Genomic DNA, 57671 nt, shown 5'->3' with positions numbered 1-57671 from the left:
AGCCAGCCCAAGTTCTACGGTTTCAGCCCGGAGCCGCAGCCGGAGTTGATCGCGCGCTATCCCACCGCCTCGCCCGCCCTGTCCCTGAGCCGTCCGCTGGAGCGGGACCGCGGTGTGGACGAAACCGGTGGCCAGGTGGCGGTGTTCGGTCGCCTCGGGTCGCGGCCGCTGAATCATGAGGAAATGCGCAGGCTCTACCTGAATGAGGACGGCGAGCCCTGGTTTGTCGAGAACAAGCCGGTGAACAAGGAGACCAAAGGGCAATGAGGCAATTGTTCAACGCCCTCACGGGTCGCCACCTGGCCGGCCTGCTGGCCGGGCTGTGGCTGTCAGCTGCGAGTCAGGCGGCACCGCTGCCGGAAACCGGCGCCAACCCCCACGAGGGGGTGGCGAGCTGTGCCACCAGTGTGTGCCATGGCAAGGTCAGCGAAGATGAGAGCTCGACGGTCTGGCTGAATGAGTACCGCATCTGGCTGCGCAGCGACTACCACAGCCGCGCCTACCGGACCCTGCAGACCGAGCAGAGCGAGGCAATTGCGCGCAAGCTGGGCCTGCCCAGCGCGGCGGGCGCCAAGATCTGCCTCGACTGTCACGCCGATAATGTCCCCACCGAGGCGCGCGGGCGTCGCTTCCAGATCTCCGACGGGGTCGGTTGTGAAGCCTGCCACGGCGGCTCCGGGCAGTGGCTGGAATCCCACGCCGAGGCCGGCACCAGTCACGCCGACAATCTCGCCAAGGGCATGTATCCTACCGAGCAGCCCCTGGAGCGCGCGCGCCTGTGCCTGTCCTGCCATCTCGGCACCAAGGACAAGTTCGCCACCCACCAGATCATGGGCGCCGGTCACCCGCGGCTGGCCTTTGAACTGGAGACTTTCACCGTCAACCAGCCCGCCCACTACGATGTGGATGCCGACTACCGCGAGCGCAAGCCGGCGATCGCCTCGGTGAACATGTGGCTGGCCGGTCTTGCGGTGAGCGGCCAGCAGACCCTGGAGCTGCTGCAGGAAGACTGGTTCACCCAGCAGGGCCTGATGCCGGAACTGTCGTTCTACCAGTGTCACGCCTGCCACCACCCGATGAACGACCTGCGCTGGTCCCCGGAGGGTACGCCTCCCGGCACCGTGCGCCTGAATGACGCCAGCCTGCTGGTACTGGCAGAGGTGCTGGACGTGCTGGGCAGCGCCGATGCCGCCGCCCTGCGCAGCGGCATCCAGCAGTTGCACCAGGCCTCCCTCGGCAGCCGCAGTGCGGTGGTCGCCCAGGCCAAGTCACTGGCGGCCAGGCTCGATCCCATCGCCCGCCAGGTCAGCGCCGGCAGCTACGGCGCCGAGGATATGCGCCGCTTGCGTGCAGGACTCCTGCAGCGTGCGGCCGCCGGTCGCTTCCGTCATTTCACCGCCGCGGAGCAGGTATTCCTCGCGGTGGAAACCCTCGCTATCTCCCTCGGTGATGCCGACCAGTTGGAATCTTTACTGGACGCATGGTTCAAGTCTGTGGAAGATGAGAACACCTTCGTGCCGCAACAATTTGCGGTGCGTGCAAACCAGGTATTGGGGGGCTTGTGAGCGCATTGGAGGTGGTTGCTGAAGGAAGTGGTGCCACACATGTGGGGCAGCGCAATCATAATGAAGACGCCTACCTGCTGGACGGGTCCCTGTCGCTGGCCATTGTTGCCGACGGTGTCGGTGGACACCAGGCGGGTGAGGTGGCCAGCGCCATTACCTGCGAGGTCATTCAGCGCGAGGTGGCCGCAGGCCGCTCCATTGAAGAGGGAATCCGCACTGCCAACCGCGAGGTGATGGCGGCGGTTGCCCAGGGGCGCGGCAAGGCCGGCATGGCCTCCACCGTGGTGGTGGCCCGCTTCTCCGAGGGCGACTACGAACTGGCCTGGGTAGGCGATAGTCGCGCCTATCTCTGGGACGGCCAGCTCAAGCTGCTGACCCGGGATCACTCCTATGTCCAGGCCCTGCTGGCCAAGGGCCAGATCACCCTGGCACAGGCCCGCAATCACCCGCGCAAGAACGTGATTGTGCAGGCGATCGGCCTGCAGGAAGACGACAAGCTGGAAGTGGGCATCAATTGCGGCCGGCTGGCGCCGGGCCAGGTCCTGGTGCTGTGCAGCGATGGCCTGTCGGACGTGCTGGACAGCGCAGTGCTCAGCGAGATCCTGTCTTCCGACCGCTCCCTGGAAGCGCGCTGCGACGCCCTGGTCGAAACGGCAGTACAGGCCGGGGGGCGCGACAATATTACGGTAATCGTATTACCGGGGGTGGCCGCCAGCTCCGAGGCGGGGCTGCTGGAGCCGGAAGTACTGTGGACCTACGATCCGTCCAGCGGTGAGTACAGCGGCCTGCCGGAACTGGAAGCGGTGGACGGGGAGGAAGTGCCGGCCCCGATCCCGGCGGTGCGCCGGGTCGTGGCGCGCAAGAACTCGGCAGCGACCACGCCGAACCCGAGTCAGCCGGAATCCACCCAGATGATGTCCGCCAGCGAGATCGCCGCGGCCCGGGAGGCGATGCAGCGGGAACGAGAGCAGGGCCGCAATCGCACCATTTTTTGGGTGGTTGCGGCGGTACTGGTGGCGGGAAGTGTGGTATACAGCCTCGGCATTATTGCCGCGGGCTGAGCAGGGAATAGAATCATGTCTGAGTTTAGTGCAGAACTGGTTGCGGCGGACGGCAGCCGACTTGTTCTCGAGGGAGAGCAACGGGTCGGCCGCTCGGCTGATTGCGAGATCACCATTGATGACCCCCGGGTTTCCCGCGGGCACGCCGTATTGCGGGTCAAGGGTGAGAGTCTTACGGTGGAAGATCTGGGCTCGGCCAATGGCACCCAGGTCAACGGGCAGGTCACCAGCGGCGAAACCACGCTGCGCGATGGCGACAGCCTCAGTTTTGACAAGTACACCTTCGTGGTCGTGCTGAGCGGCGGCGCCGCCGATATGGATGCCACGGTGGTTGGCGTGCCTGACTCCGATGCCACGGTGGTCTCGATGGCCGCCGCCGAGCCGCCACCGACGCCTGAAGTGGCCGCCGAACCGGCACCGGCTGCAGAACCCAAAGCCGAACCGCCACCGGAGCCCCCGGCGGCAGCCGAGCCAGCGCCGCCTCCAAAACCGGCACCGGCGCCCTCGCCGAAGCCGGTGGATCTTCCCGGAAGCTGGACCGATTCCGGCACCAGTGACAGCACCCGGGTGCTGTCGCTGGATGCCATGGCCGAGGCCGAGACCTCGCCGCTGCAGATGGAGCGCGCCTCCGACCTGCCCCACCTGATCCTGGTATCGATAACCGGGGAAGGCGGCGAGGCACTGGAGTTGCAGCTCGGGGACGGCAGCGAACCCGATGTCTGGGAGATCGGCCGCGATCCGAACTGTGAGGTGCTGATCTCCGAGCCCAGTGTGTCGGCTCGCCACGCCCAGTTGATCCACCAGGACGGCCGCTGGCGGCTGGTCAACCTGGTATCCGCCAACGGTATTTTCGTCAACGGCGAAAAGCGCCTGACCGCCTATCTGGCGGACGGCGACGAGATTCGCCTGGGGGTGGCCACGCTCATCTTCCGGACTGCCGCCGGCGCCGAAACCGCGTCTGCCGGCAGGCCGTCCGGCAGTCAGCCCGCGGGTGCGGCCGCCGCTGGCGCCGGGACGTCGTCTGGCAACAAGGGATTGATGATAGCGGTGGGGGCTGTCGTGGTCGTAGCCGCTGCCGCCGCGGCCTGGTTCCTGCTGCTGTAGTTACCCGCGGCACCGGTGAATCTCTGGAGGGCGCTGCGGCGCCCTCTGTCGTATCCGGGTTGCTGCTCAGGTCGCCAGCAATTCCCGCAGCTTTCCCGCACGAATGTCGGCGCAGTAGCGCTGCAGGACGGGGAGTCGTTCCCGCCATAGCGGCGCTTCACTGACGGCAATGCCCAGGGTGCCCAGCAAGCGGGTCAATCGGGTTGTATCCCCATCTGTACTGGCCCGGATCGCCAGCAAGGTATCGCGCCTCGGGTCGTCAATTTCCAGGTCGCTGTGCAACACCACCGAGCACCAGGCGGCCAGCGCCCGCAGCAGCAGGTCGCCGGACCGGGCCTCCAGGGCCGGCAGCCAGCGCTGGCGAATTTTCTCGGTAGCGTCCATGGCAATCTGGCTGCAGCGGTGGTGCAGGCCGGGGTTGGCAAAGCGCTGTAGCAGTTGGTCTGCGTAGTCCGGCAGATCGAAGCCGGCCGGCGCCCGCAGGGCGGGAATCAGGTCGCGGGCCATCAGGCGTTGCAGGTAGTCGCGCAGCGGCGGGTCTGCCACCACGTCGGCCACGCTGGTTTTGTCCAGCAGCAGGCCGAGATAGGCAATAGCGGAATGGCTGGCATTGAGCAGTCCCAGTTTCAGCGACTCGTAGGGTCGGATGTCCCCGACCAACAGGGCGCCCGCGCCGGCCCAGTCGGGAACATCCGTGGCAAAGCGGTTTTCGATAATCCACTGGCTGAAGCCCTCGGTCACCACCGCGGCTTCATCGCGCAGGCCGAGCAACCGCGCCTGTTCTTCCAGTACCCCGGCGCCGGGCGCCGGCACGATGCGATCGACCATGGAACAGGGAAAGGTAACGGCCTCCGTCAGCCAGGACAGGCACTCGGGATAGCTGAGCTGCAGGTAGTCGCGCAGGGCCGCCGCCAGCCGGGCGCTGTTTTCCGACAGATTGTCGCAACTGATCACCGTCAGCGGTGCGGCTGAATGGCAATAGCGCAGATGCAGGCCGTGGGCGAGCACGCCGATGGCGGATACTGCCGCGGCAGGGTTATCCAGGTCTCGCTGTATATCCGGGTGTTCGCTGTCCAGCGACCAGCCGTCCGCGCCCAGGCAGTAGCCCTTTTCGGTGACGGTCAAGGTGATCACACGCATAGCGGGATCTGCCATCAGGGCGTTTAACCGGTCGCGCTCCTGCGAGGCCACCAGCACCTGTTGCAAAGCGCCGATCAGGCGTAGCTGCTGGCCGTTCGCATCTTCGCTGCGCACCGTGTAAAGGCCATCCTGGGGATTGAGTTGTCGCGCTACGCTGTCGCTGCGCAGGCTGGCACCGACAATCCCCCAGTCGCCCCCGCTCAGGGCAATCGCCGTGTCGGTGTAGACCGCCTGGTGGGCGCGGTGAAAGGCGCCGACGCCGAGGTGGAGGATACCGTGGCGCAGGCGCGTCCGGTCATACCCGAAGTGTTCGACGGTGGCGGGCAATTGGTCGGTGGTATTGGCAGACAGGCGGTGCATGGCAACTCGTAAGAAGGTGGTATCAGTCCTGGCTTTCAGCCAGCAGGTCGTCGATCACCCGCTGCAGATGCTTGCGCATGGCATTGCGCGCGGCGCTGGCCTTGCCCTCCTGCAGTGCGTTGAGGATGCGGCGGTGGTCGTCGATGATGGGGCGGCTGCCCTCCTGACGCACACGCTGGTGAAAGTGGGTGCTGATTTCCGATTCATTGCGCAATTGCCACAGCCAGCGCACTGTGCCGGAGATAGCACTGTTGCCGCAGGCCTCAGCGATCACGCAGTGAAACTTTTCATCGGCTGCCTCGGTCATGGTTTCCAGCTGGTTCTCCTGCTCCATTTCCGCAAGCAGTTCGCTGAGGCTTGCCAGTTGCTCACTGCCGATACGTTCCGCCGCCAGTGCACAGGCCTCGGCTTCGAACAGCATGCGTGCCTCGAGAATCTCAAAGGGGCCGGGATCGTTGGCCACCGGCAGGGCTTTGCCGGGCCGCTTCAGCACATAGACGCCTGAGCCGGAGCGAATCTGCACCAGCCCGGCGATTTCCAGCGCAATCATTGCTTCCCGGATGGTGGGGCGGCCGACGCCGAACTCCTCGGCGAGATCCCGTTCCGAGGGCAGGCGCTCTCCGGGCGGTGGCGTGCCCTGGCGTATCAGCTGGCGCAACTGGTCTGCCACCTGCAGGTAAAGCCGTTGTACTTTTACCGTCCGAATCTTCATGCCTGGCTGCCCCGGGTTATTGCGTTGGTCGTGCGCCCGCGGTGGCACACCCTGAAGGCAGCTTAATGCAAGGCCTGCAGGCGGTAAACTGGTAAGGCCAATCCAGGCTGCCACCGGCGCCCACAGGGCGCTTCCGGATGTTCAGCTCGCCGCCCGCTTGCGCAGAGTTTCCAGGGTGTGGATGACTCCGCGCAGTTCCGCCAGGCCCTTGAGGCGTCCGCCGAAGGAGTAGCCGGGATTGACGCCGGGCTTGCCGATTTCGTCACCCATCAGGTGGCCGTGGTCGGGTCGCATGGGAATGCGGTCGCTGCGCCCTTCGCGGGCGCGGCGCTGCTCTTCCTCGAGCAGGGCGTCGATCAGCCCCACCATGTCGTTGTCGCCATCGAGGTGTTCCGATTCGTAAAAGGAACCGTCGTCCTCGCGGCGGATGTTGCGCAGGTGCACGAAGTGAATGCGCTCGCCGAACTCCCGGGCTATACCCACCAGGTCATTGTCGGCGCGGGCGCCGAAGGAACCGGCACAGAGTGTCAGCCCATTGTTGGGGCTGGGCACGGCGTTGAACAGGGTTCGTGCGTCGTCGGCGGTGGATACCACCCGCGGCAGGCCGAACAGGGAAAAGGGCGGGTCATCCGGGTGGATACACATGCGCACGCCGGCCTCTTCCGCAACCGGGATCACGGCCTGCAGGAAGGCCAGCAGGTTGTCGCGCATGCCCTCGGTACCCAGGGCGATAAATTCGGCGATGGCCTGGCGAATGCCCTCCCGGTCATAGGAGCCTTCGCCGCCGGGCAGCCCGGCGATGATGTTTTTTTCCAGCAGTGCGCGCTCTTCGTCGCTCATCGTTTCAAAACGCTGCCTGGCCCGGGTCAGCAGCGCTGCCGGATAATCGTTTTCAGCACCTTCCCGCTGCAGCATGCAGACATCGTAGGCGGCGAAGTCGGTCATCTCGAAGCGCAATGCCTGGCTCGAGTTGGGCAGGTTGTAGGCGAGGTTGGTGCGGGTCCAGTCGACCACCGGCATGAAGTTGTAGCACACTACTTCGATACCGGCGGCGCCGACATTGCGCACCGACGTCTGGTAGTTCTCCAGTAGTTGGCGGTAATTGCCGCTGCGTGTTTTCAGGTCGTTGTGCAGGGGAATGCTCTCTACCACCGCCCAGCTGAGGCCGGCGGCCTCGATCTGGCGCTTGCGCTCGAGAATCTCCTCCAGCGGCCAGGGCTCACCGGTGGGGATGTGGTGCAGGGAGGTCACCACGCCGCGGGCGCCGGCCTGTACGATATTGCGCAGGCTGACCGGGTCATCGGGGCCGAACCATCGCCATGTTTCCTGCATACTCTGCCTGCCGTAAGGTACGGTTGCTGTCCGTCTCGTTGCGCAAAGGGAGCTGCATGACGTTTACAGCTTGACACCCGGGGAGCCAACTGAGACCCTAAATTGGTATTACCACCTTGCCAGAATTTCGAGTGTGCCCGAGTCGGGTGGTACTGGCAAGCCGGAAATAATGACAGGGTAGCCGGACAGTATGACAACAGACCCGACAATTCGCCTCGGGGTTATCGGCCTCGGCAATATCGCCCAGCAGCATATACAGCACATCCAGTCCGGCCTTGTGCCGGGGTGCAGGGTTGCTGCCGTGTGCAGTCGCAATCCGCACCCGCTGGCGGCCGAGTTGGGTGTGCCGCACTTTGGCGATTACCGCGAACTGGTCGACGCGGGCGTTTGCGATGCCGTCCTGATTGCCACCCCCACCTTTGCGCACCTGGATAGCGGATGCTACTCCCTTGCTGCGGGCCTGCATGTGTTGATGGAGAAGCCGCTTGGCCTGTCGCTGGCGGAGGGCGGGCAATTGCTGGCTGCCCGTGCCCCCGGCCAGGTGTTTGCCTTGATGTTGAACCAGCGCACCGATCCGTTGTTCGTGCGCATGCGCGATATCGTGCAGAGCGGCGAGCTGGGAACACTGGTGCGCTGCAGCTGGACCATGACCCACTGGTTTCGACCGGAAGTCTATTTTCAGGTCAGCGACTGGCGCGCCACCTGGCGTGGTGAGGGCGGCGGCCTGCTGGTGAACCAGTGCATTCACAACCTCGATATCTTCCAGTGGCTGGTGGGCATGCCGGAGCGGCTGCGCGCCTTCTGCCAGTTTGGCAAGTACCACGATATTGAAGTCGAGGACGAGGCCACCGCCTATCTCGAGTTTACCGGTGGTGCCAGCGGCGTCTTTGTCGGTTCCACCGGCGAAGCCCCGGGCTGCAACCGACTGGAGATCGTCGGCGATCGCGGCAGCCTGCTGTTCGACGGTACACGCCTGCAGCGCACGCACAACACGCCCGGCACGGCCGAGTACAGCCGCGGCACCCGCGACATGTTCGGTATGCCAGAGACCCGTACCGAGGACATCACCCCGGACCGTAGCATCAACCAGCACGCCGCGGTGCTGGCCAACTTCTGCGCTGCCATCACCCGGGGAGAACCGTTGATCGCCGATGCCGCCGAGGGTCTGGATTCACTGGCGCTGGCCAACGCCATGCTGTTGTCCACCTGGGATGACGCCAGTGTCAGCCTGCCGCTGGACAGCACCCGTTACCAGCGCGCCCTCGACCAGCGTATACAGGCCTCCAGCCTGCGCCAGAGAGCCGATATCGAGGCCAACATCGACATGAGCCAGTCCTACCGCTAGCGCGGCAGCGGCCAGAGGTACACCCCTTGAGCGAACAGACACTGGAAATCCAGACGCTGCAACAGCTTGCGCAAAGGCCGGCGCTGGCGCGCCTGCCGGCCTACCTGCGCCTGTCCGGCCCGGGCTGGCTGCAGGGGGCAATGACCCTCGGCGGCGGCAGTGCCATCACTTCCCTCACCATCGGTGCGATGTACGGCTATGAACTGCTGTGGGTGCAGCCGCTGTCAATGCTGATCGGGTGCATCATGCTGTTTGCACTGTCACACCAGACCCTGAGTAGCGGCCAGCGTCCCTACGAAGCCATGCGTCGTTACGTCAGCCCGTCGCTGGCCTGGCTGTGGGCGGTCGCCGCGTTGGCCTCCAGTATTATCTGGGGCTTTTCCCACTACCCGCTGAGCGCCGGTATGCTGGAGGATATCGTGTCGGTCGCCAGCGGTTTTCGCCCCGAGGATGGTCCGGGACGAGAGCTCTACCTGTTCCTGCTGGCGGTTGCGGTGTGGGCGCTGTGCGCCTTCACCGCCTGGAACTACGGTGCTGGCGGGCGGCCAGTCAAAGTGTTCGAAACCGCCATCAAATTGCTCAGTACCATGATCGTGCTGGCCTTTACCTGGGTGGTGGCCAGCGCCAGCCTCAGCGGCCAGGTGGACTGGAGCGCCGTGCTGGCCGGCTTTGTGCCTTCATCCCTGCCCACTGACGCCGCCGGCGTCACCACGGTGATGGCGGCGCTGGGCACTGCGGTGGGTATCAACATGACCTTCGTCTACGGCTATACCCTGCTGGAGCGGGGCTGGCAGCGTGAGCACCGGGAACTGGCGCGCTACGATATCGTTATTGGCCTGGTACTGCCCTATATCCTGGTGACCAGCCTGATGGCGATTGCCGCCGCTGGCGCCTTTCACGGCAGCGGTCTGGATATCCGGGGCAAACTGGCCCCGGCCCAGGCAGCCAGCATGTTTGTCGACGCCGGCCTGAACCCGGTTACCGGGCGCCTGATCTTTGCCTTTGGCGTACTCGGCATGGCGGTGGGCTCACTGGTGATGCACATGTTGTGCTGCGGCGCGGCGGCCGCGGCCCTGTTCGGCTGGGCGCCGCACTCACGTCGCTACCGGCTGGCGTTACTGTTGCCGACACCGGCCGTGCTCGGGGTATTCCTGTGGTCCACGCTCGGCGCTTACCTGGTCCTTCCGACCTCGGCGATTTGCGGCTTCCTGCTGCCGATCGCCTATTTCGGCTGGCTGCTGCTGAATAACCGCGAGGATTATCTCGGCCCCGACCGGCCGCGGGGCGGCCGCGCCCTGCTGTACAACGGTGCCATGCTGCTGTGTATCGTCACCGTGCTGGCCAGTGTCTGCTACAGCACGGCGGTCGCCCTGGCACTGATCTAACCACTTCGACAAAGGTATTGGCGTGAGCAATATCAAGGACGGGGCCAGCTATGCCCCCACCAGTGACGCGGAAAAGGTCGTGGACGAAAGGGAGTTCTGCTTTGCCGCAGCGTTTCTCGACCACGGGCATATCTACGGCCAGGTCAATGGTTTGCGCGATGCCGGCGCCACCCTGAAGGCGGTTTACGATCCCGACCCGGTGCGCTTGCAGCGCTTTAGCGATACCTATCCGGGGGTAAAGGCGGTATCGGATTTCGAGGAAATACTCAACGACCCCGAGATTCGCCTGGTGGCTGCCGCCGCCATCCCCAGCGAGCGCGCCGGCATCGGTTTGCGGGCGATGCGCGCCGGCAAGGATTACTTCACCGACAAGTCACCCTTTACCACCCTGGCGCAACTGGCCGAGGTGCGTGAGGCGGTGGCAACGACTGGCCGCAAGTACGCGGTGTACTACGCCGAGCGGCTGCACAACGATGCCGCCTGGCGCGCCGGTGAGCTGATTCGCCAGGGCGCCATCGGCCGGGTGTTGCAGGTGCTCAACCTGGCGCCGCACCGACTGGCAAAGGACACCCGCCCTGGCTGGTTTTTCGACAAGGCCCGCTACGGCGGCATCCTGACCGATATCGGCTCCCACCAGGTGGAGCAGTTCCTGACCTATGCCGGCTGCGCCAGCGCGCAGATCAACTTCGCCCGCGTCGCCAATTTCGGCCACCCGGACAAGCCCGGGCTGGAGGATTTTGGCGAGGTGTCGATGACCGGCGACAACGGCGCCTCGTTTTACGCCCGCGTGGACTGGTATACCCCGGAGGGGCTGCGCACCTGGGGTGACGGGCGCACGTTTATCACCGGCACCGAGGGCACCATGGAGTTGCGCAAGTACCTCGACGTCGGCGGCCAGGCGCCGGCCTCGCGCCTGCTGCTGGTCAATACCGGCGGCGAGCAGATTGAAGACTGCCTGGGTCGCAGTGGCTTTCCCTTTTTCGGCCAGTTGATACTCGACTGTATCCACCGCACTGAAAACGCCATGACCCAGGCGCATGCCTTTGCCGCAGCGGAGCTGAGCATGCAGGCCCAGGCGCTGGCCGACAACTGCGGGGCCTGAACTGGGCTGCGCGCAATATCACCTGCCAATTGTAATGTTATGACAAAGAAGTTTGCTTTCCGAAACACCCTTGTGCTCGCTGTGGCGCTGGCGCCCGGCGTATATGCCGATGACAACACCGCGCTGGAAACCGTGCTAGTCACAGGCAACCATGTGCCCCTGGCGATCGAAGAGTTGACGGCCGCGGTCAATGTACTCGACGCCACCCAGTTACAGCAGCTCAACAAACGTCAGCTGGGCGACGTGCTGCGCACCGTGCCCGGCGTGCTGGTTGAGGAGCAGGGCGGAAGCGGCGGCCTGACCGCCGTATCGTTGCGTGGCGGCGAAGCCAATTTCACCCAGATCCTGCTCGATGGCATTCCCCTCAATGACCCGACCAATTCCCGCGGCGGCAGCTACGATATCAGCAATATCAACGTTGCCAGCATCGAGCGCATCGAGGTGGTGCGCGGACCGCAATCCGCGGTGTACGGGTCCGACGCCCTGGCCGGAGTGATCAACCTGATTTCCAGTGACCCGCGCGACGTACGGCCCACCACTCTGCGCGCCGAACTGGGGGAGTCGGGCTATCGCGACTACCACCTGGGAACCGGCATCTCTGTAGGCGATTTCGGGATGGCGCTCGATCTTGCCTCGCGCGACGACGATGGCAGGGTAAGCGGCAGCAGCCGGGCCATCGACAGCGCCAACCTGCGCTGGCGCTGGCAGGCCGGTACTGACCGCCAGTTCAGCGGCCAGTTGCGCTATCTGGACGGCGAGCGCAGCAGCTTTCCCGAGCAGAGCGGAGGCCCCCTGTTTGCAAGCAGCGATGCTCTCGATCATGGCGATTACAGTGATCTGACCGCGGGACTGGCCTGGGAGGCGCAGTTTACCGCCTACTGGCGCAGCCGCCTCGCGGCGGATTATTTCGAACACCGCGAGGACTATCGCTCTCCGGGTGTGGCGCCCTACATGGCGGTACCCCCCAATGCCAGTGACACCGACTTCCAGCGCAGCCAGCTGAGCTGGCTCAATACTCTGCAGCTGGGGGCTGACTACCAGTTCAGCCTGGGGGCTGACGTGCGCGATGAAGACGGGGAGTCGACCGGTTATCTCGACGTCGGCTTTCCGCTGCCCACCGATTATGCCCTGTCGCGCCAGACCCGCGGCCTGTTCGCCGATGTCCACGCGCGGCCGCTGGAACCCCTGCTGCTGCAGGCCAGTGTGCGACACGACACCCCGGACGGCTTCGACAGCGAGACCACCCTGCGCGTCGGCGGACGCTATCGACTGCTGCCTTCGCTGGATGTGCTGGCCAACTGGGGTGAAGGCTTCAAGCTGCCGAGCTTTTTTGCGCTGGGCCACGGCCTGGTCGGCAATCCCGGTTTACAGCCGGAAACCGCCCGCGGCTGGGATGCGGGGCTGCAATGGCGGCCGCTGACAGGGCTGCAGTTCACCGCCACTGCTTTCGGCAACCACTACCGCAACCTGGTGGACTTCGATCCTGTGGCCTTTACCAACGTCAATCGGCGCGCAGTGGAAACCCGCGGCGGCGAATGGCAACTGAGCTGGCAGGACGGCGCAAACCTGTCCCTGCAGGCGCACGCTACCTACACCGATATCGATGTCATCGACACAGACAGCCGACTGCTCGGCCGTCCCGAGTGGCAGGCTGGGGCCTGGCTGAACTGGGCTTTCCTGCCGCGCTGGCACACCGGGCTGGATCTGCAGTGGAGCAGCCCTGTGCCGGCCTCATCCCTGCACACTGGCGATACCGTGGTGACGGAACTCGATGCCTGGCAGCGCCTGGACTGGCGCCTCGGCTGGCAGGCGAGCAGGTGGCTGGCGCTGGAACTGGCCCTCGACAACCTGCTCGATGAAGGCTACCAGACCGCGGTCGGCTTTGCGGCGCCCGGACGCAGTGTGCGGCTGGCCGCCACTGTCAGTCTGGGTGGAGTGTAGCTCCGTAGCGAAACCCTCAAAACAATAAACTGTCAGGTTGCCGCATGAAGAAGTTGTTATTGATCTTTGTAGTCTCTGCCCTCGCACTGGCGGGTTGGTGGTGGTTTGTTCCCGCTGCGCCAGAGGAGTCGCAGGAGGGGCGCGACGAACGTTATAAAACGCTGGACACCGAGCCGGCGCCGGTGCTCTCACCACAGGAGGCGCTGCAGCGCTTTCGTATTGCGCCGGGCTTCGAAATCGAATTGGTGGCTGCCGAGCCGTTGATCGAGGATCCGGTGGCCATGGCCTGGGATGAGTACGGCCGCCTCTATGTGGTGGAGATGCGGGGCTATATGCCCGATGTCTACGGCAACGGCAGCGACGAACCGGTAGGGCAGGTGGTGCGCCTGGTCGACGACGACGGCGACGGCCGCATGGACCGCTCCGAGGTATTCCTGGACAAACTGGTCAATCCCCGTGCCGTAGCGGTCACCAACGAAGGTGTACTGGTGGGTGAGCCGCCCAATTTATGGCTCTGCGAGCTGCCCACGCCGGAGGCGGACTGCAGCGTGCGCCGCCGGGTCGGCGATTATGCGCCCAACCTGGACGAGGGCAACGTGGAACACCTGGAGAACGGCCTGTTCACCGGTCTCGACAACTGGCTCTACAACGCCAAGTCCACGCGTAGTTTCCGCTTCAGGGAGGGAGAGCTGGAAGTGCGCGAGGGACCCTCGCGCGGCCAGTGGGGCATGGCCCGGGATGACCGGGGCCGCCTGTTCTACAACCATAACTCCACTTGGCTGCAGGCGGATCTGTTTGCCGGTGAAGATGTGGTGGAGGCGGGCAGTGGCAACAGTTACACCGGCCTCGGTATCAATCTCACCGATCCCAGCGAGGTGTTCTCGGTGCGGGTCAATCCGGGGGTCAATCGGGCCTACCTGGAAGGCACCCTGCGCGAGGACGGTCGCCTGCACAAGGCCACCGGCGTCAGTGGCCTGGCCGTCTACCGCGGCGACCAGTTCCCCGCCGACTATGCCAATGATGTTTTCGTGCCGGAAGTGGCCGCCAATGTGGTGGCACACCTGCGCCTGTATGAAGAGGGCGATATGGCGCTGCGCGCCGAGCATCGCCTGTACGAGGACCCGGACTGGGGGCAGCGCGAGTTCCTCGGTTCCACCGATGAGCGCTTCCGCCCGGTGGACGCCCTGAACGGGCCTGACGGTGCGCTCTATATCATCGATATGTACCGCGGCATTGTGCAGGATACCTATTTCCTGACCGACGAACTGCGCGAGCAGATTCTGCTGCGTCACCTCGACAAGCCGCTGGGCAAGGGGCGCATCTGGCGGGTGCGCCACAGTGAGAGCGGCCGCAGCAGCGTAACCGTGGATCTCGCCGCGGCCAGCAATCAGGATCTGCTGGCGCTGCTCTCCTCCGCCAATGGCTGGCAGCGGGATACGGCCCAGCGCCTGCTGCTGGCTCGCACCGGCGACCTCGCCGGGCCGCTGGCGGAGATCGCGACCGGTGAGCACAGCATCGCGGCCACCCACGCCCTGTGGACCCTGGCTGGCCGGGGTGAGCTGCATGCACAACTCGTCGAGAAGGTGGTCGCCGGCAGCGACCCCTGGCGCCAGGTGCATGCCCTGCGGGCCGGCGCCGGGTTACTGTCGGCCGACGCCCTGCTGGCACTGGACGATCAACTGCAGGGCGCCCCCCTGAGGGTGCAGATGCAATATACGCTGGCCCTCGGGCGGCATGCCCGGCAACCCGCGGTGCGCCAGCGCCTGCTGCGGCAAATGACGAGTGGTCTGCGCAACGAATACCAGCGCCAGGCCCTGGTGCGCGCGGTGCGGGGCCAGGAAATGGCCTTCCTGCCGGAATTGCTGGCGGCCCCGGCGCTGGCGGAGTACAGCGAGGCCGCTGCGGCGGTGCTGGGTGCGGTAGTGGCCAATGCCTACCGCGACCTGCGCGGCGACCTGACCGCTACCGGGCCGGCCAACCCCGTCCTGCTGGATCTGCTGGAACTGGTGGCCAGCGCAGGGGAGCAACATGCCTGGCAGGAAGTGGCCATGCAGGAAGCACTGCGTGGCCTGACCCTGCGCACCGGCTTTGAGCCTGCGCGCCTGGCCGCTATGCCGCCCCTTTACGATACCGCCGCTGCGGTCAGCGAAGAGCGGGCCGCGGCGCGCCTGGAGGGTCGCCGGGCCTTTACCTGGCCCGGCGACCCGCTGGCGCTGGGTATCGAGCCACTGTCCCAGGCCCAGCAGGCACTGATGGCGCAGGGTGAAACGTTCTACTCCCATTGCGCCGCCTGTCACGGCGAAGACGGCGCCGGGGTTCCCGGACTGGCGCCGCCCCTGGCTGGGGCGGAGTGGGTGACCGGTGCGCCGGAGTGGCTGGGGCGGATTATTCTGCAGGGCATGACCGGCCCGATAGAAGTCAAGGGCGCTACTTTCAACGGCGTGATGCCGCCCCACGGTCACCTGGAGCAGCTCGACGATGTGACCCTGGCGGGACTGATGACCTACCTGCGCCGGGCCTGGGGCAATGCCGCCCCGGCGGTCGACCCGGAGAAAGCTGCGGCCATACGCGCCAACAGTGCCGATCGCCAGCAACCCTGGACGGCCGACGAATTGCGGCAGGTGTATGTGGACCGCGGCTTCCGTCGTTTCGTCGGCGAGTATTCGGTCAGCTTTATCACCATTGCCATCAGCGAGCAGCCCGGGGGCCTGTACATGGAGGCCACCATGGGAGGCGAGGGCCTGTTGACCCAGCTGGACGATAACCTGTTCGAAATCCAATCGGAGGACGGCAGCGTGCAGATCGAATTCGTCAGCGAGCCCGACGGCAGTGTCAACAAACTGATTATCCACCGCGACGGCCAGGACATCCCGGCTGAGCGTGACAACTGATGCCCCCGCTTTTTCCTGTCATTCCCGCCCTGGCGGGAATCCACCCGGTCGGCGCCAGGCGCCGGCAGAAACCTGGAGACTACCCCTGATGCAACGACGCCAATTCCTGTGCGGTGCCGCCTCAGCGGCGGGCTTGCTGCTCGCCTCGCGTTTTGCCCTCGCTGCGGAGCGCCGGCTCAATGCCATTGGCTTGCAGCTGTACACCGTAAACAGCGCCATGGCGGCAGATTTTGAAGGCACTCTGCGTGAGGTCGCCGCCATCGGCTATCGCGAGGTGGAGTTTTCCACCGCCGGGGGACTGTTCCGGCGGCCGCCTGGGGAAGTGAAGGCGCTGCTCGACGATGTGGGACTGCGCGCTCCCTATGGTCGCCTGCGACCGGAAATGCCGGTGGATATTGCCAGGCTGTCGCGGGAAGAGGCGATGGCCCTGTTTCGCAAGCTGGGCAGCAGCGACCGTATTGTCGAAAACATCGAAGCCATGCTGCCGGAAGCAAAGGCAATGCACTATGAAGCCATCGTGCTTTCTGCCGTGTTGCCGGATGAAATGGCGGATATGGCCGGCCTTGAGCGCATGGCGGGGATTTTCAACGCCGCCGGCCGGCTCTGTGCCGAACACGGTATGCGCTTCGCCTACCACAACCACGATTTCGATTTCCGGCCGGTGAATGGTGTGCTGCCCTACGAATACCTGCTGCAGCACACCGACCCGGCTGCGGTCAGTTTCCAGCTCGATCTGTACTGGGCCAGCAAGGCCGGCCAGGATCCGGTGCGTCTGCTGCGTGATTACGGTGCGCGCATCAACAGTTGTCACATGAAAGACCTGGCTGAGGATGGTGGTTTTGCGGATGTCGGCGCCGGGACGCTGGACTTTCCCGCCTTGACGCGGGCGGCAGTCGACGCCGGTGTAGGGCATTTCTTTGTCGAGCACGATCGGCCTGAACACCCGATCGACAGCGCCCGCAACAGTTATCGCTATCTCTCTGCAATGACCTTCTGAGTGGCGGCCAGGGCACCGTGTGGGCAGGCGGTTGCCATTTCCATGAAAAGGGCGCATATTGGCAAGGTGGCAATGTGGTAATACCAATTTAGCCACTGCAGATATGATAATGATTACAGGATACTGCGCTATGAACCCGACCCTTCCCCGCAAGGCGGCACTGGCCGCCGCCATCCTGCTGACCCAGCAGATCCCGTCCGCTTTCGCCCAGACTGCTGCACTCGAAGAGGTGATTGTCACTGCCCAGAAGCGTGCCCAGAGTGCGCAGGATGTACCGGTGGCGCTTACCGCCGTCGGTGCCGAAGCCATTGAGGCCATGGGTATCCAGGAATTTTCCGACGTTACCCGCCTGTCGCCCTCGCTCACGATGTCCAGCGGCAACAACAAGCAGCAGACCTCGATCAGTATCCGCGGCATTGGCACCAATGTGTTCAGTATCTCGGTGGAACCCAGTGTGGCGGTGATTATCGACAATGTCTCCCAGGTGCAGCCCGGTCAGGCCCTGTCGAACCTGGTGGACGTGGAGCGCATCGAGGTGCTGCGCGGCCCCCAGAGCACCCTGTTTGGCAAGAATGCTTCCGCCGGCCTGGTCAGCGTCACCACCAAAAGCCCGGCCAGTGAGCTGGAAGGCAGCCTGGAACTGGTCGCAACAGACGACGAGCAGCAGCGCACTGTGGGCACCCTGTCCGGACCCCTGGGTGACAGCGCCGGTTACCGCCTGATGGCCTATTACGACGATCGCGATGGCTACCTGGATAATCTCTCCTCCGGCTCATCGCTCAATGGCGGGCTGGCGCGCGGCGGCCGCGGTAAATTCCGCTGGGATATGAACGACCGCCTTACCGCCACCGCCATCGTCAACTACGGGGAGGATACCGTCGACTGCTGCGGCATTAACTGGCACGCACTGGACCCGACCGCGCGGGTGCTGGGCTTCGTACCGGCGGATCCGGCGGTGGGTATCGAACCCGGCCCCGACAACCGCGAAATTCGCCAGGACAATCCGTCCTACGGCCACAGCGAGGACATGTCCGGCAGCCTCGAGCTGGCCTACAGTATGGGCGATTTCAGCCTGACCTCGATTACTGCCCTGAACCGCTGGGACTTTACCAATACCGAGGATGTCGACTTTTCCGATGTGGATGTGGCGGGCGCGCTCACCGGCGGCGTTCTGCACGGGGGCATCGACTCCCTGTCCAATGTAGAGATGTCTTTCTTTTCCCAGGAACTGCGGCTCGATTCGCCGCTGTATGAAAACTTCGATTACATGCTCGGCCTGTATTATGCCGACGCCGACACTGACCGCAGTTTCGAACGCACCATCCTGGTGGCGGACTGGGCGGCCGAAGCGGGTACCGAGAGCATGGCGGCCTTTGGCCAGGGCAACTGGCGATTTTCCCAGCAGACCAGCCTGAGTGTGGGCTTGCGTTACAACTATGAACAGATTTCGGTCGATTTCTACGACGCGCCGACTGAAGCGAGCTACCAGGGGGACGATTCCGACGGCGTGTGGCTGGGCAAACTGTCACTGCAGCACTTCCTCAACGAGGACACCATGCTGTTCGCCAGCTACACCCGGGGCTACAAGGGGCAGGCCTACGATGTCTCTACCGGCTTTAACCAGGACAAGGCAGACACCCCGGTGGCGTCAGAGCACGCAGATGCCTATGAACTCGGTGTGAAAGCGACCTTGTTCGACCAGCGTTTGCAATTCAACGCAGTGGCGTTTTACACCGAGTACGACGACTACCAGGCGCAGAACACTCGGATCAATGAAAACGGTGAGGTGGAACTGGACATCTCCAATGTCGGGGTGCTGGAAACCCAGGGTATTGAGATCGATGCGGTTGCCCTGCTGGGGCAGAACTTTGTCCTGCGCGGTGGTTTCGCCTGGATTGATGCCACCGTGAAGGAGTACCCCAACGCCCGGTGCTACCCTGGCCAGACTGTTGTCGAAGGCTGTGTGGAAATCGCCCCGGGCGCCACTGTTCAGGACCTGGCGGGGGCGGAGCTGGCCAACTCGCCGGACTACAAGCTGACCCTGTCAGGGGAATACAACCTGACACTGGGTTCACTGCCCTTTGATGCTTTCGCCAACTTTTCCTATCGCTGGCAGGATGAGGTCAATTTCAACCTCAGCCAGGATCCGCAGACCGCGTACGACAGCTACGATGTGCTCGACCTGAGCCTGGGCATCGTCGAGCGCAAGCGCGAGGCCTACAGGGTGACGCTGTTTGTAAACAATGTGTTTGATGAAAGCTATGCGGTATCGCTGGCCAATCTGGGCAATCTGTACGGCGGCAAGCAGGCAGTCGGCCAGGTCCTGGCCCGGGACAGCCAGCGCTACGCCGGAGTCCGGGTGAAATTCAACTTTTGAATGGCTGAATACTGAGATGGTGATACGTATTGCGGCGCTGGCGCTGCTGGGCGCTGCCACTGCGCACGGTAGTTGCGAGGACTACAGCGAGGACCGGCAGGCCTGGTTTGGCGATCTCCATGTCCATACCAGCTACTCGCAGGATGCCAACTGGCGCATGGGTAATCACCGGATAGAGCCGGAGGACAGCTACCGCTTTGCCCGCGGCGCGGCCATCTCATTGCCCCCCTATGATGCGCAGGGCGACAGCCCCCGTGAACTGCGCCTGAAACGGCCGCTGGATTTTGCCGCGGTCACCGATCATGCCGAAGCTCTCGGAGAAGTAAGGCTGTGCAGCGACCCGAACTACGACGGGCCGGGCGCCGACAGCTGCGGCGATGGTCCCTACCTGCGCATGATCAAGCGGTTTGCCAGCAGGGTACTGCCGCTCGAAACCCTGTGCCCGCCGGGGGATGCTACCTGTGCCGCAGCGCAGGCATCGGTATGGCGTGACACGCAGGCCGCTGCGCAGTCACACAATGCGCCCTGTGAATTCACCACCTTCGTGGGCTACGAATGGAGCGGGCTGGACGGCGCCGCCAACCTGCATCGCAATGTTATTTTCCGCAGTGAGGCGGTTCCCTCGAATCCGGCCAGTGCGCGAGAGGCGAGGACGCCCGAACAGCTCTGGGATGCGCTCGACCACGAGTGCCGGGACGGGGGCAGTGGCTGCGAGGCGGTCACCATCCCCCACAATTCAAACCTCAGCCAGGGCCTTATGTTTTCCGCCCTTTTATCGTCTGGCGATCAAATGACTTCAGAGCAGGCGCAACAGCGCGCCCGCTACGAGCGTCTCGCGGAAATCGTGCAGCACAAGGGGGAGTCGGAGTGCTACGGCGGCCCCGGCGCCATCGATGAACTGTGCCGCTTTGAAAAGCTGCCCTACAGCTCCTTCCTGCAGAAGTACTTTTCGTTTATTGGCGAGCCGCCGAAGGATGACAGCCGCTACCTGCGGGAGGCGTTGCGAGAAGGGCTGCGGCTTGAGCGACAGTTGGGTACCAATCCGTTTACCACCGGCTTTATCGGCGGCACCGATACCCACCTGGGTGCGGCTGGCGCGGTGGATGAAGCGGACAACCCAGGCCATCATGGCGCCCAGCACATCAGCGGTGATGGCAGCGCGCCGCAGCTGCCCGATCGGCTGGAACAGAATGCCGGCGGGCTGGCGGTGCTGTACGCCGAGGAAAACACTCGCGATGCCCTGTTCCGCGCCATGCAGCGCCGGGAGGCCTACGCCACCAGCGGCCCGCGCATTCAATTGCGCTTTTTCGGCGGCTGGGATTACGAGGACGATCTCTGCGAGCGGGTTGACCTGGTCGCGCGGGGCTATGCTGGCGGGGTGCCCATGGGTGGCGAGTTACTGCGCGAAGACAGTGAGGGTCGTGCCCCCGAATTCATCCTGACGGCAGTGTCGGACCCTGGAACAGACGGAGCGCCCGGCGGATTGCTGCAGCGCGTGCAGGTGGTCAAAGCCTGGGTAGACAGTGCGGGGGAGAGTCGCGAAGAGGTCTATGAGGTGGCCGGCAGCCCCGGCAACGGCGCCGGCGTGGACCTCCAGACCTGCCAGCCCCGGGGCAACGGATACCAGCGTCTTTGCTCGGTGTGGCGCGACCCGGATTTCGACGCCGCCCTGGGCGCGGTGTACTACAGTCGCGTTGTGGAAAATCCCTCCTGTCGTTGGCAACAGCAAATTTGTGTGGCAAACCGGGTGAATTGCGCCAATCCGGACGCGGTTGCGGAACCACTGCAGGGCTGCTGCGACGACAGCGTGCCCCGCACCATCCAGGAGCGGGCCTGGTCGTCGCCCATCTGGTACCGGGCATCGTGAGTGTGATGCACTGACAGACCGGGGCGGGGCTGGGAAGACGTGCTAACCGGAACTAGCCCAGCCGCTTGATCTCCTCGGCGATCACTGCCGGGTCATCGACGTGGTCTTCCAGCAGCCGTCGCAGAGGCTCGATATTCTCGCGATCCACATGTTGCACTGAGAAGCCGAGGCGGCCTGATTCCACGTGCTGCAGGTAGGCGTGCAGTTCCAGTTCATCGCCGTCGTCGAGCTGAATCAGCAGGGTGAAGGGTTCGTTGTACTGGGCGTCCCAGACATCGGGCTGGTCGGTGGCCACGCCGCTAAGTGAAATGTCGATCAGCCGTTGTTTCCAGACGCTGCCGCCTTGCTGTACTTCCACCGGCAAGTCGATTTTGATGCGAGTGCACTGGCGTCTTTCGATCATACCTGCGCCTTCTGTTGGGGCCTGTGGCGCACTATAGCGCTACCCGTCGGGCTTGGCGAGGCGGGCTGGTGCCGCTCAAAGGGCATAGTCCTGCAGTAGCTCGGGCCATTGTTGTACCCAGCAGCAGCGATGGTCAAAGCCCGCCAACACGTAAAAGCGCGCCGCTGCACCGCTGTCTGCCAGTTGCGCTTGAAAGCGCTGGTTGAGTGCCGGCGGAACCTGGCTGTCGGCGGCGCCGGCGAGGTGTACCTGCTTGAGGCTGGCCGGCCACCGTGCCACCCGGGCCGGATTGTGTCCGGCGGGCAGGGCGGTGTAGTGGTGGTGGCGGGTCCAGGCATCGGTATCCAGCGGCGCAGCCACGGTCACCACCTGGCTGATACGTGCTGAACGCCGCGCCAGTTGCAGGGCCAGCACGCCGCCGCCGCTGTAGCCTACCAGGTGTATTTCCGCAGTGGGGTACTGCCCCGATACCGTGGCGAGTGCCTGTTCCATGCTGGCCAGCACGGTCTCGCCGTAGCGCAGGCTGGTCCACAGGGACGCCTGGCAGTTGGCGTCCATCGCCGCCTGGTAGTAGCAGGGGCGGGCCAGATAGAGCGTGTTGCCGGGGTCTGCCAGCATCAGGGACAGGCCGAGGTGCTCCTGCGGAGTGGGGTCGCTGGCCACTGTGGTCGGTGTCAGGAAGGCCCGCCCGTCGCCGCCGAGGTACACACGCAGCAGCCGGGGCTGCGGATCCTTCACCTGGCTGAACACCCGGTGCCGGAAACCCTGCCCGTCCACCCAGGACAGTTGCGCGCCGCTCGCCTGCGCCATTTGTTCGGCCCCGCGGTGGGCCGAACCGGTGCAGGATGCACACAGAACCAGCAGGGCGACCAGCAGAGCGGCACCCGGTACAGCGGGCCTGCGACCGGTACGAGGCCGCGTGCCGGACTCACCTGGGTGGCCCCGCCGGGATTCGCGCAAACGGGCGGCATGGTCTACGTTTGGGGAAGGAGGGCAATCATTGCCTTCGAGGAGGCATGCCATGGAAACGCGTTTTCGAGACGTCAGGCTGTATCTCATGATTCCTCTCGCCGGGCTGGCGATGCCGCTCGCCGCTCAGGATACCACCCTCGGTCAGGTGGTAGCAGGCGCACCGGGCAGCACAGCACTACAGGTGGTCACCGGCGAGGCGGTGCAGAATACCTGTGGCGAACTGGCGGGAACCTACCGTCCCGTCATTGGCGCGAACCGGCCGGCCACGACCCCCGAGGAAGATCTTTTTTTCCGCTGTAACGAAATGGTCCAGACCGCCAACCTGCTCAATGGCAACCCGGATGCGGCGCTGAACAACCTCGGCTGGACCAGCGGCCAACTGGCCGAAGCCATGCAGCAACTCACTGGCGAGGAGCAGGTCTCCAAGGGCCGCCTGGCCACGGAGAGTTCCAACGGCCAGTTTGCCCATATCGGTATGCGCCTGGACGCCATTCGCGCCGGTGCCCGGGCCACTGCCAGCGGTCTCCGTCTGGCCCTGAATGATGCGCCGGTGGTGGGCGGCAACGCCGGTGAGGAGGGCGAGTCGCCCTGGAGCTGGTTCGTCAACGGCGCCTATGGCAACGGCGACCGCGATGCCACCGCTCGCGAGGACCAGTACGACTACGATGCCTATGGCGCGACCCTCGGGGTCGACTACCTGTTGGATTCCGGTGCGGTGGTCGGTGTTGCCCTTGGCTATTCCGATTACGAGGTGGATTTTGACAGCAGTGGTTCCCCCCTGCCGATGAACGATTTGACCTCACGGGTCGCCGGTGGCGGCTTTTCGCTGGACGGCTATGCGGTGAGCGCCTACGCCATCGGCAACATCGGGCGCTTTTACGTCGACGGGCTGGTCAGCTACGGTATGAACGACTACGACACCGAGCGCCGGGTGTCCTATCGCGGCAGCAGCAGCGGCGGCAACCGGGGCCAGAACCTGGTGGTCAACCGCGCCATGAGTGGCTCCACCGACAGCGACAGCCTCGGTGTCGGGGTGTCCACCGGCACCCAGTTCGAACTCGGAGTGGTCGACCTGGCCCTCGATGTCGGGCTCAGTTACCTGGATGTCACGGTGGACGGCTACACCGAGCGCGAACAGGCCCTGGCCGGTGACGAGTCCAGCGCCGGCGGGTTGGCCCTGGCCTACGAGGATCAGGACTTCGAATCCCTGCAATCATCCCTGGGCTTCCAGTTCAGCAGGCCGTTCAGTACCCAAAGTGGTGTCATCTTGCCTTATCTTGGCGCCGCCTGGCGGCACGAGTTTCGCAATGATGCCGATACTGTAGCGGCGCGTTACGCCGCCCAGCAGACCGGTCAGACCTTCAACCTGACGATAGGCAGTGACGACCCGGATGAGGATTATTTTGAACTTGGCCTTGGCGTCAGCGCGGTGTTTGCCAATCGCATCACCGCCTTTGTCGATTACTCTACGACCCTCGGTCTGGAAGATGTGAGCGCCAGCCTCTTCACTATCGGCGTACGCGGCAGCTTCTAGTCCGCTTTCAGCAGGAGGCGTCGGCAGGCAAGGTGGCGGATGCGTTTGACGACAAGACATTGCCCGCCTCCGGATCGGCCAGCAGCCAGGCGACGACCCGGCACGATAACTCTGCCATAACGAGAGCCGAGGCGAATATCCCGCCCGGGGACGGCGAGGGCGGCGTGTGCATTGGCGATGTGATCTCCGGACGCTACGAGCTGACCCGACTACTCGGCGAGGGGGGGATGGGACGGGTCTTCCAGGCCACCGACCTGCTGTATACCCGCGAGTTCGAGGACCGCCACGCGGAAGTGGCGATCAAGTTCCTCGGCATTCGCTTTGCCGCCCACGATGTGGCGCGCATGGCCTTGCAGCGCGAAGCCCGCAAATGTCAGCAATTGTCCCACCCCAACGTGGTGCGCGTGCTGTACTTCGACCTGCACGAAGGCCTGCCCTACATGATTATGGAGTTCATGCGTGGGCTTCCGCTGGATGACTTCCTGCGCCGCCATCCCCGCGGTCTGCCGCTGGCGAAGGCGCTGCCGCTGATCGAAGGCATGTGCAGCGGGCTGGACTACATCCACCGCCAGGGACTGGTGCATTCGGACTTCAAACCCAACAACGTGTTTGTCAGCGACGACGGCGTGGTCAAGATTCTCGACCTTGGCATTGCCCGCGCCCGTGAGGACAGCCTGGAAGGTGTGCAAAGCCGGGCGGAAACCCGCTTCGACGCCAGCCAGCTTGGCGCGCTTACCCCGTCCTATGCCAGTTGCGAGATGTTCGAAGGCCAGTCGCCGGACCCGCGGGATGACGTCTACGCCCTGGCCTGTGTGTGCTATGAGGTACTGACGGGGCGGCATCCCTTCAAGCGCCTGCCGGCGCCCCGGGCCCGGGGCGAAGGGCGTCGGGCGGAGCGCCCCGCGGGTCTGGGTGCCCGCCGCTGGCGGGTATTGCAGCGCGGCCTGTCCTTCACACGCAAGGACCGCCTGGCCTCGGCTCCCCTGCTCTACGAGGCACTGGCCGGCCAGCGCGATCGACAGCGCCTGTGGCTGGTGGCGGGCAGTGTGCTGGCGGCGGCGGGGGTGGCCCTGTGGCTCGGCCTGCGCTACCTGCAGGGCCCGGATCCGGACCAGGTCTTCCTCGACAGCCTGACGCCGGCCAATCCCGCGCCCCTGCAGGTTGGCGAAGCAGCCCGCCTGCAGAGCTGGCTGGAGCAGGGGCAGGTCTATCTGGAGATTGCCCAGCAGGAATTCGCCGGGGGCGACCTGGTGAGTGCCCTGCACATCATGGATGGGGGGGCGGACAATGCCTACCGGGCTTTTTCCAGCGTGCTGGGGCGCCAGGATTCGGCAGCGGCCCGGGCCGGAGTGATGGCGATGCTCGATACCTACCACGACTGGGCCCGGCAGGCAGCGGCTCAGGGCGATCGGGAAAAGGCCCTGCTGATCACCTGCCACGGTCTGAAAATCCACTCCCGCCACCGGGCCCTGCTGGCGGTGGCGGAAGCGGCGAGCGAGGGCATGAGCGAGGCGCGTATCGCCCAGCTAAACGACTGCTGAACGCAGGGCAAAACGGGCAATCTGGACTATAGTTCTGGGAAGGGGCCAGACGGAGCCAGAGCATGCATCCGCGTTTTATCAGTTTTCTGCTTGGCCTGCTGTTGGGCGGACTGCCCGGCGCAACGGCAACGGCCCAGTCGCCGGGCCTGAGCAGCAATTACGGCGAGGTCGACGCCAACAAACCGGTGCTGTGCCTGCTACCCGGACGGGTGCGCAAAGTGGGCAGCGTCATGACCTACCTCGAGCGTCGCAAACCCCAGCAACTGACCGCCAACGAGTGCGAGATTCGCGGCGGGGAATACACCTTCTACGACCGCGCCAATTACGAAAACGCGCTGGCCCTCTGGCTCGAGGCCGCCGAGGGTGGCGACGCCACGGCCCAGCTCTACGTCGGTGAAATCTACGAGAAGGGCTGGCTCGGCACCCCTGATTACACCCAGGCGGCCCACTGGTACGGGCTCGCCACGGCGCAGGGCGACACCCGCGCCCAGCGCCGCATGGCTTATTTCTACGAGCGGGGCCTGGGGGTGGCCGCCGACAAGCAGCAGGCCCTGAGTCTGTGGCGGCAGGCGCTCGATCTCGGCGACGAGGTAGTGCTCGCCTCCCAGGTGGAGGCGCAAAGGAGCGAGGCCCAGCGCGAAATCGACAGTCTGGTATCGGCCCTGGAGCAGCAGAACAACACCACCGGCCGCCTGCAGCGGGAGCTGGCCGCGGCCCGGGATAGTCTGGCGCAGCAGGCCGACGTGGTGCAGCGCGAGCGAGCCGCTGCCGCCGAGTTGCAAGCACAGCTGGCTGCGGCTGCCGGTGCGGGCACTCAAGACAGCACCCGGAGCAGCGCAGAGCAGGCCAGCCTGCGCCAGCAGTTGGCCCAGCGCGAGGCACGCCTGAACGAGCAGCAACTGGCCATCGACCTGCTGCAGGCCGATGTTGAGGCGCAGCAGGCCCAACTCAAGGCCAGTGTGCGTCAGGCGGATATTCGCGATCGCCAGCTCAGCCTGGCCCAGCAGGAGCTACAGCAGAGTAAGGCCCGCAACCTCGACCTGGCCACCAGTCTGTCCAGTGCCGACCAGCAGTTGCAGCTGTTGGAGTCCCAGGTCAGGGAAAGCCGGCAGGCCATGGCCGCGGCGCAGCAGGAGGCAGATGAACTGCGGCAGAGCCTGCAACAGGCCAGCCGCAGCGGTGGCGAGGCCCAGTCGCAACTGGCGAGCCGCCTGCGGGCGCAGGAGCAGGCCATCACCGAGCTGGCCGGCCAGCGCCAGGACCTTGAGGCCAGTTGGCAGGTCCTGCAGGCAGAGCGCAGCGCCATGCGCGAGAGCCTGGCGCTGGAGGTGGACAAGCGCAGCTGGCTGGAGGTGGAGCTGGCCTCCGCCAAAACAAAGCTGGCAGCGGCCAGCGCGGAACTGCAGTCGCTGGAGATGGCCCTGGATGAGTCGCGCTGGGAAAAGGATGAATACCAGCAGGAGATTGCGCGCCTGGAACAGGACCTGCTGCTCAACCGCCAGCGCAGCGAACAGGACCGGCGCCGCATGGAGGCGGCCCTGGACGATGCCCGCACCCGGCTTGCAGGCATCGACGCCAGTGTAGCCGGGCTGGAGCGCGAGCGGACCCGTATCGCCAGCGATGTCGACCTCTACAGCGGCCTGCAGCAGCAGCGCACCCTGGCCATGAGGGGAGGCGGGGGCGAGCCGGTTGAACGCCAACCCATTGCCCTGCCGGATGGCCTCAAGGCCGGCCCCTACCAGGCGGTGATCATCGCCAACTACGACTATGATTACCTGCCCGACCTGTCCTCGCCGCCCTTTGACGCCAACGAGCTGAAGCAGCTGCTGGAAGCGCGCTACGGCTTCAATGTGGAGGTGCGGATCAACCTCAAGCGGACCGAGATGTACAAGCTGTTGAACGCCGTGCGCAAGTTCCGCGAAGACCAGTTCGTGCTGCTTTACTACGCCGGTCATGGCAAGGTCGATGAATTTGGCGACGGCTACTGGCTGCCGACCGATTACCGTCCGGGCATGCCCTATAGCGAGGCGGTGTCCAGCGGCGACCTCACCCAGACGCTGCAGCAGAGCAGCGCCCGGCATGTGCTGGTGGTGGCGGATTCCTGCTATTCGGGCGCCCTGGTGCGTGACACCGCGCCGCGCATCCGCAAAAGTATTCCGGCACTGATGAAGTACTGGCTGGCCAACAAGTCGCGCACGGTACTGACCTCCGGCGGTGTGATGCCGGTGCTGGACGAGGGGCCGGACAACCACTCGGTGTTTGCCAGCGCCCTGTTGCAGGTGCTGCAGCAGAACACCGGGGCCATCAACGGCGAGATGATCTACGCCCAGGTCTATGATCTGGTGCGGTCAGAGGCGGCCAACCTCGGCTACCTGGACCAGGTGCCGCAGTTCGCCGCCATTGAGGACGCCGGGCACGAAAACGGGCAGTTTGTTTTCGTGCGCGACGGCTGACTCACTTCAACTTGCGGTACTTCACCCGTTGCGGCTGGTCCGCGTCCTTGCCCAGGCGGGCCTTGCGCTCTTCCTCGTAGTCGCTGAAGTTGCCCTCGTGGAACACCACGCTGCCATCGTCCTCGTAGGCCAGGATGTGGGTGGCGATGCGGTCCAGGAACCAGCGATCGTGCGAGATCACCAGGGCGCTGCCGGGGAAGGCCAGCACGGCCTCTTCCAGGGCGCGCAGGGTTTCCACGTCGAGGTCGTTGGTGGGTTCGTCTAACAGCAACACGTTGCCGCCCTGCTTCAGCAGCTTGGCCAGGTGCAGGCGGTTGCGCTCGCCCCCGGACAGGTCCTTGACGAATTTCTGCTGGTCGGAGCCCTTGAAGTTGAAGCGCCCGCAGTAGGAGCGCGAGGGCACCTCGTAGCTGCCGATGCGCATGATGTCCTGGCCGTCGGAAATCTCCTCCCACACGGTTTTGCTGCCATCGAGATCGTCGCGGCTCTGGTCCACGTAGGACAGCTGTACGGTTTCGCCCACCTTCACTTCGCCGCCGTCGGGCTGCTCCTGGCCCATCAGGATACGAAATAGGGTGGATTTACCCATGCCGTTGGCGCCGATGATGCCGACGATGCTGCCCTTGGGTACGGTGAAGCTGACATTGTCGAACAGCAGGCGGTCGCCGAAGGCTTTCTTCAGGTTGTTGACCTCGATCACGTTGTCACCCAGGCGCGGGCCCGGGGGAATATAGATTTCGTTGGTCTCGTTGCGGGCCTGGAATTCCTGTGACTGCAGTTCCTCGAAGCGCTGCAGGCGGGCCTTGCTCTTGGCCTGGCGTCCTTTTGGGTTGCTGCGCACCCACTCCAGTTCGGCCTTGATCGCCTTCTGGTGGGAGGCCTCCTGGCGCTTTTCCTGCTCCAGGCGCTTTTCCTTGGCGTCCAGCCAGTCGGAGTAGTTGCCCTCGTAGGGAATGCCGCGGCCGCGGTCCAGTTCCAGGATCCAGCCGGCGGCATTGTCGAGGAAGTAGCGGTCGTGGGTAATAGCCACCACGGTGCCGGGGAAGCCTTCCAGGAAGCGCTCCAGCCAGGCGACGGACTCGGCGTCGAGGTGGTTGGTGGGTTCGTCCAGCAGCAGCATGTCGGGGGCGGACAGCAGCAGGCGGCACAGGGCGACCCGGCGGCGCTCACCGCCGGACAGTGTGCTCACGTCGGCATCCCACGGCGGCAGGCGCAGGGCGTTGGCAGCGATCTCCAGCTTGGTCTCGATGTTGTGGGCATCGGTGGCCTGGATAATGTCTTCCAGCCGCGCCTGTTCCTTGGCCAGGGCGTCGAAGTCGGCGTCGGGCTCGGCGTAGTCAGCGTAGACCTGCTCCAGCCCCGCCAGGGCGTCGATGGCTTCCTGCAGGCCCTCTTCCACGTTGCCGCGCACGTCCTTGGCCGGGTCCAGCTGGGGTTCCTGGGGCAGGTAGCCGATCTTGATGCCGGCCTGGGGGCGGGCCTCGCCGAGGATGTCGGTGTCGATGCCGGCCATGATCTTCAGCAGTGTCGACTTGCCGGAGCCGTTCAGGCCCAGCACACCGATCTTGGCGCCGGGGAAGAAGGACAGGGAAATGTCCTCGAGGATGGTTTTCTTGGGCGGCACGACTTTGCCGACCCGGTTCATGGTGTAGACGTACTGGGCCATGGGAAAAGGTAACCCTGCGTTGAAGTGAGGGCGGCATTCTAGCAGGTCTGCCCGCCGCTTGGGGGCATGACAGATAGCGTCAGCGCGGTGGCGGTGGTACTTTTTGGCTTGACCTTTTTTTGATAATGAGAATAATTCGCAGTTCAATTACGGTTTGATTTCAAGCCGCATAAAATCAGTTGACCCGGCGCCTGCCGGGAAACAATCGACAGGGGATTCCAATGCATAGTCACGGCGTGCGATTAACGGTGCTGGCAGCCGCTCTGCAGGCCGGCCTTTATGGCGGCACCGCCGAAGCCCAGGCGCCCGGCAACCTGGAAGAGGTGGTGGTCACCGGGAGCTACCTGCTGACCGGGGAAATGGACATGGCTACCGGCCTGGGCCTGACCCCGCTGGAAACGCCGCAGTCGGTGACAGTGATCACTTCGCAGCGCATCCTCGACCAGAACCTGGACACTATCTCCGATGTCGTGGTCAATGCGGCCGGGGTCTCCCTGCAGGAGATCGACGACGTGCGCAACACCTTCTCCTCCCGCGGCTTCGAAATTCGCAACTACCAGGTGGACGGCGTGCCGCTGCCCTGGAGCCTGGCGGGAGACTCGGGCGAAACCGTGGTCGACATGTCACTCTACGAGCGCGTGGAAGTGGTGCGTGGCGCCACCGGCCTGATGACTGGCGCCGGCGATCCCTCCGCCTCCATCAACCTGGTGCGCAAGCACGCCAGGGACACCGAGTTGACCGGCTATGTCGACGGCGGCTTTGGCCGCTGGAACAACTATGAAACCACCGCAGACGTCAGTTCCGGGCTGGGCTTTGACGGGGCCCTGCGCGGTCGCGTGGTGGCCAAGCACTCCGAGGGCGAGTCTTACCAGGACTTTCTGGAAGAGGAATCCGACGTCTTTTACGGGGTGCTGGAGGCGGACCTCAGCGACAGCACCCTGCTGCGGGTCGGCGCCAGCTATCAGCAGAATGACCCCACCGGGGCCACCTGGGGCGCCCTGCCGACCTGGTTCACCGACGGCACCCGCACCGACTGGTCGCGCTCCAAGTCCACCGCCGCCGACTGGACCCGCTGGGAAACCCGCAACGAAAACTACTTCGTGAATGCGGTGCAGGAATTCAGCAACGGCTGGCAGCTCAGGGCCAACTACAACCGGGTGGAAAACGGGCAGAAAACCCGGCTGCTGTACCTGTCCGGCGATGTCGACAAGGCAACGGGCGAGGGCTTGAGCTACTTCCCCTACCGCGCCTCGGGCGAGTCGGTGCTGGACAGTGTCGATGTGCAGTTGCGCGGTGACTTCGGACTGTTTGGTCGCCAGCACGAGTTCGTGCTCGGTGCCCTGCACAGCGAGCAGTCCGCCGAGACCGAGGTCTGGACCGCCCTCGATTTTTACAGCGTCGGCAACTTTTTCGCGTGGGACGGCAGCTCCCCGGAGCCGCGCTGGTCCGACACCACGCGCATGGACCAGGATATCGAGACCGAGCAGGAGGGCTACTACGGCGCCGTGCGCCTAGCCGCCAGCGACAGTCTGAAGTTTATCCTCGGTGCCCGCCTGGCCAGTTGGGAGCGCCAGGGTGTGGAGTACGGTGCCGTGCTCGACTACGGCGACGACGACGTGGTCATTCCCTATGCCGGGGTGCTCTACGACCTGGGCGAGCAGCACCGCCTCTACGCCAGTTACACCGAAATCTTCCAGCCCCAGAACGAGCGCGACACGAGCGGCAATACTGTCGATCCGCTGGAGGGCAAGAGCTACGAGGCCGGCCTCAAGAGCGCCTGGCTGAATGGCGCCCTGGAAACCTCCTTCGCCCTGTTCCAGATCGAGCAGGACAATCTCGCCGAGCCCACCGGTATTGTCGATCCCGAAACCCTGGAGATGTTCTACTACGCCGCCCAGGGCACCGAGACCACCGGCGCCGAGCTGGAAGTGGTGGGCAATCTCAGCGACAACTGGCAGTTCAGTGCCAGTTTTACCCAGTTCAGCGCCGAGGATGCCGATGGCGAAGATGTGAACACCGATGCACCGCGCAAGCTGCTGAAACTGTTCACCACCTACCAGTGGAACCGCCTGACCGTGGGCGGGGGCGTCAACTGGCAGGGCGAGATCTATGCCGCCACCAGCAACCCGGCTACACAGGAGCCGGGCAGACTGACCCAGGACGACTTCGCCCTGGTCAACCTGATGGCGCGCTACGCCTTCAGCGACAGCCTGTCGGTGCAGGTCAACCTGGACAACCTGCTGGACGAGAAATACTACAGCCAGGTCGGCTTCTTCAATCAATACCGCTACGGCACACCCATGGACTACAGCCTGCATGTCAGCTACCGCTTCTGAACAGGCGCCGCTCGCGCTGGCTATTCTCTCCCGCATCGCCGCTAGCCTCCTCGGCGGCTACGCCTTTTTGTGGGGCGCCAGCAGTCTCGGCATTGCCGGCCTGGTGGCGCTGGGGATGGCTTACGACGAGGCCCGTACGCTGTGCATGATCATCGCCTTTCTCGCTTACCTGGTGATTTTTCTGTGGGTGTGGGCGGCGCGTAACATGCTGCGGGTATGGATTCTTCTGCTGGCCGGCGGCGGTCTGATGAGTGCCGCCGCGCTGGTGCTGCAGCAGCAATTGATCGCGGGAGCGTAGGGAAGGAATACCGATGTTTGCCAATTTCCGCCAGGCCATGGCCTGGGTACACACCTGGTTCGGGCTGGTGCTGGGCTATGTCCTGATAGCCGTCTTCTTCTTCGGCTCGCTGTCGGTTTTTGACCGCGAAATTGACCGCTGGGCAGTGCCTGAAACCCGCTTTGCTGCGCAGCCGATGCCGTCTTTCGATACGGTGCTCAAGCCGGTCTACGACCGGTTGCGCGCGCACCCGGATGACATGGCCGCCACCGCACTGCGGGTACAGGGGGAAATACCCCACCCGGATACCCTGCCACTGGCCTCTCTCTACGCCTACACCACCCACCGCGACCCGGTATTGCAGATCGGCGGTGAGTTCGCCATTCCCAACAAGCCGATCGACGCCAGTGACGACCATCAGCACGTGCACGGCTGGGCCAGCATCGACCCGCGCACTGGCGCCTACCTGAGCGAGGATAAACTGCAGGTGGGCAGCGATTTCTTCTACCCGCTGCATTACAGCCTGCACCTGCACTGGAAAAATCTGGGCTACTGGATCGTCGGCCTGGCGGCGCTGATCATGCTGGCGGCCCTGGTAACCGGCGTGGTCATGCACCGCAAGCTGTTCAGGGAGCTGTTTACCTTCCGCCCCCACAAGCGCACCCAGCGCAGCGTGCTGGACCTGCACAACCTGACCGGTGTGGTGGCGCTGCCCTTCCACTTCTTCTTTGCCTTCACCGGCCTGGTGATCTTTGCCGGTATCTACTTTCCGCTGAGCCAGACCGCGCTCGAGCCGCTGGCGAAGCAGCACGAAGTGCTGCAGGCCGAGCGTACCGGGCTGCCCCACGAACCGGCCGGTATTCCGGCAGCCCTGGCCTCGGTGGACGCCATGGTGGCAGAGGCCAAGCGACGCTGGGCGCTGCGCGACATGCCCGGCGAAGTGGGTTCCCTGTTCATCGATCACATCGGCGACGAGAATGGCTATGTCAGCATTTACCGCGCCGGCAGCGACCAGGTTGCCCTGGTCGGGCAGGGGGTCCACTTCAAGGCCAGCACCGGCGAGGTGCTGCGAGAGGACCCGCCCCTGTCACCGGTGTTCTCGGTGAACGAATTCCTGACTGGCCTGCACCTGCAGCATTTCCGCCACTGGCTGCTGCGCTGGCTGTATGTGTTTGGCGGGCTGGCCGGTTGTGTCTGTATCGCTACCGGTTTCGTGTTCTTCGTGGAAAAGCGCAAGCGCCAGCTGGCCGGGCAGTCCCCGGCGGCCCTGGTGCGCTGGGTGGATGCCCTGGCCGTCGCCGCAGTCACCGGCATGCTGGTGGCGACCTCGGCGATGTTGGTGGCCAACCGGCTGCTGCCGGAAGACCTGCTCGGCCGCGCCCTGTGGCAGGAGCGCATCTTCTGGTACAGCTGGCTCGCGGCCCTGGCCCATGCGGCCTGGCGCAGCGCGCCGGTGGCGCGTGGGCTCATATCGCCGGCCTGGCGCGAGCAGTGCTGGGCCTATGCCGCGCTGGCCGTGGCGGCGGTGTTGTTGAACTGGCTCACCACTGGCGACCACCTCGGCAAAACCCTGGCGGCTGGCTATTGGCCGGTGGCCGGTGTCGATCTCTGCCTGCTGGCGAGCGCCGGCATCGCGGTGAAGGCCGCCGCGCTGCTGCGCATCAGGGAGGGTGTCAGAAAGCGTGTTGCGGAGGGAACCGCCGGCACAGCCGATAGTTCGGCGCTGGACACTACGCTGGAGCCGGCCCGTGGCTGAGGGCGGCCTGTTGCTGCTGGCCACCGTCAGTTGCTTCAGCGGCATGGCCTGGCTGGCCCTGGCCAAGTCGGCACACTGGCGCCAGGTGCGTCGCGGGGCGAGTCAGTCTGCGGGTGCAATGCGCGGACTGCAGGTCGCCGGTAGCCTGGCGCTGCTGCTGGCATTGTGGCTGTGCCTGCTGGCGGATGCGCCGACCATGGCGGCACTGGTCTGGTGCATGCTGCTGGCGGTGTCCGCTGCCGCGGTCGCCTTTACCCTGAGCTGGCGCCCGCACTGGTTGCGTCTGTGGCTGTTGCGGCGAGGCTGAACCTGCACACAGTCAGCCGCGGCGCCTAATCGGCAATCGGCGCTGAACTCAGGTCTTCCGGATCCAGTTCGTGTTCGTCCGGTTGGTAGTCTTCGTGAAAGGCTTCCACCTCCCACTTGCGCCGCCGATCGACCTCGGCGATGTGAAAGAGGGCGTCGCCCTCGTATACCAGCGGCAGGTTGGTGCGGCCGATGACAATGCCCGGTGACTCCGCCACCACATCCACTTCGCTGGTGCCCAGCGGGTCGGCGATAAAGCCGATGATCTGGCCGGCCTGTACCTCGGCTCCCAGCGCTACCAGCACTCTCAGGATGCCGCTCTCTGGCGCCCGCAACCAGTGGGTGTTGCGGCTGATCAGCGGTTTCTTCAGGGCCCTGGCGCGGCTCCTGCGCAGCATGCCCAGGTGGCGCATCACATTCAGCACCCCCTTGACGCCAGCGCGGATGTAGATCTCGTCGAAGCGCAGGGCTTCGCAGCTCTCGTACAGCAGTACCGGCACGCCCATATCACCGGCGGCGCCGCGCAGGGAACCGTCGCGGATCTTGGCGTCGATGGCCAGCGGGGCGCCGAAGGCCTCGGTCATGGCCAGGGTTGCTTCGTCTTCCAGGTTGGCGCGAATCTGCGGGAAATTGCTGCGGTGGCGGGCGCCGGTGTGCAGGTCGATACCGTGACTGCAGTGAGCCACGATTTCCTGCATGAAGGTGTGGGCGATGCGTCCGGTCAGCGAGCCGCGGCTGGAGCCGGGGAAGGAGCGATTGAGGTCGCGGCCGTCGGGCAGATAGCGGGTGTGGTTGATAAAACCGTACACGTTGACGATGGGAATGGCGATCAGGGTGCCCTTGAGGCGCTTGAGTTGCGGGTCCTTGAGCAGCCGGCGGATGATCTCCACCCCGTTGATCTCGTCGCCGTGAATGGCGGCGCACACGAACAGCACCGGGCCGGGCCGCTTGCCGCTGATCACCTTTACGCTGATCGACAGGTTGTCATGGGTGTACATGGGGGCCACCGGGATGTCCACGGTGTAGTGGCCGCCCGGCTCGATGGTCTGGCCGCCAATCACCAGCGGGGAGCGCGGCATGTTCAGGCCTCCTCGCCGGGGCGAGTTCCCTGCAGGTAGGAGCGTGCCGGATCTACGAGGAAAGCCCCGCGCATGGCGGTGCGCCCCAGCAGCATGCGGAAGCGCATGGTTTCGCGGTCGGTGAGGGTGATTTCCGCATCGATCATGCGTTCGCCCACCCGCACCCGGCTCTGGATGACGTAGCGGTGCTCGCGATGGCCGCCGGAATCGGTCACCTGGCGTTTATCCAGCACCCTGGCCTCGCAGTGCACTTCCTTTTCGGTGTTCTGCTGCCAGGGGTGGATACCGAAGCGCACCCACTCGCTACCGTCGCGCTCGAAGGGCTCCACGTAGAATGCGTGCAGGGCGCTGGTGCGCGCCCCGGTGTCGATCTTGGCCTTGATGCGCTCGATGCCGAGATCCGGCAGGGCCAGCCACTCGCGCCAGCCCAGTACTGCCTTGTCAGTCATACCCGATGTCGTTAGCTGAGGTCAGAACCGAGTATCACTGGCTGGGGGCAAGGTGTAAACCACCCGGCGCCGTTCAGGCCGCCGCGTGCAGCGAGCGTCCGCGGCCGATGCCGTAGTACTCGATGCCCAGTTCTTCCAGGTAGGCCGGGTTGTACAGGTTGCGCCCGTCAAAGATCAGCGGCTGCTTCAGCAGGGATTTCACCTGCTCGAAATCCGGTGACCAGAAGGCCTTCCACTCGGTGCAGATCACCAGGGCGTCAGCGCCTTCCAGGGCATCTTCCTTGTGCTCGGTGATGACCAGGTCATCGCGCTCGCCGTACAGGGCCAGGCAGGCCTGCCCCGCCTGGGGGTCAAACGCCTTCACCCGGCCGCCGCAGGACCAGATGCCCTCCAGCACGTAGCGGCTGGGAGCCTCGCGCATGTCGTCGGTGTTGGGTTTGAAGGACAGGCCCCACAGGGCGATGGTTTTGCCGGTCAGGTCGTAGCCGAGGCGGGCCATCACCCGCTCCGCCAGCTTGTTCTTCTGGCGCTGGTTGGTGTCGTGCACAGCGGTGAGAATCTCCGCCCGGTGATCGTGCTGGCCGGCCAGGTATTTCAGGGCGCGCACGTCCTTGGGAAAGCAGGAGCCGCCGTAGCCGCAGCCGGGGTAGATGAACTGGTAGCCGATGCGGGGGTCGGCGCCGATGCCGCGGCGCACGTCCTCGATGTCCGCCCCCACCGCCTCGGCGATATTGGCCATTTCGTTCATAAAGCTGATTTTGGTGGCCAGCATGGCGTTGGCGGTCAATTTGGTCATTTCCGCGCTGGGCGGATCCATCGCCATGATCTTCTCGCGGTTGCGGTTGAAGGCCTGGTACATGCGGCGCATCTGTTCCAGCACCGTGGGCGAGCGGGTGCCGATGACGATGCGGTCGGGGCTCTGGCAGTCGGCGACGGCGGAGCCCTCTTTCAGGAACTCCGGGTTGGAGGCCGCTTCTACCGGGATGTCGCGCCCCTGGTCGTGCAGGGCCCGCTTGATGTGGGCCAGCACGGTGTCGGTGGTGCCCACCGGCACGGTGGATTTGGTGATCACCACTTTGCGGCTGGCCATGTAGCGGGCGATGGCCGAGGCCACGTCCATCACCTGGCTCATATCCGCTGCCCCGTCACTGGTGGGGGGCGTTCCCACGCAGATAAAGAGGTAGTCGCTGGCCTGCACCGCCGCCTTGGTGTCGGTGGTGAAGGACAGCAGGCCGCTGTCCAGGCCGTTGCGGATGAGGTTGGCCAGGCCCGGTTCGAAGAAGGGCACGTCAGCCTCGCGCAGGCGGTCTACCCGGGCCGCGTCGATGTCCATACAGACGACCTTGTGGCCTACATCGGCGAAAATGGCGGCCTGCACCAGGCCTACGTAGCCGCTGCCAAAAATGGTGATATTCATTGCTGCTGTCGGTTTCCCTGCTGAATCGGTGTCGTGGAAGACTACTATATGTCTGAAAGGTGACAGTAATAATACAGGGCATTTCTGTTGTCGCTATCAGACTTATCGGCCGCGGCGTTTTTCAGTAGAATGTGCGCCTTTCCAAACCGGGCCCCCTGCCGCCAATAGCGCGAAGCCGGGCCCTCACCGCGCCGGGGGATACCGATGTTTGACCGCAGCATGACCATCCAGGGTTTTGACGACGAGATTTTTGCCGCTATTGGCGATGAAGAACGTCGCCAGGAAGAGCACATCGAGCTCATTGCCTCCGAGAACTACACCAGCCCCCGCGTGATGCAGGCCCAGGGCACGGTGCTCACCAACAAATACGCCGAGGGCTACCCCGGCAAGCGCTACTACGGCGGCTGCGAGTACGTGGACGAGGCCGAGCGCCTGGCCATCGAGCGCGTTTGCGCCCTGTTCGGCGCGGACTACGCCAACGTCCAGCCCCACTCCGGCTCCCAGGCCAACTCTGCGGTCTACCAGGCCCTGTGCGCCCCCGGCGACACCGTACTGGGCATGAGCCTGGCCGACGGTGGCCACCTGACCCACGGCGCCAAGCCCAACTTTTCCGGCAAGATGTACAACGCCGTGCAGTACGGCCTGAAAGCCGACACCGGCGAGGTGGACTACGACCAGGTAGAAGCCCTGGCCCTGGAGCACAAACCGAAAATGATCGTGGCGGGCTTCTCTGCCTACTCCCGGGTGATGGACTGGGCGCGGTTCCGCGAGATCGCCGACAAGGTCGGTGCCTACCTGATGGTCGACATGGCCCACGTGGCCGGCCTGATCGCCGCCGGTGTCTACCCCAACCCGGTCCCTCACGCCCACGTGGTGACCTCCACCACCCACAAGACCCTGCGCGGCCCCCGCGGCGGCATCATCCTGGCCAAGGCCAATGAAGAACTGGAAAAGAAATTCCAGTCAGCCGTATTCCCCGGCGGCCAGGGCGGCCCGCTGATGCACGTGATTGCCGCCAAGGCGATCAGCTTCAAGGAAGCGGCCAGCCCCGAGTTCGTGGCGTATCAGAAGCAGGTTGTCGCCAATGCCCGCGCCATGGCCAGCACCTTTATCGAGCGCGGCATCAACATCGTCTCCGGTGGCACCGACAACCACCTGATGCTGGTGGACCTGATCGGCAAGCCCTACACGGGTAAGGACGCCGACGAGGCCCTGGGCAATGCCAACATCACCGTGAACAAGAACGCCGTGCCCAACGACCCCCGTTCCCCCTTCATCACCTCCGGTCTGCGCGTGGGTACCCCCGCCATCACCACCCGCGGGTTCAAGGAAGCTGAAACCGTGGAACTGACCGGCTGGATGTGCGATGTGCTGGAAGCCCTGGAAAACGGCAATGCCGACACTGTGATTGCAGAGGTCAAGGGCAAGGTGCTGGATATCTGCGGTCGCTTCCCGGTTTACGCCTGATTGCCATTTGAGCGCCACCACCCATAATAGAACGTTCAACCACACCGGAGGCTGAAAGGCATGAAACTGGTTACCGCAATTATCAAGCCCTTCAAGATGGACGATGTGCGCACGGCGCTGTCGGACATCGGGGTTCAGGGCATCACGGTGACCGAGGTCAAGGGCTTTGGCCGCCAGCGCGGCCACACCGAGCTCTACCGCGGCGCTGAATACGTGGTGGATTTTCTGCCCAAGCTGAAGCTGGAAATCGCCGTTGGCGAAAAGCAGGTGGAAGCGACCATCGAGGCCATTATCAACTCGGCCAACACCGGCAAGATCGGCGACGGCAAGATTTTTGTCTCCGACCTGGAGCAGGTGATCCGCATCCGCACCGGGGAAACCGGGGAAGACGCGATTTAAACTTCAACCGGCGGCCAGGCTGTCCAGCGCCGCCGGCAATTCCCGCAGATTGGCAATCTCCCGGTCTGCGGGCTCCCCTCCGGGCCATTCGCTGCCCGCTGCATTCATCCACACTGTGTGAAAGCCCACGCTCCTGGCGCCGGCGATGTCGTGCTCCGGGTTGTCGCCGACGTGGGTGACATTCGCGGGCCGCACCCCGGTGAGCTCCAGCGCTGCATGAAACATGTCTGGTGCCGGTTTGCTGGCGCCCACGTCCTCGGCGAGAAAGGCAAAGTCGAAGTATTCGGCGGCGTCGGTCTTGTAGATGTCGGCGTTGCCGTTGGTGAGCGCGCCGAGCCGGTAGCGCCCGGCCAGTTGTGCCAGCACCTCCAGCGCTTCGGCGTAGAGTTCCACCCGCTGGCGTTCGACGAGGAACTCGGCAAAGGCGCTCTCGGCGCCGGCGCTGGCCTCGGCCTCGCTATAGCCGGCCAGTAATTGCAACTCGCGCAGGGTTTGCAGGCGGAAACGGCTGACGTGGTGGGCCAGTTCAGGGTGGCGTTTGAAGACGTCCTTCTTGAATTCCCACAGGCTGGCGTGATCGTGGTGTTCGATGGTGCCGGGGCGGTGCTGCAGCAGCCAGGCGCGCTGGGCCTCTTCGGCTCGCAGCAGGGCGGGCTCCACGTCCCACAGGGTGTTGTCCAGATCGAAGGTGATGACCTCGATGGCCACGTCAGTTGTCGTCGCCCGGCAGGCGCTCCAGCAGGCGCAGCAGCACATCGGCGATGTGTTGCAGGAACAGGGTACCCATGCCGTTGTAGTAGCGGTTGGCGTCGGTGCTGCCAACGGCGATCAGCCCCACTCTGTTGTCGCCCTTGAGGGGCATCACCGCGGCCGAGCCGACCTCGCTGCCCTTGGGGAAGAGGAACTCGAACTCGTCCTTGCGCAGGGCGCCACACAGGGGTTTGCGGCCCTTGAGCAGGCTGCCGATCTCCAGTTTGACCTTTTCGCTGGTTTCGAAACGCAGGTTGCCGCTGGACTCGGCCGGCTCGCCGAACAGGATGATGCTGGCGAACTCGATATCGAAGTCCCTGTTCATGCTGTGTATGAAAGCGTCGCACAGCCCCGCCAGGTCGCGGGCGTCCAGCAGGTGCAGTATCAGGGCGCGGGTGCGCTCGTAGAGTTTGTCGTTGTCGCGGGCGTTGATGGTGAGGGCGTTCAGGCGGTGGCGCATTTCCATGTTGCGCTCACGCAGTACGCTCACCTGCTTTTCCACCAGCGACACGGCGCTGCCCGAGGCGTGGCTGACGTGCAGGTGATCGAGCAGGTCCGGGTGGCGCTGCAGAAAATCGCTGTGGATCTTCAGGTACTCGCGCACCTGATTGTCATCCAGTGCACTGGCGTCGCTGAGTGCGACGGCATCTTGGGTGGCGGACATGGCCTGTTCTCCCCTGGTCTCTCTGTGGACGGCTCCGGCTGACCCGACGCTCAGAGTTTTATTGTGCCTTCAAATACCACAGCAGTGGGGCCGGTCATCATGACGTTGTGGCCTTCGCCCCGCCACGTAATGGAGAGCTTACCCCCCGGCAGGTGAACTGTCACGGTTTCCGCCAGCCAGCCGCGACTGTGCCCGTAGGACACGGCGGCGCAGGCGCCGGTGCCGCAGGCCAGGGTTTCGCCGACGCCGCGCTCGAACACCCGCAGGCGAATCTCCGCCTCGTTGAGCACCTGCATGAAGCCGACGTTGACCCGCTGGGGGAAGTCCGGATGGTGTTCTACCCTCGGCCCCAGGCCCTCGACATCGGCGCTGTCGATGTCGTCCACCCGCAGTATGGCGTGGGGGTTGCCCATGGAAACCGCTCCCACTTCCAGGCGCTGCTCGCCGAGGGCCAGGGAGTAGGAGGGCGCGCGGCGGTCAGCGCGCAATGGAATGTCGGCCGGTTCGAAACGTGGCGGGCCCATGTCCACTTCCACCTGCTCGCGGTCGCGCACCTGCAGCACGATGATGCCGCCGGCGGTTTCCACCGAGATACGCTTCTTGGCGGTGAGCTTGTGCTCGCGAACGAAGCGGGCAAAGCAGCGCGCGCCGTTGCCGCACTGCTCCACCTCGCCGCCGTCGGCGTTGTAGATGCGGTAGCGGAAATCGACATCGGGCCGGCTCGGCGGTTCCACCACCAGCACCTGGTCGCAGCCGATGCCAAAGCGACGATCTGCCAGCTTGCGTATATCCCGGGTGCGCAGTTTGCAGCGCTGGCTGACCAGGTCGATGACGACGAAGTCATTGCCGGCGCCGTGCATTTTGGTGAAGCGCAGGATCATGTGGTCAGCCCTTATCGGGCAGGCGCTGTTCGCCGCGCAGCAGGTCTTCCAGTGTCTCCCGGCGGCGCGCCAGGTGCAGCTGCTCGCCGTCGACGATCACTTCCGCGGCGCGCGGACGGCTGTTGTAGTTGGAACTCATGGTGAAACCGTAGGCGCCCGCGCCAAAGAGTGCCAGCACGTCACCGTCGGCAATCGCCAGCTCGCGGCCCTTGCCGAGGAAGTCGGCGGTCTCGCAGACCGGGCCGACGATGTCCCAGGTGCGCGGCTGGACTTCCGTCCGCGCCTCAATCGGCTGGATATCCAGCCAGGCCTGGTACAGGGCCGGGCGGATCATGTCATTCATGCCGGCGTCCACCAAAGCAAAGTTGTGCGCCGGGGTTGGCTTGGTGTACTCCACGGTGGTCAGGAGCAGGCCGGCATTGGCGGCGATGGAGCGGCCGGGCTCCAGCACCAGCTGCACCTGGCGCTCGCCCAGCTCCGCGCGGATGGCGGCGACATAGCTGGCGATGGACGGCGGTTCTTCGTCGCGGTAGCGCACGCCGAGGCCGCCCCCCAGGTCGAGGTGCTCGATGGAAATGCCCTCGCTGGCCAGCTGGTCCACCAGGGTCAGCAGACGCCTGAGGGCGTCGATGAAGGGGGTCAGCTCGGTGAGCTGGGAGCCGATGTGGCAGTCCAGGCCGCGCACGGCCACGTGGGGCAGCTCCGCCGCGCGCCGATATACGCGCAGGGCTTCCTCCATGGTGACACCGAACTTGTTTTCCTTCAGGCCGGTGGAGATATAGGGGTGGGTGCGGGCGTCCACGTCCGGGTTCACCCTGACCGAGACCGGCGCCACCACACCGCGCTCAGCGGCCACCCGGTTTAGTACCTCCAACTCGGCGGCGGATTCCAGGTTAAAGCAGTGGATGCCCAGCTCCAGTGCCCGCGCCATTTCGGCGGCGGTTTTGCCGACGCCGGAAAAGACGGTTTTGGCCGGGTCGCCGCCGGCGGCGACCACCCGCTCCAGCTCGCCAATGGAGACAATGTCAAAGCCGGCGCCCTGCCGGGCGAGGATGTCGAGCACGGCCAGGCTGGAATTGGCTTTCACCGCGTAGCAAATCAGGTGGGGCACATCCGCCAGCGCCTGCTGGTAGGCGGCCAGGGACTGCTCCAGCGCGGCGCGGGAGTAGACATAGCAGGGCGTGCCGAACTGGCGGGCGATCTCGCTGGCGCGCACGCCCTCGGCGAACAGTTCGCCCTGTTGGTAGTGAAAGTGAGTCATGTGCGTCTTCAGTTAACGGGAGTCGGGGCTGCCTCGGCAGCGGCTTCTGTGGCCGTTTCGGTCTTGTCCTGGCTTCCCGCTGCCGCAGCGTCGTCGCTGGACGGCGGCGGCGTGTCGGGCATGTACAGGGGGCCGGTCTGGCCGCAGGACTGGATCAGTGCGCTGGCGGCAAGGATCAGGGCTGCCGCGAATCGCTGGCGCATGGAGTCCGCTCCGGTGTCAAAACGGCCGATTATAGCCATTGCCAGAAACCGGCGCGAGCCGCCTTTGCCAAAGTGCCGAAGAAGCCCGAGGGGCGCAGCAGCCAGCGGCTGCCCCAGCCTGTCCGGATTCGCGGCACTGTCACAGGTTCTACGCCGCCGGCCTGCTACTATGCGCGGCATCACTCCAATCGCGAAGGTGGATATTGCATGGCCAGACCTTTTCCCGCCGCGGCTGCCGGCACCCTGCTGGCGGCTTGTTGCGCCGCCACATCCCTGCCGCTGTCGGCCGCCGGTGAAGAGCCCCTCTACGTCAAAAACCTGAGCCCGGTGGCCGGCCTGGTCGGCCTGCCCAGCCAGCGCAGCGCTGCGGTGGGTGAGGCCGGCGCCTGGCAGCTGGCCCTGCACGGCAGTGTCGCCAGCCACTATGTCAGCGACCGGGGTGCCCGCGAGGCGCTCAACCTCGACGGCGAGACCCAGCGCCTGGCGCTGGAGCTGCGCTATGCTTTTGCACCGGATTGGGAGTTGCAGCTGGAGCTGCCCTGGTTGCGCCAGGATGCAGGCTTCCTGGACAGTGCGATCGACGGCTGGCACGACTTCTGGGGCATGCCCGACGGCGGGCGCGGCGAGGCTCCCGGCGATGTGCTCGATTACCGCTACGCCGACCCGGGTCTGCGCTTTGCCCTGGAGGACGACGGTAGCGGTATCGGCGATGCCAGCCTGGCCCTGCAACACGCCTTCTATCGCGGAGAGACTGCAACTTTGTCAGTGGCGGCGGGCTACAAGTTCGGCAGTGGTGATGCGCGGGACTTTACCGGCAGTGGCGAGGGCGACGTTTACGTCGCCCTGCGCGCCAGTGGCGCCGACCTGGCCGGTCTGCCGCTGGACTGGCACGCCCAGGCGGGCTATCTGCGCGCCGGTGAGGTGGCCATGCTGGGGCCGCGGCAGGAGCGCGACCTGTGGTTTGCCGGTGGCGCCCTGAGCTGGCGTTTCGCCGGGGACTGGCGTTTGCTGGGCCAGTTCGATGCCCACGCCGCGCCCATAGACAGCGCCATCGACGCCCTGGGCAGCACCGCGATGATGCTCAGCGCGGGCCTTCGCTGGCACCCGGCACCGGACTGGTCACTGGACTTCGCCGTGATCGAGGATATCGCGGTGGAAACGGCGCCGGACGTGGTATTCCAGTTTGACCTGCGCTATCGGCCCTGACTCCGGGGCCTCAGGAGCGCGCCTCCACTTTCGCCTTTGCACGCTCCGCGGCGGCTTTCACCTGTGCCGGCGCGGTGCCACCCAGGTGATCCCGGGCCGCCAGTGAACCCTCCAGGGTCAGCACCTCGAACACGTCCTCGCCGATATCGGCGTGGAAGCCCTGCAGGGTTTGCAGCGACATTTCCGCCAGGTCCTGGCCGCTGGCTACACCGTGGGCCACGGCCTTGCCGACCACCTCGTGGGCGTCGCGGAAGGGCAGGCCCTTGCGCACCAGGTAGTCCGCCAGGTCGGTAGCCGTGGAGAAGCCGCGGCGGGCGGCCTCGCGCATGTTGTCTTCCCGGGCGCGGATGGCCGGCACCATGTCGGCGAAGGCGCGCAGGCAGTCCAGTACAGTGTCCACGGTGTCGAACAGCGGTTCCTTGTCCTCCTGGTTGTCCTTGTTATAGGCCAGCGGCTGGCTCTTCATCAGGGTGAGGAGGGACACCAGGTGGCCGTTGACGCGGCCGGTCTTGCCGCGCACCAGTTCCGGCACGTCGGGGTTCTTCTTCTGCGGCATGATGGAAGAGCCTGTGCAGAAGCGGTCCGGCAGCTCGATGAAGTTGAACTGCGCCGAGGTCCACAGCACCAGTTCCTCGCTCATGCGCGACAGGTGGGTGAGCAGCAGGGCGGCGAAGCTGCAGAATTCGATGGCGAAGTCGCGGTCGGAGACCGAGTCCAGGGAGTTTTCCGTGGGTTTGTCAAAACCCAGTGCGGCGGCGGTCAGATCGCGGCGAATCGGGTAGGTAGTGCCGGCGAGGGCGGCGGCCCCCAGCGGCGACTGGTTGAGCCGCGCGCGGCAGTCCTGCAGGCGCCCGTAGTCGCGTTCCAGCATCTCGTTCCAGGCCAGCAGGTGGTGGCCAAAGGCCACCGGCTGGGCGGTCTGCAGGTGGGTAAAGCCGGGCATCACTGTGTGGGCGTGCTGCGCGGCCAGGCCGATGGTGCCCAGTTGCAGGCGGGACAGCTCCGCGGCGATGGCGTCGATGGCCTTGCGCAGGTAGAGGCGGATATCGGTGGCCACCTGGTCATTGCGCGAGCGCCCGGTGTGCAGCTTCTTGCCCGTGCTGCCGATCAGCTGGGTCAGGCGCGACTCGATGTTCATGTGCACATCTTCGAGCTCCACCGACCACTCAAAGCGGCCCTCGGCGATCTCCTGGCGGATCTGGCCGAGGCCGTTGCGAATCTGCTCCAGTTCCGCCGCATTCAGCACACCGACTTCGCAGAGCATGCTGGCGTGGGCCAGGGAGCCTTCGATGTCCTCGGCGGCCATGCGCTGGTCAAAGTTCACCGAGGCGGTGAAGCGCTGTACGAAGCTGTCGGTGGCTTCCGTGAAGCGGCCGCCCCACAGTTTGCTGGTGTCCTGTTCCTTGCTCATGCTGCCCTTGAGTCCTGCTTGGTTGGCGGTAGCGCCGGGTGGCGCGGTGTGATCGCACTTGTCCGTGCGAAAGCGGGATGCAAGTATACCAGCTAATAATCAGGGGGAGCGCAAGCATGCAGCCTGGCACGAGGGGGCGAGCGGGGGGCCGGGAAGGCAACCCGGGGGAGTTTTTCATCCCCGATCTGTGCGGTGCGCGACAGGTGTTTTTCATCGTGTTGCTGGCCCAGCTACTGGTGCTGGTATACACCCTGGCCGAAGCCGGCCTGCCGCACTTCGACTGGAACCTGCTGGGCACGGCCTCTCTGTTCGTGCAGTGGGTGGTGCTGCTGAGCACCGCCCTGGTGTGCCTTCTGCGAACGACCTTTGCCCGCCTCGGTACCGTCACTGCCACGCTTTGCAGCCTGGCGCTGGTGCTGCTGGTCACCGCCTTCAGCACTGTCGCCAGTTCCTGGGTCTACCCGCTGTCCGCGCCCGGCCGGGTAGAGGGCTGGACATTGCTGCGCAACGGGCTGGTGGCGCTGGTCGCCGCCGGCGTGGCGCTGCGTTACTTCTACCTGCAACAGCAACTGCAATTGCGCGAGCGCTCCGAGTTACAGGCGCGGGTGGATGCCCTGCGCGCCCGTATTCGCCCGCACTTCCTGTTCAACACCCTCAACAGTATCGCCAGCCTGATCGAAACCCGCCCCGAGGTCGCCGAAAAAGCGGTGGAAGACCTGGCGGAGCTGTTTCGCTGCAGCCTGCGGGAAGCCAGCGAGACGCTGACCGTGGCGGATGAATTGCGCCTGTGCGAGCTCTACCTGGGTATCGAGCAGCTGCGGCTGGGGGAGCGCCTGCAGGTGGAGTGGCGGGTGGAGGACAGTGCCCGTTCCCTGCCGATGCCGAGCCTGGTGCTGCAGCCGCTGGTGGAAAACGCCGTGTACCACGGCATTGCGCGCCTGCCGCATGGCGGTCGGATCGAGGTGGCGATCGCCCACCGGGAGGGTGAGTTGCAGGTCAGGATAGACAACCCGGTGCCGGCGGACGAAACCGCGGGCGGCTTGCACATCGCCCTGGACAATATCAGCCAGCGTCTTCGCGGGCAGTTCGGCGATGCTGCCGGGCTGCAGTGGCGGCGGGAGAGCGGGTCATTCCAGGTGCACTTGCACTATCCCTGTCAGCGCGCGGCGGAGGTGGGTGAGTGAAAGTGCTCATTGTCGATGACGAGCCGCTGGCCAGGGAGCGCCTGCAGCGTCTGCTGGCCAGGGTGCGGCCCGAGGCAGAGTGCCGCAGCGCGGACAGTGCGGAGTCGGCGCTGGCCTTGCTGCGGGACTTCGACGCCGAACTTCTGCTGCTGGATGTGCGCATGCCGGGTCGCGGTGGCCTGGCGCTGGCTGCGGACCTGGCCGCGCAGGAGCAGCCGCCGGCAGTGATCTTCTGCACTGCCTACGACGAGTACGCCCTCGATGCCCTGCGTCACCAGGCGGTGGCCTACCTGTTGAAGCCGGTGCGGGAGGTGGAACTGGAGCAGGCGCTGAACCAGGCCGGGCGGGTCAACCGCGCCCAGGTGGCGGCCCTGCGCGGGGAGGCCGCCCCGCACCGGAGCCAGGTCAGCAGCCAGGGGCACCGCGGACTGGAGACGCTGCCGGTGGCGGAGATACGCTGTTTCCTGGCCGAGCAGAAGTATGTGACGGCCTACGCACCGCAGCGCGAGCTGTTACTGCCCGATGCACTGAAGGATCTGGAGCAGGAATTTGGCGAGCAGTTCCTGCGGGTGCACCGCAATGCGCTGGTGGCTGTGCGCTTTGTGCGCCGTTTGGCGCGCGACAGTGAGGGCTGGTGTGTGGAACTGGAAGGTGTCGAGCAGCGCCCGGCGGTGAGCCGCCGTCATCTTGCGGCGGTGAAAGAGCGGTTGTTGGGCCGATGAGGGGAGCTATTGATTTTCCTGATCCCGCTGACGGTCCCGGAAGAGCCCCGGCCACCGTGCGCGCTCTACAGGTGGACTTTTCAAACTCATTACCTTGATTTGAGTGCCATGGAATTACGCACTGTGCCAGGGGGCGAGCTGGGGGTGTGTCTCCCCGGACCGTTGACGGCCATGGATGGCCGTCAAAGAGCGCACATGGACGTGCTTGTAGCGTGTCCGGGGAGACACACCCCCTGATCGCTCCCGACCTACAGAGCCGCTGTCCATACGTGCAGGGCTCCTGTTCAAGGATAAGACTCCCTCTACAGCGGCCCGTTATTCGCTGAGCACTCCCCCGGCTGCTATCATGCGCCCTTTAATGCTGGAAACCCTTTCATGTCGCGCCGTATCACCATCGCAACCCGGGAATCACTGCTGGCCCTGTGGCAGGCCGAGTTCGTGCGCGATGCCCTGCAGCGCGCCCACCCCGGGCTTGAAGTTGAACTGCTGGGCATGACCTCCCGCGGCGACCAGCTGCTGGACGTGCCCCTGTCCAAAGTCGGCGGCAAAGGGCTGTTCGTGAAAGAGCTGGAAACCGCGCTGCTGGATCGTTCCGCCGATATTGCCGTGCACTCCATGAAAGACGTGCCGATGGAATTCCCCGAAGGCCTGATGCTCGGTGTGATCTGCGAGCGGGAAGACCCGTCCGACGCTTTTGTCAGCAATCAGTTTGATGCGCTGGACAGCCTGCCCTCGGGTGCCGTAGTCGGCACCTCCAGTTTGCGCCGGGAGTGCCAGCTGCGCCAGCAGCGGCCGGATCTGCAGGTAAAGTTCCTGCGCGGCAATGTGCAGACCCGCCTGCGCAAACTGGATGAGGGCGAGTACGATGCCATCATTCTCGCCACCGCCGGCCTGTTGCGCCTGGAACTGGGCGAGCGTATCCGCCAGCGCATTCCACATGGCCTGTCACTGCCGGCCGGTGGCCAGGGCGCGGTCGGGATAGAGCTGCGCAGCGACGACAGCGACACCCTGGCTTTGTTGCAGCCCTTGCACCACCAATCCAGCGCTCTCTGTGTCAGCGCCGAGCGCGCGCTCAACCGCCGCCTCGAAGGTGGCTGCCAGGTGCCCATCGCCTGTTATGCCGAGCTGGAGGGCGATGAGCTGTGGTTGCGTGGCCGGGTCGGGCGTCCCGATGGCTCCCTGCTGCTACGCGCCGAAGCGCGCGCGCCGGCCGCCCGGGCGGAAGCGCTGGGCATCGCCGTGGCAGAAGACCTGTTGCGCCAGGGCGCCGGCGAAATCCTGGCGGAGGTCTATGGGCGCTAGCGGGGTTCTGGTCACCCGGCCCGAAGGCCAGGCGCAGGCGCTCTGTACTGCATTGCAGCAACGCGGCCTGCGTGTCTATCACCAGCCACTCATCGAACTGCAGCCACTGCCCGACCTGGAGCCGACTGCACGCCAGTGCGTCCTGGACCTGGACCTGTACCAGCATGTGATTTTCATCAGCGGCAACGCCGTGCGCTTTGCAATGCCCTGGCTGGAACGCTACTGGCCGCAGTGGCCGCTGGGGGTGAACTGGTATGCGGTGGGGTCGGGCACTGCCAGCCAGTTGCGGGACTGCGGGATTGTTGCCCAGCTGCCCGGGACCGAGATGAACAGTGAGGGGCTGCTGCAGTTACCCGCATTGCGCGAGCTCGGCGGCCAGCGTGCGCTGATTGTCAAAGGGCGCGGTGGCCGCGAATGGTTGCGCGACGAAATGCAGCGGCGCGGTGCCAGGGTAGACCAGCTGGCCTGTTATCGACGTTTGCCGGTGACTTTGCCGGCGGGGGCGATGGCCGGGCGCCTTGCCGAGTGGCGGATTGATGTCCTCTTGATCAGCAGTGGCGAGGGTCTGGGTAATCTGTTGGCGTTGCTGGGTGCGGAAGAATCCGCCCAGTTGTGGCAGACTACTTTCATCGTGCCCTCGCAGCGGGTAGCGGAACAGGCCCGTGCCGCGGGGCTGGAGCGGGTGAGGGTGGCGGCCAATGCCTCCGACGGCGCCATGCTCGATGCCCTGGATCTGTGGCGGCAAGAGACTGGAGAAAATTGAGTGAGCGATAAGGACAACGATAAGGCGGCGCCAGAATCTCCGGCCGAAAAGCCAGAGGCGCATGCTCCGGCAGCGGTAGCTGCCAGCGACCGCTTCGATCAGGATATTCAGCCTGCCAGGGGCGGCTTTCCGGTCCTCGCGACCTTCGTATTGTTGCTGCTGCTGGCGCTGGCTGGCGCCTGCGCCTGGATCGTCCTGGAGGCCCAGCGGCGGGAGGCGGCGCTGCTCGACCGCCTGGCGCTGCTGGAGTCGGTGACCGAGCGCGAGGTGCTGGACGCCAGCGAGCAACAGGCGCAGATACGACAGTTCAACGACGCCCTGAAGGCGCAGCTGCAGGGCGATCTGCGCAGCGCCCTGGCTCCCCTTGAGCCGCGGCTGGCACAGCAGGCCGACAACCTGCAGTCCCTCTCGCAGCAGTTGTCCGAAATGCAGGCCCGGGTAGCGCAGCAGGGCGAGGAACTGGCCCGCTTCAATGCGACCGACCGCGAGGGCTGGCTGCTGGCTGAGGCAGAATACCTGCTGCGTCTGGCCAACCAGCGCCTGATCATGACCGGTGACAGTGAGTCCGCGCGGGCCCTGTTGCGCAGCGCCGACAGCATCCTGCGCCAGCTCGACGACACCCGCCTGCATGATGCCCGCGCCGCCATTGCCTCAGAACTCGCCTCCCTGCGCGCTGTGCCGGCGCTGGATGTCGAGGGCCTCTACCTGCGCCTTTCCGCCCTGGCGGAACAGGCCGCCAGCCTCGCCATCTTTGAATTGCCAGAAGCCGAGCAGCGCCTGCAGGAAGCTCCCGCCGAGGACTGGCGCGAACGCCTGCGACAGGGCTATGAGGCGGCGCTGCAGAAACTCTCCGACTACATCATCATCCGCCGTCGCGAAGTGCCCATGCAGGCGCTTATGGATCCCCAGTGGGAGGGCCTGGTGCGGCAGAACCTGCGCATGTTGATTGAACAGGCCCAGGTGGCCTTGCTGTCCGGCAACGCCCGCCTCTATCGCGAGAGCCTGCTGCGCGCTCGTCACTGGGTGGAGCAGTTCGCCGATTCCGACACCGACGCAGCCCGCGCTCTCGACGCCGGGTTGCAGCAACTTGCCGATGAAACGGTAACCGTATCATTGCCCGATATCGGCGCCTCCCTGCGCGCACTGGAACAGGCGATTGAGCAGCGCAAGGCGGATGCCGATGCGGAGGGGCAGTAGCGTATGCGCCGCGCCTTTGTCCTGATCCTCCTCGCCCTGCTGCTGGGTGTGGGTGTGGTGGCAGTGATCGAGACCGACCCGGGCTATGTGCTGGTGGCCTACGGCAACTACACCCTGGAAACCAGTCTCTGGGTGGGGTTGTTGTTGTTGCTGGCGCTGGTCCTGCTGCTGTATTTCACGGTGCGCCTGCTGCGCAAGCTGATCAGTGGCCAGCACTCGGTGGCTCACTGGCTGGGCGCGCGAAAATCGCGCCAGGCAGCGCGACTCACCAATCGCGGCTTGATCGCTTTTATCGAAGGCAACTGGCACAAGGCACGCCGCCTGCTGCTGCGCGGCGCCAGCCATAACGAGGCGCCGCTGATCAATTACCTGGTGGCCGCCCGCGCCAGCTACCGGCTGGGAGACAGCGACAGGATGCGCGAATACCTCGGCGCCGCCGAGCGTTCCGATGCCGAGGCGGGCATTGCCGTGGAGCTTACCCAGGCGGAGATGAAACTGGACGCCGGTCAATACGAGCAGGCGGCCGCCACCCTGGTGCGGGCGCGGCGCAACGCGGCGAAACACCCCCATGTACTGAAGCTGTTGTGCCAGGCCTACCGCGGTCTGGAGGACTGGGACAATCTCGCCGCCCTGCTGCCGGATCTGGCGAAACACAAGGTGATGTCGCAGGCGGAACTGGAGAGCCTGGAGCGCACCGTACACCTGCGGCGCCTGCAATACAGCGCGACCAGAGATGACAACGCGGCGGATGCGCTCTACGAGCGCTGGCAGAGTCTGCCTCCCCAGTGGAAGCGCGATCGCGATCTGCTGCGGGCCTACGTCGCCCTGCTGATTACGCAGGATGCCCACGGCGCCGCGGAGAAAGTCTGCCTGCGGGCACTCAAGCAGGACTGGGACAGCGAGCTGGCCCGCCTGTACGCCTTTGTACACAGCGACAATCCGTCGAAGCAACTCACCCAGGCAGAGGGGTGGCTGGCGGAGCATCGGGAAGATGCCCAGCTATTGCTGAGTCTCGGCCGACTGTCGGCGCGCAATGAACTGTGGGGCAAGGCGCGCGATTACATGGAGGCGAGCTACCAGTTGCGGCACACCCCGGAGGTCTGTGCTGAACTAGGTCGCCTGCTGGGCGCACTGGGAGAGCCCACTGTCAGCGCCCGCTACTTCGAAGAGGGGCTGCTGCGGGACGTGAAGTTGCCGGAACTGCCGATGCCGGAGCGCGCCGCGCCGAAGCGGCTGACGGCAGGCTCCTGACGCGGGCCTGCCATTGCGGGTTTAGAAGATTCCCAGTTCGTCCCAGAGGTCGTCGATACGCGCTTTCACCGCCGGGTCCATGGCGATCGGCTTGCCCCACTCGCGGCTGGTCTCCCCAGGCCACTTGTTGGTGGCATCCATGCCGATCTTCGAGCCCAGTCCGGACACCGGCGAGGCGAAGTCCAGGTAATCAATCGGTGAGTCGTCGATAAAGGTACAGTCGCGGCGCGGGTCCATGCGCGTGGTCATGGCCCAGATGACATCGTTCCAGTCCCGTGCGTTGACGTCGTCGTCGGTGACGATGACGAACTTGGTGTACATGAACTGGCGCAGGAAGGACCATACCCCCAGCATCACCCGCTTGGCATGGCCCGGGTACTCCTTGCGCATGGTGACAATGGCCATGCGGTAGGAGCAGCCCTCGGCGGGCAGGTAGAAGTCGGTGATTTCCGGAAACTGCTTGCGCAGGATGGGCACGAAGACCTCGTTCAGGGCCAGGCCCAGCACCGCGGGTTCATCCGGTGGACGGCCGGTGTAGGTACTGTGGTAGATGGGGCTTTCGCGGTGGGTAATGGCCTCGACAGTGAACACCGGGAAGCGCTCCACTTCGTTGTAGTAGCCGGTGTGGTCGCCGAAGGGGCCTTCATCGGCCATTTCTCCCGGCTCCAGGTAGCCCTCGAGAATGTACTCGGCGGTGGCCGGCACCTGCAGGCGGTGTTCGCGGCACAGAGGCGTGTAGCACTCGGCCACTTCCGTTTTGCTCCCGCGCAAGAGCCCGGCAAAGGCGTACTCCGACAGGGAATCAGGTACTGGCGTCACCGCGCCGAGAGTGGTGGCCGGGTCGGCGCCGAGCGCCACCGCCACCGGGTAGCGTTGACCGGGATGCTTCAGTTGCCAGTCGCGATAATCCAGGGCCCCGCCGCGGTGCGACAGCCAGCGCATGATCAACTTGTTCCTGCCGATCAACTGCATGCGATAGATGCCGAGGTTCTGGCGCTCCTTCTCCGGCCCCCGGGTGATCACCAGCGGCCAGGTCACCAGCGGGGCGGCGTCCCCCGGCCAGCAGGTCTGGATCGGCAACTGGTAGAGGTCGACCGCGTCGCCCTCCTTGACGTGATACTGGCAGGCGGGATTGCGTACCAGCTTCGGCCCCATGTTCAGCACCTGCTTCAGCAGTGGCGCCTTGTCCCAGGCGTCCCGCATGCCCTTGGGCGGATCCGGTTGTCGCAGGTAGGCGAGCACTTCACCAATCTCCCGCAGGGCCTCGATGCTTTCCGCGCCCATACCCAGGGCGACCCTCTGTTCGGTGCCAAACAGGTTGGCAAGTACAGGCGTACTGTAACCCTTGGGGTTTTCGAACAGCAGGGCGGGGCCGCCGGCGCGCAGTGTGCGGTCGGCGATCTCGGTCATCTCGAGATGGGGATCGACCTCGGCGGCGATGCGTTTCAGTTCGCCACGCTGTTCCAGCATGGCGAGAAAACTGCGCAGGTCGGTGTAGTTCACTGGCGGGAAATTACTTCCGTTTCATCGACATGAAGAATTCGTCGTTGGTCTTGGTGTCCTTGAGCTTGTCCAGCAGGAATTCGATCGCCGGCAGATCCTCCATGCCGTGCAGGAGCTTGCGCAGGATCCACATCCGCGCCAGTTCCTCTTCGCCGGTGAGTAGTTCCTCACGACGGGTACCGGAGCGGCGGATGTTGATCGCCGGGTAGACGCGCTTCTCGGCGATTTTGCGGTCCAGGTGCAGTTCCATGTTGCCGGTGCCCTTGAACTCTTCGTAGATCACTTCGTCCATTTTGGAGCCGGTGTCGATCAGGGCGGTGGCGATAATGGACAGGCTGCCGCCTTCCTCGATGTTACGGGCGGCGCCGAAGAAGCGCTTCGGGCGCTCCAGGGCGTGGGCGTCGACACCACCGGTCAGCACCTTGCCGGAGCTGGGGACCACGGTGTTGAAGGCGCGCGCCAGGCGGGTGATGGAGTCCAGCAGGATGACGACGTCGCGCTTGTGTTCCACCAGGCGCTTGGCCTTTTCGATGACCATGTCAGCCACCTGTACGTGACGCGAGGGCGGCTCGTCGAAGGTGGAGGCCACGACTTCGGCGCCGCGGGCGCCCACCGAGCGCTGCATCTCCGTCACTTCCTCCGGGCGCTCATCGATCAGCAGTACGATGATGTAGCACTCGGGATTGTTGCTGATGATGGCCTGGGCGATGTTCTGCATCATGATGGTCTTGCCGGCCTTGGGCGGCGCCACCAGCAGGCCGCGCTGGCCCTTGCCGATGGGGGCGACCAGGTCGATCACGCGGCCGGTGAGGTCCTCGGAGCTGCCATTGCCCTTCTCCAGTGCCAGGCGCTGGTCCGGGAACAGGGGGGTGAGGTTCTCAAAGAGGATCTTGTGCTTGGCGTTCTCGGGGCGGTTGAAGTTGATCTCGCCGACCTTGAGCAGCGCGAAGTAGCGCTCGGAGTCCTTGGGGGGTCGGATCTTGCCGGAGATGGAGTCGCCGGTGCGCAGGTTGAAGCGCCGTATCTGGCTGGGAGAGACGTAGATGTCGTCGGGGCCCGCCAGATAGGAGCTGTCTGCGCTGCGCAGGAAGCCGAAGCCGTCCTGCAGGATTTCCAGTACCCCGTCACCGTAAATGTCCTCACCGCTTTTGGCGTGGCGCTTCAGGATGGCAAAGATAATGTCCTGCTTGCGCGAACGGGCCATGTTTTCCAGGCCGATTTCTTTGGCAATGTCGATCAGTTCCTGGGTGGATTTGGTCTTGAGGTCAGTCAGATTCATAGGGAATTGGAGTGATTTTTGAATTCGGGAAAGGTAGGCGCTACGAATCGACATGCCGGTTGGCACAGCTCCGGGTGGAGGTCCAGGCGATTCCAAGCAGTAAAATTACGTGAGTAGCGGATTTATTATTGGCACGGAAGGGTGCAACGAGAGGCAATGTAGCACGCCCCGGTATACCCGTCTACAGCTTTTTGTGTGTGGGGCCAGAGCGCCGATGGCGCCTGCCCCGCAGTGTTTGAGCAGGTGATCGGGCCCGTGTGAATGGGCCCGATCGGGGGTGCTAGATGGCTTCCTGAACGAAGTCCGCCAGCTGGGATTTGGACAGTGCGCCGACCTTGGTGGCCTCGGCGTTGCCGTTCTTGAACACAATCAGCGTGGGAATGCCGCGAATGCCAAACTTTTGCGGCACATCCGGGTTGGCATCCACGTCCACTTTGCAGACTTTCAGTTTGCCTTCGTACTCAGCGGCGATTTCGGCCAGTACCGGGGCAATCATCTTGCAGGGGCCACACCACTCGGCCCAGAAGTCCACCAGCACCGGCAGGTCGGATTTCAGCACTTCCTCTTCGAAGGAGGTGTCGCTGACGTGTACGATTTGTTCGCTCATCGTGTTCTCCAGATTGATTGCGGCTCCCCGGGGAACCGCCTGAAACAAGGGCTGCTATCATACCACCGGCCCGGGGGGGCACAACCGAGGCCCCTGGAATATTTCGTCATGTGTTTAGAGCGGGGGGCTATATGCCCGGTGGCATTGGAGCGGCGGCGCAGGTTCAGGCGCACACGCCCGGCGCAGAGAGTGAGTGGCAGGTGTACATCCTTGAATGTGCCGACGGCAGCCTGTACACCGGTATCGCCCGCAATCTGCAGCGCCGCCTGGCCCAGCACAACGGCGACCTGGCGGGTGGCCCGCGCTATACCCGCGGGCGCCGGCCGGTCACCCTGCGCTGGTGCGATGCTGCCGCTGACCGCTCCACCGCGCTGCGGCGGGAAGCGGCCATCAAGCGGCTCAGCCGGGACAGCAAACTGGCCCTGATCCGCAGTGCGGCGGGTTCAGCCTGACAACTGTTCCAGCGTTTCCTGTTGCTCCAGCCAGTCGGCTTCCAGCGTTTCCAGTTGCTGTTGCAGTTCCCCTTCCTGGCGGGTCAGGGCGGCCACGTCCTGCTGCCGGTCCTCGCTGTAGAGGGCGGGATCGGCCAGCGACTCGCGCAGTGCGTCCAGCGTCTGCTCCGCGCGTGCCATCTCCGCTTCGAGTTTTTTGATGCGCTGCTGCAGCGGGCGCAGCTGGGCGCGGGCGGCCGCGGCTTGCTGGCGTTTCTCTTTCCTGTTGGCGGCGCTGTCGCCGGCGGCTTCCTGGACACTGCCCGCAACCGGCTGCCGCGGCGTGTCATCGTAGCTGGACAGCACCCAGCGCTCGTAGGCCTGCAGGTCTTCGCTGTATTCCGTCACTACCCCGCCATTGACCAGCAGGAGTTCGTCGCAGGTATTGCGCAGCATGTGGCGGTCGTGGCTCACCAGCAGCAGTGCGCCCTCGTAGGCCTGCAGTGCCACTTCCATGGCGTTGCGCATATCCAGGTCGAGGTGGTTGGTGGGCTCGTCCAGTACCAGCAGGTTGGGTTTTTGCCACACCACCAGGGCCAGCGCCAGGCGGGCTTTCTCGCCGCCGGAAAAAGGCCGGATGGGGGAGGTGGCAGCTTCGCCGCGGAAATTGAAACCGCCCAGGTAGTTGAGGACTTCCTGCTCCCGCGCCCCGGGGCTCAGGCGCTGGACATGCAGCGCGGCGCTGGCGTCCATATCCAGCGCCTCCAGTGTTTGCTGGTGGAAGTAGCCGATACGGCAGTGCTCGCCGCTCTGGCGCTGGCCGGCGAGCAGGGGTAGTTCGCCCACCAGTGACTTCAGCAGCGTGGACTTGCCGGCGCCGTTCTTGCCCAGCAGGCCGTAGCGACTGCCCGGTCGCAGGGTCATCTCCACCCCGGAGAGAATGGTGGTGTCGCCGTAGCCGAGTGTGGCCTGGTCCAGTCGCAGCAGCGGATCGGAGCTTTTGTCCGGCGCCGGAAAACTGAAACTGAATACGGAGTCGACGTGGGCGGGCGCCACCTTCTGCATGCGCTCCAGTTCTTTCAGCCGGCTCTGCGCCTGGCGCGCCTTGGTGGCCTTGTAGCGGAAGCGGCGCACGAAATCTTCGATCTGGGAAATGCGTTCCTGCTGCTTCTCGAAACTGGCCTGCTGGTTGGCGAGCCGCTCGGCACGCTGCTCCTCAAAGTCCGAGTAATTGCCTTTATAGGCATTGAGGGCGCTGTGCTCGATGTGCAGGATGCGCTCGCAGGTGGCATCGATGAAATCCCGGTCGTGGGAGATCATCAGCAGAGTGCCGGGGTAGCGCTGCAACCATTGCTGCAACCACAGAGTGGCGTCGAGGTCGAGGTGGTTGGTGGGCTCGTCCAGCAGCAGCAGGTCGGAGGGTGCCATCAGTGCCTGCGCCAGATTAAGGCGGATACGCCAGCCGCCGGAGAAGTCAGACACCGGCCGCTGCCAGGCGCCATCGGCAAAACCCAGGCCCTGCAGCAGACGCTGTACACGGCGCTCGGCACTGTAGCCGTCGATGGCTTCCAGTTCGCTGTGCAGGGGCGCGGCGGCGGCGTAGTCTTCTGCCGCCTCAAGGCGGGCTATCGCGTCCCGCAGGCGCGCCAGTTCGGCATCGCCGCGCAGCACATATTCGCCGGCGGCGAGTTCGGTGGTCTCCACCTCCTGGGCCATGTGCGCCAGGCGCAGATTGTTCATGCCCTCGATATCGCCGCCATCGGCCCCGAGTTCGCCCAGCAGCATTGCAAACAGGCTGGATTTGCCGCTGCCATTGGCACCG

48 protein-coding genes (2 of these 48 only partly in view) are annotated in these 57671 nt (G+C 64.9%); 29 read left to right on the top strand and 19 right to left on the bottom strand.

All coding sequences use genetic code 11. From position 1 onward, the window contains the following. The 4 genes in view from FVW59_RS14600 to FVW59_RS14585 are tightly spaced (at most 41 nt apart) and all read left to right on the top strand, a layout consistent with a single transcriptional unit that may run on beyond the window. Positions 1-267, top strand: the end of a protein-coding gene (locus tag FVW59_RS14600; RefSeq protein ID WP_222711523.1) for an LVIVD repeat-containing protein. Its footprint begins 3510 nt before the window's first position; 267 of the gene's 3777 nt are visible here — the last part of the coding sequence; its start codon lies off the left edge, out of view; it ends in the stop codon at positions 265-267. After that, positions 264-1565: a multiheme c-type cytochrome gene (locus FVW59_RS14595; protein WP_148065088.1), complete on the top strand. Its 1302-nt coding sequence runs from the start codon at positions 264-266 to the stop codon at positions 1563-1565. The genes FVW59_RS14600 and FVW59_RS14595 overlap by 4 nt, the downstream gene beginning before the upstream one ends. A gap of 41 nt (positions 1566-1606) precedes the next feature. Next, the gene (locus tag FVW59_RS14590; RefSeq protein ID WP_187275907.1) at positions 1607-2626 is read left to right on the top strand and encodes a PP2C family protein-serine/threonine phosphatase; all 1020 of its coding nucleotides are present in this window, start codon (positions 1607-1609) and stop codon (positions 2624-2626) included. A gap of 15 nt (positions 2627-2641) precedes the next feature. After that, positions 2642-3730 (top strand): FHA domain-containing protein, encoded by a 1089-nt coding sequence (locus FVW59_RS14585; protein ID WP_148065086.1) that lies wholly within the window; start codon positions 2642-2644, stop codon positions 3728-3730. Positions 3731-3796: 66 nt separating this feature from the next. Here the strand turns inward: FVW59_RS14585 and FVW59_RS14580 are convergent, their stop codons facing one another. The 3 genes from FVW59_RS14580 to uxuA form a co-directional block, all read right to left on the bottom strand. Then, positions 3797-5230: a mannitol dehydrogenase family protein gene (locus FVW59_RS14580; RefSeq protein WP_148065085.1), complete on the bottom strand. Its 1434-nt coding sequence runs from the start codon at positions 5228-5230 to the stop codon at positions 3797-3799. A 22-nt stretch (positions 5231-5252) separates the two neighbouring features. Next, positions 5253-5942, bottom strand: coding sequence for a FadR/GntR family transcriptional regulator (locus tag FVW59_RS14575; RefSeq protein ID WP_148065084.1), 690 nt, complete (start codon positions 5940-5942; stop codon positions 5253-5255). A gap of 141 nt (positions 5943-6083) precedes the next feature. After that, on the bottom strand, positions 6084-7274 hold the full coding sequence (uxuA, locus tag FVW59_RS14570; RefSeq protein WP_148065083.1) for a mannonate dehydratase: 1191 nt from the start codon (positions 7272-7274) through the stop codon (positions 6084-6086). A 190-nt stretch (positions 7275-7464) separates the two neighbouring features. On the opposite strand from uxuA, the gene FVW59_RS14565 reads away from it, so the two are divergent. From FVW59_RS14565 to FVW59_RS14530, 8 genes are all read left to right on the top strand, one after another. Continuing rightward, positions 7465-8619: a Gfo/Idh/MocA family protein gene (locus tag FVW59_RS14565; RefSeq protein ID WP_148065082.1), complete on the top strand. Its 1155-nt coding sequence runs from the start codon at positions 7465-7467 to the stop codon at positions 8617-8619. Positions 8620-8645: 26 nt separating this feature from the next. After that, positions 8646-10004 (top strand): divalent metal cation transporter, encoded by a 1359-nt coding sequence (locus tag FVW59_RS14560; RefSeq protein ID WP_148065081.1) that lies wholly within the window; start codon positions 8646-8648, stop codon positions 10002-10004. A 22-nt stretch (positions 10005-10026) separates the two neighbouring features. After that, complete coding sequence (locus tag FVW59_RS14555; protein ID WP_148065080.1) at positions 10027-11106, top strand: Gfo/Idh/MocA family protein; 1080 nt, start codon at positions 10027-10029, stop codon at positions 11104-11106. A gap of 39 nt (positions 11107-11145) precedes the next feature. Next, positions 11146-13047 carry a TonB-dependent receptor plug domain-containing protein gene (locus FVW59_RS14550; protein WP_148065079.1) on the top strand — a complete coding sequence of 634 codons (1902 nt, stop codon included), beginning with the start codon at positions 11146-11148 and terminating at the stop codon, positions 13045-13047. Between the two features lie 44 nt (positions 13048-13091). Continuing rightward, positions 13092-15938: a DUF7133 domain-containing protein gene (locus FVW59_RS14545; RefSeq protein ID WP_148065078.1), complete on the top strand. Its 2847-nt coding sequence runs from the start codon at positions 13092-13094 to the stop codon at positions 15936-15938. Positions 15939-16026: 88 nt separating this feature from the next. Continuing rightward, positions 16027-16935 carry a sugar phosphate isomerase/epimerase family protein gene (locus FVW59_RS14540; protein WP_148065077.1) on the top strand — a complete coding sequence of 303 codons (909 nt, stop codon included), beginning with the start codon at positions 16027-16029 and terminating at the stop codon, positions 16933-16935. Between the two features lie 130 nt (positions 16936-17065). Then, positions 17066-19312 carry a TonB-dependent receptor gene (locus tag FVW59_RS14535; RefSeq protein WP_187275906.1) on the top strand — a complete coding sequence of 749 codons (2247 nt, stop codon included), beginning with the start codon at positions 17066-17068 and terminating at the stop codon, positions 19310-19312. Positions 19313-19328: 16 nt separating this feature from the next. After that, the gene (locus FVW59_RS14530; protein WP_148065075.1) at positions 19329-21179 is read left to right on the top strand and encodes a DUF3604 domain-containing protein; all 1851 of its coding nucleotides are present in this window, start codon (positions 19329-19331) and stop codon (positions 21177-21179) included. 52 nt (positions 21180-21231) lie between these two features. Here the strand turns inward: FVW59_RS14530 and FVW59_RS14525 are convergent, their stop codons facing one another. Together FVW59_RS14525 and FVW59_RS14520 are read right to left on the bottom strand one after the other, a co-directional pair. Then, the gene (locus tag FVW59_RS14525) at positions 21232-21582 is read right to left on the bottom strand and encodes a PilZ domain-containing protein (protein ID WP_148065074.1); all 351 of its coding nucleotides are present in this window, start codon (positions 21580-21582) and stop codon (positions 21232-21234) included. A 75-nt stretch (positions 21583-21657) separates the two neighbouring features. Further along, positions 21658-22392 (bottom strand): alpha/beta hydrolase, encoded by a 735-nt coding sequence (locus FVW59_RS14520; protein ID WP_148065073.1) that lies wholly within the window; start codon positions 22390-22392, stop codon positions 21658-21660. Between the two features lie 211 nt (positions 22393-22603). On the opposite strand from FVW59_RS14520, the gene FVW59_RS14515 reads away from it, so the two are divergent. From FVW59_RS14515 to FVW59_RS14505, 3 genes are all read left to right on the top strand, one after another. Then, positions 22604-24088 (top strand): autotransporter outer membrane beta-barrel domain-containing protein, encoded by a 1485-nt coding sequence (locus tag FVW59_RS14515; RefSeq protein ID WP_148065072.1) that lies wholly within the window; start codon positions 22604-22606, stop codon positions 24086-24088. 32 nt (positions 24089-24120) lie between these two features. Beyond that, entirely contained in the window at positions 24121-25629 is a 1509-nt protein-coding gene (locus FVW59_RS14510) for a serine/threonine-protein kinase (RefSeq protein WP_148065071.1), read from the top strand. Between the two features lie 62 nt (positions 25630-25691). Continuing rightward, positions 25692-28082, top strand: a complete 2391-nt coding sequence (locus tag FVW59_RS14505) for a caspase family protein (RefSeq protein ID WP_148065070.1) — start codon at positions 25692-25694, stop codon at positions 28080-28082. A 1-nt stretch (position 28083) separates the two neighbouring features. On the opposite strand, the gene ettA is transcribed toward FVW59_RS14505, so the two are convergent. Next, positions 28084-29748, bottom strand: a complete 1665-nt coding sequence (gene ettA / locus FVW59_RS14500; RefSeq protein ID WP_148065069.1) for an energy-dependent translational throttle protein EttA — start codon at positions 29746-29748, stop codon at positions 28084-28086. Between the two features lie 221 nt (positions 29749-29969). Between ettA and FVW59_RS14495 the strand changes: the two genes are divergently transcribed. From FVW59_RS14495 to FVW59_RS14480, 4 genes are read left to right on the top strand one after another with little or no spacing between them, the layout of a single operon-like run. Beyond that, positions 29970-32084, top strand: coding sequence for a TonB-dependent siderophore receptor (locus tag FVW59_RS14495; protein WP_148065068.1), 2115 nt, complete (start codon positions 29970-29972; stop codon positions 32082-32084). Next, positions 32065-32382 (top strand): iron uptake protein, encoded by a 318-nt coding sequence (locus tag FVW59_RS14490; RefSeq protein WP_148065067.1) that lies wholly within the window; start codon positions 32065-32067, stop codon positions 32380-32382. The genes FVW59_RS14495 and FVW59_RS14490 overlap by 20 nt, the downstream gene beginning before the upstream one ends. 13 nt (positions 32383-32395) lie before the next feature. Then, entirely contained in the window at positions 32396-34117 is a 1722-nt protein-coding gene (locus tag FVW59_RS14485; RefSeq protein WP_148065066.1) for a PepSY-associated TM helix domain-containing protein, read from the top strand. Further along, positions 34110-34424, top strand: coding sequence for a DUF3325 family protein (locus FVW59_RS14480; RefSeq protein WP_246139746.1), 315 nt, complete (start codon positions 34110-34112; stop codon positions 34422-34424). Before FVW59_RS14485 ends, FVW59_RS14480 begins: the two co-directional genes overlap by 8 nt. Before the next feature lie 25 nt (positions 34425-34449). On the opposite strand, the gene FVW59_RS14475 is transcribed toward FVW59_RS14480, so the two are convergent. The 3 genes from FVW59_RS14475 to FVW59_RS14465 form a co-directional block, all read right to left on the bottom strand. Beyond that, the gene (locus FVW59_RS14475; protein ID WP_148065065.1) at positions 34450-35502 is read right to left on the bottom strand and encodes a succinylglutamate desuccinylase/aspartoacylase family protein; all 1053 of its coding nucleotides are present in this window, start codon (positions 35500-35502) and stop codon (positions 34450-34452) included. A gap of 2 nt (positions 35503-35504) precedes the next feature. Continuing rightward, positions 35505-35951 carry an ATP-dependent zinc protease family protein gene (locus FVW59_RS14470; RefSeq protein WP_148065064.1) on the bottom strand — a complete coding sequence of 149 codons (447 nt, stop codon included), beginning with the start codon at positions 35949-35951 and terminating at the stop codon, positions 35505-35507. A 73-nt stretch (positions 35952-36024) separates the two neighbouring features. Continuing rightward, positions 36025-37368, bottom strand: coding sequence for a UDP-glucose dehydrogenase family protein (locus FVW59_RS14465; protein ID WP_148065063.1), 1344 nt, complete (start codon positions 37366-37368; stop codon positions 36025-36027). A gap of 204 nt (positions 37369-37572) precedes the next feature. On the opposite strand from FVW59_RS14465, the gene glyA reads away from it, so the two are divergent. Together glyA and FVW59_RS14455 are read left to right on the top strand one after the other, a co-directional pair. Further along, positions 37573-38835, top strand: a complete 1263-nt coding sequence (glyA, locus tag FVW59_RS14460; protein WP_148065062.1) for a serine hydroxymethyltransferase — start codon at positions 37573-37575, stop codon at positions 38833-38835. Between the two features lie 60 nt (positions 38836-38895). After that, positions 38896-39234, top strand: a complete 339-nt coding sequence (locus FVW59_RS14455; RefSeq protein WP_148065061.1) for a P-II family nitrogen regulator — start codon at positions 38896-38898, stop codon at positions 39232-39234. Between the two features lie 3 nt (positions 39235-39237). Here FVW59_RS14455 and FVW59_RS14450 read toward each other — a convergent pair whose 3' ends face one another. Genes FVW59_RS14450 through lptM form a run of 5 tightly spaced genes read right to left on the bottom strand, consistent with a single transcriptional unit; the run spans position 39238 to position 42993 of the window. Then, positions 39238-39942 (bottom strand): HAD family hydrolase, encoded by a 705-nt coding sequence (locus FVW59_RS14450; RefSeq protein ID WP_148065060.1) that lies wholly within the window; start codon positions 39940-39942, stop codon positions 39238-39240. 1 nt (position 39943) lies between these two features. After that, positions 39944-40648, bottom strand: coding sequence for a DUF484 family protein (locus tag FVW59_RS14445; protein ID WP_148065059.1), 705 nt, complete (start codon positions 40646-40648; stop codon positions 39944-39946). A 50-nt stretch (positions 40649-40698) separates the two neighbouring features. Continuing rightward, on the bottom strand, positions 40699-41529 hold the full coding sequence (dapF, locus tag FVW59_RS14440) for a diaminopimelate epimerase (protein WP_148065058.1): 831 nt from the start codon (positions 41527-41529) through the stop codon (positions 40699-40701). 4 nt (positions 41530-41533) lie between these two features. Continuing rightward, positions 41534-42790 (bottom strand): diaminopimelate decarboxylase, encoded by a 1257-nt coding sequence (gene lysA / locus FVW59_RS14435; protein WP_148065057.1) that lies wholly within the window; start codon positions 42788-42790, stop codon positions 41534-41536. 8 nt (positions 42791-42798) lie between these two features. Further along, the gene (lptM, locus tag FVW59_RS19835) at positions 42799-42993 is read right to left on the bottom strand and encodes an LPS translocon maturation chaperone LptM (protein ID WP_187275905.1); all 195 of its coding nucleotides are present in this window, start codon (positions 42991-42993) and stop codon (positions 42799-42801) included. Between the two features lie 207 nt (positions 42994-43200). On the opposite strand from lptM, the gene FVW59_RS14425 reads away from it, so the two are divergent. After that, complete coding sequence (locus tag FVW59_RS14425; RefSeq protein WP_148065055.1) at positions 43201-44199, top strand: DUF3187 family protein; 999 nt, start codon at positions 43201-43203, stop codon at positions 44197-44199. A gap of 10 nt (positions 44200-44209) precedes the next feature. On the opposite strand, the gene argH is transcribed toward FVW59_RS14425, so the two are convergent. After that, positions 44210-45610 (bottom strand): argininosuccinate lyase, encoded by a 1401-nt coding sequence (gene argH / locus FVW59_RS14420; RefSeq protein ID WP_148065054.1) that lies wholly within the window; start codon positions 45608-45610, stop codon positions 44210-44212. A gap of 116 nt (positions 45611-45726) precedes the next feature. Here argH and FVW59_RS14415 point away from each other — a divergent pair, with 116 nt between their 5' ends. From FVW59_RS14415 to FVW59_RS14390, 6 genes are all read left to right on the top strand, one after another. After that, on the top strand, positions 45727-46794 hold the full coding sequence (locus FVW59_RS14415; RefSeq protein ID WP_187275904.1) for a sensor histidine kinase: 1068 nt from the start codon (positions 45727-45729) through the stop codon (positions 46792-46794). After that, on the top strand, positions 46791-47516 hold the full coding sequence (locus FVW59_RS14410) for a LytR/AlgR family response regulator transcription factor (RefSeq protein WP_148065052.1): 726 nt from the start codon (positions 46791-46793) through the stop codon (positions 47514-47516). The genes FVW59_RS14415 and FVW59_RS14410 overlap by 4 nt, the downstream gene beginning before the upstream one ends. 375 nt (positions 47517-47891) lie before the next feature. Next, positions 47892-48818, top strand: coding sequence for a hydroxymethylbilane synthase (hemC, locus tag FVW59_RS14405; protein ID WP_148065051.1), 927 nt, complete (start codon positions 47892-47894; stop codon positions 48816-48818). Further along, the gene (locus FVW59_RS14400) at positions 48808-49581 is read left to right on the top strand and encodes a uroporphyrinogen-III synthase (protein WP_148065050.1); all 774 of its coding nucleotides are present in this window, start codon (positions 48808-48810) and stop codon (positions 49579-49581) included. The genes hemC and FVW59_RS14400 overlap by 11 nt, the downstream gene beginning before the upstream one ends. Further along, positions 49582-50778: a uroporphyrinogen-III C-methyltransferase gene (locus tag FVW59_RS14395; protein ID WP_148065049.1), complete on the top strand. Its 1197-nt coding sequence runs from the start codon at positions 49582-49584 to the stop codon at positions 50776-50778. Positions 50779-50781: 3 nt separating this feature from the next. Then, on the top strand, positions 50782-52029 hold the full coding sequence (locus FVW59_RS14390; protein ID WP_148065048.1) for a heme biosynthesis HemY N-terminal domain-containing protein: 1248 nt from the start codon (positions 50782-50784) through the stop codon (positions 52027-52029). Positions 52030-52050: 21 nt separating this feature from the next. On the opposite strand, the gene ubiD is transcribed toward FVW59_RS14390, so the two are convergent. The 3 genes from ubiD to trxA all read right to left on the bottom strand — a co-directional run bounded on the left by ubiD (position 52051) and on the right by trxA (position 55418). After that, positions 52051-53532: a 4-hydroxy-3-polyprenylbenzoate decarboxylase gene (gene ubiD, locus FVW59_RS14385; protein ID WP_148065047.1), complete on the bottom strand. Its 1482-nt coding sequence runs from the start codon at positions 53530-53532 to the stop codon at positions 52051-52053. Positions 53533-53542: 10 nt separating this feature from the next. After that, complete coding sequence (rho, locus tag FVW59_RS14380; protein WP_148065046.1) at positions 53543-54811, bottom strand: transcription termination factor Rho; 1269 nt, start codon at positions 54809-54811, stop codon at positions 53543-53545. 280 nt (positions 54812-55091) lie between these two features. Continuing rightward, positions 55092-55418, bottom strand: coding sequence for a thioredoxin TrxA (gene trxA, locus FVW59_RS14375; protein ID WP_148065045.1), 327 nt, complete (start codon positions 55416-55418; stop codon positions 55092-55094). A 131-nt stretch (positions 55419-55549) separates the two neighbouring features. Between trxA and FVW59_RS14370 the strand changes: the two genes are divergently transcribed. After that, on the top strand, positions 55550-55870 hold the full coding sequence (locus FVW59_RS14370; RefSeq protein WP_148065044.1) for a GIY-YIG nuclease family protein: 321 nt from the start codon (positions 55550-55552) through the stop codon (positions 55868-55870). Here the strand turns inward: FVW59_RS14370 and FVW59_RS14365 are convergent. After that, on the bottom strand, positions 55862-57671 hold the 3' portion of the coding sequence (locus FVW59_RS14365) for an ABC-F family ATP-binding cassette domain-containing protein (RefSeq protein ID WP_148065043.1). 98 nt of this gene lie beyond the right edge of the window; only the last 1810 of its 1908 coding nucleotides appear in the window; the start codon falls outside the window, past its right edge; the stop codon is at positions 55862-55864. The genes FVW59_RS14370 and FVW59_RS14365 overlap by 9 nt on opposite strands.

It is taken from the genome of Parahaliea aestuarii, from assembly GCF_008064635.1.
Lineage (GTDB): Bacteria > Pseudomonadota > Gammaproteobacteria > Pseudomonadales > Halieaceae > Parahaliea > Parahaliea aestuarii.
Note: the sequence above shows the minus strand (reverse complement) of the source record. Positions and strands in the feature narration are given on the sequence as shown.

Bases quoted from the DNA above. Each gene is read 5' to 3' on its own strand.
- FVW59_RS14595 (WP_148065088.1), top strand. From the start codon at position 264: ATGAGGCAATTGTTCAACGCCCTCACGGGTCGCCACCTGGCCGGCCTG.
- FVW59_RS14585 (WP_148065086.1), top strand. From the start codon at position 2,642: ATGTCTGAGTTTAGTGCAGAACTGGTTGCGGCGGACGGCAGCCGACTT.
- FVW59_RS14580 (WP_148065085.1), bottom strand. From the start codon at position 5,230: ATGCACCGCCTGTCTGCCAATACCACCGACCAATTGCCCGCCACCGTC.
- FVW59_RS14575 (WP_148065084.1), bottom strand. From the start codon at position 5,942: ATGAAGATTCGGACGGTAAAAGTACAACGGCTTTACCTGCAGGTGGCA.
- uxuA (WP_148065083.1), bottom strand. From the start codon at position 7,274: ATGCAGGAAACATGGCGATGGTTCGGCCCCGATGACCCGGTCAGCCTG.
- FVW59_RS14565 (WP_148065082.1), top strand. From the start codon at position 7,465: ATGACAACAGACCCGACAATTCGCCTCGGGGTTATCGGCCTCGGCAAT.
- FVW59_RS14550 (WP_148065079.1), top strand. From the start codon at position 11,146: ATGACAAAGAAGTTTGCTTTCCGAAACACCCTTGTGCTCGCTGTGGCG.
- FVW59_RS14545 (WP_148065078.1), top strand. From the start codon at position 13,092: ATGAAGAAGTTGTTATTGATCTTTGTAGTCTCTGCCCTCGCACTGGCG.
- FVW59_RS14540 (WP_148065077.1), top strand. From the start codon at position 16,027: ATGCAACGACGCCAATTCCTGTGCGGTGCCGCCTCAGCGGCGGGCTTG.
- FVW59_RS14535 (WP_187275906.1), top strand. From the start codon at position 17,066: ATGAACCCGACCCTTCCCCGCAAGGCGGCACTGGCCGCCGCCATCCTG.
- FVW59_RS14530 (WP_148065075.1), top strand. From the start codon at position 19,329: ATGGTGATACGTATTGCGGCGCTGGCGCTGCTGGGCGCTGCCACTGCG.
- FVW59_RS14525 (WP_148065074.1), bottom strand. From the start codon at position 21,582: ATGATCGAAAGACGCCAGTGCACTCGCATCAAAATCGACTTGCCGGTG.
- FVW59_RS14520 (WP_148065073.1), bottom strand. From the start codon at position 22,392: ATGGCGCAGGCGAGCGGCGCGCAACTGTCCTGGGTGGACGGGCAGGGT.
- FVW59_RS14515 (WP_148065072.1), top strand. From the start codon at position 22,604: ATGGAAACGCGTTTTCGAGACGTCAGGCTGTATCTCATGATTCCTCTC.
- FVW59_RS14505 (WP_148065070.1), top strand. From the start codon at position 25,692: ATGCATCCGCGTTTTATCAGTTTTCTGCTTGGCCTGCTGTTGGGCGGA.
- ettA (WP_148065069.1), bottom strand. From the start codon at position 29,748: ATGGCCCAGTACGTCTACACCATGAACCGGGTCGGCAAAGTCGTGCCG.
- FVW59_RS14495 (WP_148065068.1), top strand. From the start codon at position 29,970: ATGCATAGTCACGGCGTGCGATTAACGGTGCTGGCAGCCGCTCTGCAG.
- FVW59_RS14490 (WP_148065067.1), top strand. From the start codon at position 32,065: ATGTCAGCTACCGCTTCTGAACAGGCGCCGCTCGCGCTGGCTATTCTC.
- FVW59_RS14485 (WP_148065066.1), top strand. From the start codon at position 32,396: ATGTTTGCCAATTTCCGCCAGGCCATGGCCTGGGTACACACCTGGTTC.
- FVW59_RS14475 (WP_148065065.1), bottom strand. From the start codon at position 35,502: ATGCCGCGCTCCCCGCTGGTGATTGGCGGCCAGACCATCGAGCCGGGC.
- FVW59_RS14470 (WP_148065064.1), bottom strand. From the start codon at position 35,951: ATGACTGACAAGGCAGTACTGGGCTGGCGCGAGTGGCTGGCCCTGCCG.
- FVW59_RS14465 (WP_148065063.1), bottom strand. From the start codon at position 37,368: ATGAATATCACCATTTTTGGCAGCGGCTACGTAGGCCTGGTGCAGGCC.
- glyA (WP_148065062.1), top strand. From the start codon at position 37,573: ATGTTTGACCGCAGCATGACCATCCAGGGTTTTGACGACGAGATTTTT.
- FVW59_RS14455 (WP_148065061.1), top strand. From the start codon at position 38,896: ATGAAACTGGTTACCGCAATTATCAAGCCCTTCAAGATGGACGATGTG.
- FVW59_RS14445 (WP_148065059.1), bottom strand. From the start codon at position 40,648: ATGTCCGCCACCCAAGATGCCGTCGCACTCAGCGACGCCAGTGCACTG.
- dapF (WP_148065058.1), bottom strand. From the start codon at position 41,529: ATGATCCTGCGCTTCACCAAAATGCACGGCGCCGGCAATGACTTCGTC.
- lysA (WP_148065057.1), bottom strand. From the start codon at position 42,790: ATGACTCACTTTCACTACCAACAGGGCGAACTGTTCGCCGAGGGCGTG.
- lptM (WP_187275905.1), bottom strand. From the start codon at position 42,993: ATGCGCCAGCGATTCGCGGCAGCCCTGATCCTTGCCGCCAGCGCACTG.
- FVW59_RS14425 (WP_148065055.1), top strand. From the start codon at position 43,201: ATGGCCAGACCTTTTCCCGCCGCGGCTGCCGGCACCCTGCTGGCGGCT.
- argH (WP_148065054.1), bottom strand. From the start codon at position 45,610: ATGAGCAAGGAACAGGACACCAGCAAACTGTGGGGCGGCCGCTTCACG.
- FVW59_RS14415 (WP_187275904.1), top strand. From the start codon at position 45,727: ATGCAGCCTGGCACGAGGGGGCGAGCGGGGGGCCGGGAAGGCAACCCG.
- hemC (WP_148065051.1), top strand. From the start codon at position 47,892: ATGTCGCGCCGTATCACCATCGCAACCCGGGAATCACTGCTGGCCCTG.
- FVW59_RS14400 (WP_148065050.1), top strand. From the start codon at position 48,808: ATGGGCGCTAGCGGGGTTCTGGTCACCCGGCCCGAAGGCCAGGCGCAG.
- FVW59_RS14390 (WP_148065048.1), top strand. From the start codon at position 50,782: ATGCGCCGCGCCTTTGTCCTGATCCTCCTCGCCCTGCTGCTGGGTGTG.
- rho (WP_148065046.1), bottom strand. From the start codon at position 54,811: ATGAATCTGACTGACCTCAAGACCAAATCCACCCAGGAACTGATCGAC.
- trxA (WP_148065045.1), bottom strand. From the start codon at position 55,418: ATGAGCGAACAAATCGTACACGTCAGCGACACCTCCTTCGAAGAGGAA.
- FVW59_RS14370 (WP_148065044.1), top strand. From the start codon at position 55,550: ATGCCCGGTGGCATTGGAGCGGCGGCGCAGGTTCAGGCGCACACGCCC.